The 57,671-nt window shown below is 40.1% G+C and carries 56 protein-coding genes and 1 other annotated feature (2 of these 57 running past the window's edge); of the genes, 42 read left to right on the forward strand and 14 right to left on the reverse strand.

Annotation, left to right across the window (positions count from 1 at the left end):
- The 3 genes from tuaG to JJ692_RS04760 all read left to right on the forward strand — a co-directional run.
- On the forward strand, nt 1-181 hold the 3' end of the coding sequence (gene tuaG, locus JJ692_RS04750; RefSeq protein WP_024423629.1) for a teichuronic acid biosynthesis protein TuaG. 575 nt of this gene lie to the left of the window's left edge; the window shows 181 of its 756 coding nt (coding positions 576-756); its start codon lies beyond the left edge, outside the window; it ends in the stop codon at nt 179-181.
- Nucleotides 182-200: 19 nt separating this feature from the next.
- Nucleotides 201-1,397, forward strand: a complete 1,197-nt coding sequence (tuaH, locus tag JJ692_RS04755; RefSeq protein ID WP_241258047.1) for a teichuronic acid biosynthesis protein TuaH — start codon at nt 201-203, stop codon at nt 1,395-1,397.
- 134 nt (nt 1,398-1,531) lie between these two features.
- Nucleotides 1,532-2,599 carry a glycosyltransferase family 4 protein gene (locus JJ692_RS04760; protein ID WP_024423627.1) on the forward strand — a complete coding sequence of 356 codons (1,068 nt, stop codon included), beginning with the start codon at nt 1,532-1,534 and terminating at the stop codon, nt 2,597-2,599.
- A gap of 35 nt (nt 2,600-2,634) precedes the next feature.
- On the opposite strand, the gene JJ692_RS04765 is transcribed toward JJ692_RS04760, so the two are convergent.
- Both JJ692_RS04765 and JJ692_RS04770 read right to left on the reverse strand, forming a co-directional pair.
- A complete protein-coding gene (locus JJ692_RS04765; protein WP_034623744.1) occupies nt 2,635-3,726 on the reverse strand; it encodes an LCP family protein in 1,092 nt (363 codons plus the stop codon).
- Nucleotides 3,711-4,379 (reverse strand): YigZ family protein, encoded by a 669-nt coding sequence (locus JJ692_RS04770; RefSeq protein WP_012011434.1) that lies wholly within the window; start codon nt 4,377-4,379, stop codon nt 3,711-3,713. Before JJ692_RS04770 ends, JJ692_RS04765 begins: the two co-directional genes overlap by 16 nt.
- Nucleotides 4,380-4,600: 221 nt before the next feature.
- Between JJ692_RS04770 and degS the strand changes: the two genes are divergently transcribed.
- From degS to JJ692_RS04890, 24 genes are all read left to right on the forward strand, one after another.
- The gene (degS, locus tag JJ692_RS04775; RefSeq protein WP_024719243.1) at nt 4,601-5,776 is read left to right on the forward strand and encodes a two-component sensor histidine kinase DegS; all 1,176 of its coding nucleotides are present in this window, start codon (nt 4,601-4,603) and stop codon (nt 5,774-5,776) included.
- A 64-nt stretch (nt 5,777-5,840) separates the two neighbouring features.
- Nucleotides 5,841-6,530, forward strand: a complete 690-nt coding sequence (gene degU, locus JJ692_RS04780) for a two-component system response regulator DegU (RefSeq protein ID WP_008348273.1) — start codon at nt 5,841-5,843, stop codon at nt 6,528-6,530.
- Nucleotides 6,531-6,745: 215 nt separating this feature from the next.
- Complete coding sequence (locus JJ692_RS04785; protein ID WP_024423625.1) at nt 6,746-7,588, forward strand: DegV family protein; 843 nt, start codon at nt 6,746-6,748, stop codon at nt 7,586-7,588.
- 120 nt (nt 7,589-7,708) lie between these two features.
- Nucleotides 7,709-9,106, forward strand: coding sequence for an ATP-dependent helicase ComFA (locus JJ692_RS04790; protein WP_277602661.1), 1,398 nt, complete (start codon nt 7,709-7,711; stop codon nt 9,104-9,106).
- A gap of 48 nt (nt 9,107-9,154) precedes the next feature.
- Complete coding sequence (gene comFB, locus JJ692_RS04795) at nt 9,155-9,448, forward strand: late competence protein ComFB (protein ID WP_024423623.1); 294 nt, start codon at nt 9,155-9,157, stop codon at nt 9,446-9,448.
- A gap of 26 nt (nt 9,449-9,474) precedes the next feature.
- On the forward strand, nt 9,475-10,131 hold the full coding sequence (locus tag JJ692_RS04800; protein ID WP_241258022.1) for a ComF family protein: 657 nt from the start codon (nt 9,475-9,477) through the stop codon (nt 10,129-10,131).
- 56 nt (nt 10,132-10,187) lie between these two features.
- Nucleotides 10,188-10,607, forward strand: coding sequence for a TIGR03826 family flagellar region protein (locus tag JJ692_RS04805; protein ID WP_024423621.1), 420 nt, complete (start codon nt 10,188-10,190; stop codon nt 10,605-10,607).
- Nucleotides 10,608-10,686: 79 nt separating this feature from the next.
- Nucleotides 10,687-10,950 (forward strand): flagellar biosynthesis anti-sigma factor FlgM, encoded by a 264-nt coding sequence (gene flgM, locus JJ692_RS04810; RefSeq protein ID WP_024423620.1) that lies wholly within the window; start codon nt 10,687-10,689, stop codon nt 10,948-10,950.
- A gap of 18 nt (nt 10,951-10,968) precedes the next feature.
- Entirely contained in the window at nt 10,969-11,451 is a 483-nt protein-coding gene (locus tag JJ692_RS04815) for a flagellar protein FlgN (protein WP_206534282.1), read from the forward strand.
- 15 nt (nt 11,452-11,466) lie between these two features.
- The gene (gene flgK / locus JJ692_RS04820; protein ID WP_024423618.1) at nt 11,467-12,987 is read left to right on the forward strand and encodes a flagellar hook-associated protein FlgK; all 1,521 of its coding nucleotides are present in this window, start codon (nt 11,467-11,469) and stop codon (nt 12,985-12,987) included.
- A gap of 9 nt (nt 12,988-12,996) precedes the next feature.
- A complete protein-coding gene (flgL, locus tag JJ692_RS04825) occupies nt 12,997-13,905 on the forward strand; it encodes a flagellar hook-associated protein FlgL (protein ID WP_024423617.1) in 909 nt (302 codons plus the stop codon).
- 46 nt (nt 13,906-13,951) lie between these two features.
- A complete protein-coding gene (locus JJ692_RS04830) occupies nt 13,952-14,530 on the forward strand; it encodes a DUF6470 family protein (protein ID WP_024423616.1) in 579 nt (192 codons plus the stop codon).
- A gap of 28 nt (nt 14,531-14,558) precedes the next feature.
- The gene (fliW, locus tag JJ692_RS04835; RefSeq protein WP_024423615.1) at nt 14,559-14,993 is read left to right on the forward strand and encodes a flagellar assembly protein FliW; all 435 of its coding nucleotides are present in this window, start codon (nt 14,559-14,561) and stop codon (nt 14,991-14,993) included.
- Nucleotides 14,987-15,211, forward strand: a complete 225-nt coding sequence (gene csrA / locus JJ692_RS04840; protein WP_008360181.1) for a carbon storage regulator CsrA — start codon at nt 14,987-14,989, stop codon at nt 15,209-15,211. Before fliW ends, csrA begins: the two co-directional genes overlap by 7 nt.
- Nucleotides 15,212-15,372: 161 nt before the next feature.
- Entirely contained in the window at nt 15,373-15,714 is a 342-nt protein-coding gene (gene flaG, locus JJ692_RS04845; protein WP_024423614.1) for a flagellar protein FlaG, read from the forward strand.
- Nucleotides 15,715-15,734: 20 nt separating this feature from the next.
- Nucleotides 15,735-17,264 (forward strand): flagellar hook-associated protein 2, encoded by a 1,530-nt coding sequence (locus JJ692_RS04850; RefSeq protein ID WP_024423613.1) that lies wholly within the window; start codon nt 15,735-15,737, stop codon nt 17,262-17,264.
- A gap of 17 nt (nt 17,265-17,281) precedes the next feature.
- On the forward strand, nt 17,282-17,686 hold the full coding sequence (gene fliS, locus JJ692_RS04855; RefSeq protein ID WP_056765669.1) for a flagellar export chaperone FliS: 405 nt from the start codon (nt 17,282-17,284) through the stop codon (nt 17,684-17,686).
- Complete coding sequence (fliT, locus tag JJ692_RS04860; protein ID WP_024423611.1) at nt 17,683-18,024, forward strand: flagella biosynthesis regulatory protein FliT; 342 nt, start codon at nt 17,683-17,685, stop codon at nt 18,022-18,024. The genes fliS and fliT overlap by 4 nt, the downstream gene beginning before the upstream one ends.
- Before the next feature lie 13 nt (nt 18,025-18,037).
- Nucleotides 18,038-18,418, forward strand: a complete 381-nt coding sequence (locus tag JJ692_RS04865) for a DUF8042 domain-containing protein (RefSeq protein ID WP_024426250.1) — start codon at nt 18,038-18,040, stop codon at nt 18,416-18,418.
- Nucleotides 18,419-18,451: 33 nt separating this feature from the next.
- Entirely contained in the window at nt 18,452-20,137 is a 1,686-nt protein-coding gene (locus JJ692_RS04870) for a methyl-accepting chemotaxis protein (protein WP_206534283.1), read from the forward strand.
- A gap of 188 nt (nt 20,138-20,325) precedes the next feature.
- Nucleotides 20,326-20,889 carry a ribosome hibernation-promoting factor, HPF/YfiA family gene (gene hpf / locus JJ692_RS04875; protein ID WP_024423608.1) on the forward strand — a complete coding sequence of 188 codons (564 nt, stop codon included), beginning with the start codon at nt 20,326-20,328 and terminating at the stop codon, nt 20,887-20,889.
- A gap of 198 nt (nt 20,890-21,087) precedes the next feature.
- Nucleotides 21,088-23,613, forward strand: a complete 2,526-nt coding sequence (gene secA / locus JJ692_RS04880) for a preprotein translocase subunit SecA (RefSeq protein WP_024423607.1) — start codon at nt 21,088-21,090, stop codon at nt 23,611-23,613.
- A gap of 67 nt (nt 23,614-23,680) precedes the next feature.
- A protein-coding gene (gene prfB, locus JJ692_RS04885) for a peptide chain release factor 2 (protein ID WP_098677688.1) occupies nt 23,681-24,782 on the forward strand; the annotation gives its coding sequence in 2 pieces (ribosomal slippage) (nt 23,681-23,752 and nt 23,754-24,782; 1,101 coding nt in all).
- Between the two features lie 124 nt (nt 24,783-24,906).
- The gene (locus tag JJ692_RS04890; RefSeq protein WP_206534284.1) at nt 24,907-26,700 is read left to right on the forward strand and encodes a M3 family oligoendopeptidase; all 1,794 of its coding nucleotides are present in this window, start codon (nt 24,907-24,909) and stop codon (nt 26,698-26,700) included.
- A gap of 16 nt (nt 26,701-26,716) precedes the next feature.
- On the opposite strand, the gene JJ692_RS04895 is transcribed toward JJ692_RS04890, so the two are convergent.
- The gene (locus tag JJ692_RS04895) at nt 26,717-27,451 is read right to left on the reverse strand and encodes an alpha/beta family hydrolase (protein WP_206534285.1); all 735 of its coding nucleotides are present in this window, start codon (nt 27,449-27,451) and stop codon (nt 26,717-26,719) included.
- A gap of 189 nt (nt 27,452-27,640) precedes the next feature.
- On the opposite strand from JJ692_RS04895, the gene JJ692_RS04900 reads away from it, so the two are divergent.
- The 5 genes from JJ692_RS04900 (at nt 27,641) to JJ692_RS04920 (ending at nt 32,193) form a co-directional block, all read left to right on the forward strand.
- The gene (locus JJ692_RS04900) at nt 27,641-28,489 is read left to right on the forward strand and encodes a YitT family protein (RefSeq protein WP_024426245.1); all 849 of its coding nucleotides are present in this window, start codon (nt 27,641-27,643) and stop codon (nt 28,487-28,489) included.
- A 48-nt stretch (nt 28,490-28,537) separates the two neighbouring features.
- Nucleotides 28,538-28,867: a cytochrome c551 gene (gene cccB / locus JJ692_RS04905; protein ID WP_206534286.1), complete on the forward strand. Its 330-nt coding sequence runs from the start codon at nt 28,538-28,540 to the stop codon at nt 28,865-28,867.
- 383 nt (nt 28,868-29,250) lie between these two features.
- On the forward strand, nt 29,251-29,937 hold the full coding sequence (ftsE, locus tag JJ692_RS04910; protein ID WP_024423601.1) for a cell division ATP-binding protein FtsE: 687 nt from the start codon (nt 29,251-29,253) through the stop codon (nt 29,935-29,937).
- Entirely contained in the window at nt 29,930-30,820 is an 891-nt protein-coding gene (gene ftsX, locus JJ692_RS04915) for a permease-like cell division protein FtsX (protein ID WP_024423600.1), read from the forward strand. Before ftsE ends, ftsX begins: the two co-directional genes overlap by 8 nt.
- A gap of 110 nt (nt 30,821-30,930) precedes the next feature.
- Complete coding sequence (locus tag JJ692_RS04920; RefSeq protein WP_034623763.1) at nt 30,931-32,193, forward strand: murein hydrolase activator EnvC family protein; 1,263 nt, start codon at nt 30,931-30,933, stop codon at nt 32,191-32,193.
- Nucleotides 32,194-32,242: 49 nt separating this feature from the next.
- Here the strand turns inward: JJ692_RS04920 and JJ692_RS04925 are convergent, their stop codons facing one another.
- Nucleotides 32,243-32,983 carry a sulfite exporter TauE/SafE family protein gene (locus tag JJ692_RS04925; RefSeq protein ID WP_024423598.1) on the reverse strand — a complete coding sequence of 247 codons (741 nt, stop codon included), beginning with the start codon at nt 32,981-32,983 and terminating at the stop codon, nt 32,243-32,245.
- A gap of 153 nt (nt 32,984-33,136) precedes the next feature.
- Here JJ692_RS04925 and ctpB point away from each other — a divergent pair, with 153 nt between their 5' ends.
- From ctpB to JJ692_RS04940, 3 genes are all read left to right on the forward strand, one after another.
- Complete coding sequence (ctpB, locus tag JJ692_RS04930; RefSeq protein WP_044335916.1) at nt 33,137-34,585, forward strand: carboxy-terminal processing protease CtpB; 1,449 nt, start codon at nt 33,137-33,139, stop codon at nt 34,583-34,585.
- A 344-nt stretch (nt 34,586-34,929) separates the two neighbouring features.
- Nucleotides 34,930-35,283 (forward strand): swarming motility protein SwrAA, encoded by a 354-nt coding sequence (locus tag JJ692_RS04935; RefSeq protein WP_007500014.1) that lies wholly within the window; start codon nt 34,930-34,932, stop codon nt 35,281-35,283.
- Nucleotides 35,284-35,351: 68 nt separating this feature from the next.
- Nucleotides 35,352-36,539, forward strand: coding sequence for a PDZ domain-containing protein (locus JJ692_RS04940; protein ID WP_024423596.1), 1,188 nt, complete (start codon nt 35,352-35,354; stop codon nt 36,537-36,539).
- A gap of 10 nt (nt 36,540-36,549) precedes the next feature.
- Here the strand turns inward: JJ692_RS04940 and JJ692_RS04945 are convergent, their stop codons facing one another.
- On the reverse strand, nt 36,550-36,915 hold the full coding sequence (locus JJ692_RS04945) for a winged helix-turn-helix transcriptional regulator (RefSeq protein ID WP_024423595.1): 366 nt from the start codon (nt 36,913-36,915) through the stop codon (nt 36,550-36,552).
- A 227-nt stretch (nt 36,916-37,142) separates the two neighbouring features.
- Between JJ692_RS04945 and JJ692_RS04950 the strand changes: the two genes are divergently transcribed.
- Nucleotides 37,143-37,817, forward strand: a complete 675-nt coding sequence (locus JJ692_RS04950; RefSeq protein WP_024423594.1) for an NAD(P)H-dependent oxidoreductase — start codon at nt 37,143-37,145, stop codon at nt 37,815-37,817.
- Nucleotides 37,818-37,906: 89 nt separating this feature from the next.
- Nucleotides 37,907-38,131, forward strand: a binding site (T-box leader).
- A 75-nt stretch (nt 38,132-38,206) separates the two neighbouring features.
- Nucleotides 38,207-39,556, forward strand: coding sequence for an amino acid permease (locus JJ692_RS04955; RefSeq protein ID WP_024423593.1), 1,350 nt, complete (start codon nt 38,207-38,209; stop codon nt 39,554-39,556).
- A gap of 45 nt (nt 39,557-39,601) precedes the next feature.
- On the opposite strand, the gene JJ692_RS04960 is transcribed toward JJ692_RS04955, so the two are convergent.
- From JJ692_RS04960 to JJ692_RS04995, 8 genes are all read right to left on the reverse strand, one after another.
- Entirely contained in the window at nt 39,602-40,594 is a 993-nt protein-coding gene (locus tag JJ692_RS04960; protein ID WP_024423592.1) for a glycosyltransferase family 2 protein, read from the reverse strand.
- Between the two features lie 31 nt (nt 40,595-40,625).
- Entirely contained in the window at nt 40,626-42,740 is a 2,115-nt protein-coding gene (locus JJ692_RS04965) for an ArnT family glycosyltransferase (protein ID WP_206534287.1), read from the reverse strand.
- A gap of 205 nt (nt 42,741-42,945) precedes the next feature.
- Nucleotides 42,946-44,361 (reverse strand): HAMP domain-containing sensor histidine kinase, encoded by a 1,416-nt coding sequence (locus JJ692_RS04970; protein ID WP_198456585.1) that lies wholly within the window; start codon nt 44,359-44,361, stop codon nt 42,946-42,948.
- On the reverse strand, nt 44,358-45,044 hold the full coding sequence (locus JJ692_RS04975; RefSeq protein ID WP_198456584.1) for a response regulator transcription factor: 687 nt from the start codon (nt 45,042-45,044) through the stop codon (nt 44,358-44,360). Before JJ692_RS04975 ends, JJ692_RS04970 begins: the two co-directional genes overlap by 4 nt.
- Nucleotides 45,041-46,024, reverse strand: coding sequence for a YncE family protein (locus JJ692_RS04980; protein WP_151039852.1), 984 nt, complete (start codon nt 46,022-46,024; stop codon nt 45,041-45,043). The genes JJ692_RS04975 and JJ692_RS04980 overlap by 4 nt, the downstream gene beginning before the upstream one ends.
- Nucleotides 46,025-46,296: 272 nt before the next feature.
- Nucleotides 46,297-47,631: an MFS transporter gene (locus tag JJ692_RS04985; protein ID WP_206534288.1), complete on the reverse strand. Its 1,335-nt coding sequence runs from the start codon at nt 47,629-47,631 to the stop codon at nt 46,297-46,299.
- A 40-nt stretch (nt 47,632-47,671) separates the two neighbouring features.
- Nucleotides 47,672-48,244, reverse strand: a complete 573-nt coding sequence (locus JJ692_RS04990; RefSeq protein ID WP_151039854.1) for a TetR/AcrR family transcriptional regulator — start codon at nt 48,242-48,244, stop codon at nt 47,672-47,674.
- 91 nt (nt 48,245-48,335) lie between these two features.
- Nucleotides 48,336-50,867, reverse strand: a complete 2,532-nt coding sequence (locus tag JJ692_RS04995; RefSeq protein ID WP_206534289.1) for a PEP/pyruvate-binding domain-containing protein — start codon at nt 50,865-50,867, stop codon at nt 48,336-48,338.
- A 281-nt stretch (nt 50,868-51,148) separates the two neighbouring features.
- On the opposite strand from JJ692_RS04995, the gene JJ692_RS05000 reads away from it, so the two are divergent.
- The 3 genes from JJ692_RS05000 to uvrA all read left to right on the forward strand — a co-directional run bounded on the left by JJ692_RS05000 (nt 51,149) and on the right by uvrA (nt 56,557).
- Nucleotides 51,149-51,394 (forward strand): CsbA family protein, encoded by a 246-nt coding sequence (locus JJ692_RS05000; RefSeq protein WP_024426229.1) that lies wholly within the window; start codon nt 51,149-51,151, stop codon nt 51,392-51,394.
- A gap of 293 nt (nt 51,395-51,687) precedes the next feature.
- On the forward strand, nt 51,688-53,673 hold the full coding sequence (uvrB, locus tag JJ692_RS05005) for an excinuclease ABC subunit UvrB (RefSeq protein WP_024423583.1): 1,986 nt from the start codon (nt 51,688-51,690) through the stop codon (nt 53,671-53,673).
- A gap of 7 nt (nt 53,674-53,680) precedes the next feature.
- Nucleotides 53,681-56,557 carry an excinuclease ABC subunit UvrA gene (gene uvrA, locus JJ692_RS05010; protein ID WP_206534290.1) on the forward strand — a complete coding sequence of 959 codons (2,877 nt, stop codon included), beginning with the start codon at nt 53,681-53,683 and terminating at the stop codon, nt 56,555-56,557.
- Between the two features lie 31 nt (nt 56,558-56,588).
- Here the strand turns inward: uvrA and JJ692_RS05015 are convergent, their stop codons facing one another.
- Complete coding sequence (locus tag JJ692_RS05015) at nt 56,589-56,819, reverse strand: hypothetical protein (RefSeq protein ID WP_024423581.1); 231 nt, start codon at nt 56,817-56,819, stop codon at nt 56,589-56,591.
- Nucleotides 56,820-57,016: 197 nt separating this feature from the next.
- Between JJ692_RS05015 and JJ692_RS05020 the strand changes: the two genes are divergently transcribed.
- Together JJ692_RS05020 and JJ692_RS05025 are read left to right on the forward strand one after the other, a co-directional pair.
- Entirely contained in the window at nt 57,017-57,352 is a 336-nt protein-coding gene (locus JJ692_RS05020) for a hypothetical protein (RefSeq protein WP_024423580.1), read from the forward strand.
- Nucleotides 57,353-57,363: 11 nt separating this feature from the next.
- Nucleotides 57,364-57,671, forward strand: partial view of a DUF4097 family beta strand repeat-containing protein gene (locus JJ692_RS05025; protein WP_024423579.1) — the 5' end (the start) only. The gene runs 784 nt beyond the window's last position; 308 of the gene's 1,092 nt are visible here — the first part of the coding sequence; its start codon is at nt 57,364-57,366; the stop codon falls past the right edge of the window.

Raw genomic sequence — 57,671 nt, forward strand, 5'->3', positions numbered from 1 at the left:
CTATGGAATGAGTGAACCGCTCAGTGAATACCGCATCGTTGGAAACTCGATCTCTAGTAACAAGTGGAAAGCAGCGAAAAAAACGTGGTTCGTCTACAGAGAAATTGAGCAGCTTCATTTTGTCAAAGCATCTTGGTGTTTTATGCACTATGCGACAAATGCTGTGAAGAAGCGCTTATAAACAGAAGGGAAAAAAGGTGATAAAGGTGAAAGCAGACTCGATCATACATGTTATCGTAGCGACGGGAGAATGGGGACAGGACGGCTTGAGGTACAGACGGCATCGACTGGCGGAATTTCTAGCATCTGATCCAGAAACGAAAGAGGTCATCTGGGTATGCCCATCTGCATCCCGCCATACAGCTCCCTTTCAGCCCATAACCGATCGAATGAAGCAATTGACCATTCCTGATGTGCTCAAGAGCAAATTTTTCCGCTTTGGCCGATATCAAGACATGTTCTATATTCATAAATTGACCCCTCTTCTTGAGCATTTGCGGCAGGAAGAAAAGAAGGGAATCGCTGTTTGCTTATGGTATACGTTTCCGGGCTTTCCGCTCTTATCTTCTTTATTTGAATGGAAACATATTGTCTATGACTGCAGTGACCTGTGGGGAGAGCCGATAAGCGGCAAAAATAATTTGCTTTCTTATATGAGGCAGCGTGTCATTGTGAAAGCAGAAAATCGAATCATCAAATACGCACACAGCATTACATGCTCTTCTCAATACTTACACGATCAAATCAAAAAGCGTCTTATGGGCGAACCAAAAGATGTGTTTACAGTGGAAAATGGCGTTGAGTACGATGTGTTTGCAAAAAGCAATCTTCCATGTAAGGAGGATGTGCTGCAAGGTAGAGAAGGAACTGTTCTTGGTTTTATTGGAGGCATCAAGCCGAAGCTGGATTTTGACATGATAGCAGAAGCTGCCCGCATGCAGCCTGATTGGACATTTTTATTTGTCGGTCCGGATGGAACAAATGGTGATCCATCTTTTCAGCATGCACTTAAACTGCCGAATGTGATTTGGACAGGTGCTGTTGCACCAGAAGAAGTGCCTGCGTATATGAAGCTGATTGATGTAGGCATGATGCCATACAAACAATCTCCTTACAATCAAGCCGTGTTTCCGCTCAAGCTATATGAATTTTTAGCCGCAGGAATACCGGTTGTTGGTTTAAATCTTCCGTCAACGGAAAGGCTAAAAGAGAATGATGTGTATGAATATTTAGAAGGCGAGGATCCTGCGCTCTTCGTAGAAGCCTGCCAAAAAGTGATCAGCAAAAAAGACGACATGACCTATAGACATCTAAGACAAAGCCGAGCGAAGAAAAAAGATTGGCACGCGCTGTTCACAAATATGGTGGAACTAACGAATATTAAAGAAAACGCATAATTCATCAGGGATTGTGCGTTTTTATTTGTTTCTTCTTCACAGGGGGAGCTTGTGATCAACCTCTATTCAATTGTATAATGGAAAGAGCGGCCAATATACAAAATACAGATTTCAATTTAGAAGGAGACTGACCTATGGATTACGAACGCGCCTTATTAGCGTTTTTTGTCTCTCTGGCTACAGTTTTAATTGTGACACCAATCGTCAAAAAGTTTGCAATTAAGATTGGTGCAGTGGACCAGCCGAATAAACGAAAAGTTCATGATAAAGTAATGCCTCGAATGGGCGGTTTGGCAATTTTTATTGGGGTAGCGGCTGGAGCATTAGCAGGCGGGCTGTTTCTACATAATAAAATTACAGCAATTTCAGTTGGTGCCGTACTTATCGTCATTCTAGGTATATTTGATGATAAATATAATTTAAGTGCAAGATTTAAATTTCTCGTCCAAGTTCTTGTTGCTTGCCTGATTGTAAGCACAGGCTTAAAAATGGACTTTTTCTCTGTTCCTTTCTTAACAGATCGAATTGAGTTAGGCTGGATGGCATATCCCCTAACCGTGTTATGGATTGTCGGAATCACAAATGCCATTAATTTAATTGACGGCCTTGATGGACTGGCTGCCGGTATTTCTGTCATCGGTTTATCAACCATTGCCGTGATGGCATTTTCAGCTGATAAAATTTTGATTCTTTCATTATCACTTGTTGTCATTGGCAGTACCATCGGCTTTCTCTTTTACAACTTTCATCCAGCGAAGATTTTTATGGGTGACACCGGTTCGCTTTTTTTAGGCTATATGATTTCGGTGTTGTCACTATTAGGGCTGTACAAAAGTGTCACTTTGTTTAGTGTTGTTGTCCCAGTGATCATCTTAGGTGTCCCAATTTTCGATACCACCTTTGCCATCATTAGACGAATATTAAACAAACAGCCGATCTCAGCACCTGACAAGTCTCATATTCATCATAGACTGATGGCCTTTGGCTTGTCTCATCGCATGGCTGTCATCGTGATTTATATGATTGGCTTAGTCTTTAGCTTAAGTGCAATTTTGCTGACAAGTGCCACCATTTGGTTATCACTGATTATTATCTTTTTACTGGTCATGTTCATGCAAGTGATTGCAGAAGTAACAGGCTTGGTGAATGAAGAGTTTAAACCATTTACGAAATTTTATAAACGAATGGTCAAAAGACAGTAAAAAACAGCCCGTTCCTAGGAACTGGGCTGTTTTTATTATTGTCCAGGTGTGCTGGTCGATGAGTTAGTTGTATCACTTGACCCTGTTTCACCAGAGGACGGATTGGTTTGTGAATCTGTTTCAGTTGAAGATTCAGTAGGAAGCTTTAAATGCGTCCGTAATTCATTTTGCACGTTAGCTAAATTGGTCGGATCTGGCTCAAAGTAATACGTGCGATTTGGCCCTAAATAAAGGTCTGATCCCTTAATAGAAAGAGTTTCTGTGTCATCTCCTTTAAATCCGCTGTAGATTTGCTGAAGCGCAAGACCTTCTGTGATACGGAAATTGGTCGTAATGTGATCACTGACTTCTTTAGCAATGTTATCGACGTTTGCAATGTTATTTGGCTTCGCCATTTGATCAATCATTGCACGTAAAATTTGTTTCTGACGATCGTTACGTCCGAAATCACCGCGTGGATCTTGTTTTCTCATCCGTGCGTAAGCAAGTGCTTCTTCCCCGTTTAAGTGCATATTGCCTTTTTTGAAGTAAATCTTTTTCGATTTTTTAACATCACTTTTTTCATTGAAGTCAAATGGAACATCGATATCAATTCCGCCGACTTCATCAATGACATCCTTGAATCCGTCAAAATCAACGGTTGCATACTTATCAATCGGAATATGCAAGAATTGTTCGACAGTTTCAATCGTTTCATCTTTACCGCCTTTAGCAAATGCTGCATTGATCTTTTCTTTACTTCCTGTTGTATCACTTGCAAGCTGTACGCGTGTGTCACGAGGAATACTAACCATTTTCATCGTTTTGTCTTGAGGGTTAATCGTTGCGACAATGAGTGAATCTGAACGGCCATGATCACCCTTTGTGGCATAATCCTCAATTCCGACAAATAATACAGAGAAAGGTTTTTTCTTAATATCAATGACAGCATCACGAAGATTCGATTTCTCTCCACGGTTTAGTTCATCATATGTTTTGTCAGCAGCTTGAAGAGTATTGACGATTTTATATACTGCAAATCCGCCCATGCAGATGATAAGAAGCAAAAATAAGACCAGAATACGTTTGATAATTCTCTTCTTCTTACTCTTTTTCTTTCGTACACGCACTTTTACTCGTTGTGCCATTCATCTGTCTCCTTTATCGGACCAATGTCCTTTTCTAAATAAATCAGTTCGCCTTCTTTTGTAACACTCTTTCCATTTGTCAGCTCAGTCATCCACTCAATGAACTGCTCTGTTTGTGTTTCTTCGACATATGTCTCAAAAATAACATCTTCTGCATAATGGATTTCTTTTAGCTGAAAAGATGAGGCTCTAAGCTCATTCTCTACCTTTCCAAGCCATGTATAATCTATTGTTGTGTGCATTGTACGCATTAAACAGCGCTCTACCATTCCAACATGGTTGATAGCTTCTGATACAGATTTTCCGTAGGCACGAATCAATCCACCGGCACCTAGCTTGATACCGCCGAAATAACGAGTGACCACAACAACTGTATCTTTCAGCTTTCGTTTTTTTAGCACTTCAAGCATTGGCACACCTGCTGTACCGCTTGGTTCACCATCATCATTCGCTTTTTGAATCAGGTCATGTTCACCAATGAGATAGGCTGAACAATTATGTGTGGCATTCCAATGTTGTTTTTTAATGGATTGTATAAATGCTTGTGCTTCTTCTTCTGAGACAGCACGCTGTATATGACAAATAAAACGTGATTTTTCAATGACGATCTCATGCTCGCCACGACTTTTTACTGTAAGATAGCGATTCAGCAAAAGACATACCCTCCTGACAAGCAAATTGTAAGACTAGTGAAAATTTGCATTGGTTTTAGAATTTTACAGCGTATTTTGTTATGATGATAGGAGCGGAAAAAGGGTCGTCATAAAAACTTCAAGATTTATACGCATTCTTTCATTATAATTCGACATAAAATGCAGATCAATGACATTTATAATAAAAAAAGATGACATCACTGTTACGGGAGGGAAAAGCCATGACAACACCCAAAATGGATCCGAAATTATTGGATTCAATCATCATGAAAATGCTAAGTACAGTTGATGGCAGCAAGGACGAAGTATTTAGAATAGGCGAACAGTCCCGTCAACAATATGAAAGCCTAGTAGAAGAGCTGAAGCAAATCAAACAGCAAGTAAACGAAGTAATTGATTTTGGGGATAAGCTGGAAGTCCATACAAGACATGCTAGAAACCGCTTATCTGAGGTCAGCAGAAACTTCAACAAATTCAGCGAAGAAGAAATACGTGAGGCCTACGAAAAAGCACATAACTTGCAAGTGGAACTCACCATGATTCAGCAGCGCGAGAAGCAGCTGAGAGAAAGAAGAGACGATCTGGAAAGAAGATTATTAAGCTTACAAGACGTTATTGAACGTTCTGAAACGCTTGTGAGTCAGATTACAGTTGTTCTCAACTATCTCAACCAGGATTTACGCCAGGTTGGCGTTTTACTTGAAGATGCTCAGGCAAAACAAGATTTTGGGCTGAGAATTATTGAAGCCCAAGAAGAAGAACGCAAAAGAGTGTCTCGGGAAATTCATGACGGCCCTGCTCAAATGCTGGCAAACGTGATGATGCGTTCCGAATTAATTGAACGGATTTTTAGAGACCGCGGTACAGAAGAAGGCTTTAAAGAAATTAGAAGTCTCAGACAGAATGTGCGAAATGCACTGTACGAAGTGAGAAGAATCATTTATGATTTAAGACCGATGGCTTTAGATGATTTGGGTCTGATTCCAACACTGAGAAAATACTTAAACACAATTGAAGAATATGATGGAAAAACCAAAATTACGTTCCAATGCCTAGGTGATACAGAAAACGAAAGAATTGCTTCTCAATTTGAAGTAGCACTGTTTAGACTAGCCCAAGAAGCTGTCACAAATTCATTAAAACATTCTGAAGCTGAAGAAATCTCTGTCAAAGTAGAAGTAACGAAAGACTTTGTGACCTTAATTATTAAAGACGATGGAAAAGGCTTTGATATGAAAGATGTGAAAACAAACAAAAACAAATCCTTCGGTTTACTTGGCATGAAAGAACGCGTAGACTTACTGGAAGGTAAAATGACCATAGACTCAAAAATAGGTCTAGGGACATTCATCATGATTCGCGTGCCACTAACATTGCAAAATAAAATTGTAAAATAGAGTCAAAAGACATATTGACCATAAAGTTCAGGTGTAGAACAATAAACATGGGGAGGCGTAGCTTGTGACTAAAGTAAATATTGTAATTATTGATGACCACCAATTATTCCGTGAAGGTGTCAAACGGATTTTAGATTTTGAACCTACTTTTGAAGTAGTTGCAGAAGGAGACGACGGTGACGAAGCTGCACGTATCGTAGAACACTATCATCCGGATGTTGTCATTATGGACATTAATATGCCGAATGTAAATGGTGTTGAGGCTACAAAGCAGCTTGTTGAGCTTTATCCCGAATCAAAAGTCATTATTCTATCTATTCATGACGATGAAAACTATGTAACACATGCATTGAAAACAGGGGCGAGAGGCTACCTGCTAAAAGAAATGGATGCAGACACACTCATCGAAGCAGTGAAAGTTGTAGCTGACGGAGGCTCTTATTTACATCCGAAAGTCACTCATAATTTAGTAAATGAATTCCGACGCTTGGCAACTAGCGGCGTTTCAGCACATCCACAGCATGAGGTATATCCTGAAATTCGCAGACCACTTCATATCTTAACTAGACGTGAATGTGAAGTTCTTCAAATGTTAGCTGACGGAAAGAGCAACAGAGGAATCGGTGAATCGCTCTTTATTAGTGAGAAAACAGTTAAAAACCACGTGAGTAACATTTTGCAAAAAATGAATGTAAACGATCGTACACAAGCTGTTGTTGTAGCTATTAAAAACGGCTGGGTAGAAATGAGATAATGTTCCGGACAAGTACTCCTTTTTCGCCTGTTTTTATTCTCTCACATTTTAGGTGGAGGGAAATGATAGACAGGGTAAGGAGTCTTTTTCGGATATAGCGGGCTTGCCTATTGATTAGGCAGGCTTTTTTGATTACTATTATAAATCTAATGAAAAAATGATCATTCTTTTAAAATAAAAAAGAGTAACTTAACGAATAAGGAAGGTATTTAAGAATGAAAATAGCCGTTGTAACAGACAGTACTGCTTATCTACCACAAGAGCTGCGTGATAAACATAATATTCATATGATCCCCCTTAACGTCATCTTTGGCAGTGAATCATACCGTGAAGAAATAGAAATGGACTGGAAGACATATTATGAAGAAATCAAAAAACACAAAGATCTTCCAACAACCTCTCAGCCTGCTTTCGGTGAATTAATAGCCTTATATGAAAAACTAAGTGAAACATACGACGCCGTGATTAGTATCCACCTTTCAAGTGGAATTAGTGGAACGTATAATAGTGCGGTCTCAGCGAATGATCTAGTTGACGGGATTGATATTTACCCGTTTGATACAGAAACAAGCTGTATGGCACAAGGTTTTTATGTGTTAGAAGCTGCTGAAAAAATCCAAGAAGGTGCTTCTTTAGAAGAAGTGTTAGCACATCTAAATTACCTGAAAGAAAGTCAGCGGGCGTATTTTATGGTAGACGATTTAACTCATTTGCAAAGAGGCGGCAGATTAAATGGTGCTCAGGCTTTTATTGGAAGCCTCTTAAAGGTAAAGCCTATTTTGCATTTTGACAACAAGCTAATTGTTCCTTTTGAGAAGATCCGCACACGTAAAAAAGCCATTTCACGTATTTTTGAATTATTTGATGAAGATGCATCACGTGGTGTTCCGATGAGAGCAACACTGATACATGGTAATAGAGAAGAAGAAGCAGAAGAATTAATTGCGCACTTATCAGAAAAATATCCTCATGTTGAATTTTATAAAAGCTACTTTGGTGCCGTAATCGGCACCCATCTAGGTGAAGGCTCTTTAGCCCTTGGCTGGGTGATTAGATAATTCCTAAAAAACCTCTTTTCTTATGGAAAAGGGGTTTTGTTTTTCTATTTTACCTGTTGGACGAAATGTCATGTCTTTGCGCATAATAGCCAAACATCAATTGAAAGGTGTTTGGTAATGTTGAATATGGACAAAGCAATGGAACTAATGCGGCAGCTGCATTCACGCCATCTGCTCACCGTTGAAACAAAGTGCCCACAGTCCAATTTAGATTGGCTGGAGGAGAAGGGCTTAGTCAATCGGTCTCCAGCCATTGAGAGGAAAGCAAATGGTTTTACATGCTGCCGGTGCGGTGTATCACACAAGCGGTATTTCGCTCATTCTCCATGTGAAGTGTGTCAAAAGGATTGTGTGTACTGTAGATCATGCATCATGATGGGAAAAGTAGCAGAATGTGGGTTTCTTTATGAATGGACAGGTCCACAAATGGTAGAAACATGTCGAGCCGAATTAACATGGCAGGGAGAGCTGTCTAAAGGACAAAAAAGAGCGTCAGAAAGAATGATTGAAGCTATTAAAAACAAATTTGATCTACTTGTTTGGGCGGTTTGCGGAGCAGGGAAAACGGAAGTACTTTTTCACGGAATCGAATATGCGTTAAATCAAGGAATGAATGTCTGTATTGCGACACCTAGAACAGATGTAGTGCTTGAACTCGAACCACGGCTTAGAAAAGCATTTCAAGGGGTGACAATTACCGTACTTTACGGAGGCAGTTCTCAAAGGTTTCAAATAACACCGCTTGTGATCACCACAACCCACCAGCTGATGAGATACAAAAATGCTTTTGATGTGCTCATTGTAGATGAAGTCGATGCCTTCCCTTATTCAATGGATGAGCGTCTCCAATTTGCTGTTCTAAAGGCGATGAGAAAGAACAGAGGGGTCAGGATTTATTTAAGTGCGACACCCTCTAAAAAAATGACGAGAGAGGTTTCTCGTGGAAAACTGGAAGCGATAAAAATTCCTTTGCGTTTTCACGAGCAACCATTACCCGTACCGACCTTTCATTGGATCGGTCATTGGAAAAAGAAATTAAAAAAGAACCAGCTGCCCCCTAAAGTGATGAATTGGATGCAGAGACATATTGCAAATAAGAGAAGAATATTACTTTTTGTTCCTTCAATTGCTACCATGAAGAAGGTAACGAAGATTCTTCGAGAACAATCCTTAAATGTGGAGGGAGTATCTGCTGATGATCCGGATAGGAAACAAAAGGTTCAGCACTTTAGAGATTACGTATACGATGTACTAGTTACAACCACTATTCTAGAAAGAGGCGTAACGATTCCAAATGTTCAAGTGGGAGTACTAGGTTCGGAATCTACTATTTTTACAGAGAGTGCACTTGTTCAGATATCTGGACGGGTAGGCAGACACCCGGATTATTGTACAGGAGATGTTTTCCTTTTTCATTTTGGTTTAACGAGAAGTATGAAACAAGCAAAGAAGCATATCGCAAAAATGAATGATACGGCTGCAAAAGAGTTTTCTGAAAAACAGTGTGGGTTCAACTAAATCATGGTACATTATATTCACAATACACAAATGGCAGGAGAGACAAATATGCTACTCAATGCAAAAGAAATACTACTCAAGGAAATTCTCAATCAATATCTCAACCAATTAAACATGATTTGTCATTGTGAAAAGTGTATGGAAGATGTATTAGCGATTTCACTGAATCAAGTGAAACCACAATATATAACAGATATCGATAAAATATCTTACAGTAAATCTGAGATGGTGGATAAACAGAAGAATACTGCGATGCTGGTCATTCTGACAGAAGCAGCTTCCAAGGTCTCTGCATTTCCAAGGTGTGAAAATCGTCTGCTGCTGAACAAGGAAACCAATTGATTTGCCAAATTTGCGAGGGACATTTTGTGCCTGCTTTTACATGGAAATCATTCCTACTATTAAATGATGATCACCTTTGTGTAGCATGTAAGAATCACTTAGTAAAGATTGATCGTCCTATTTGTCCAACATGCGGAAGGGCGCAGTCAAATGACCAATTGTGCCAGGACTGTAACAGATGGAATGAACGCTCTGATTCTATTAAAATCCTTGTAAAAAATAGGTCAGTTTATACTTACAACGAGTTGATGAAAGATGTCCTTGCCCGCTTTAAATTTCGGGGTGATACGGCTTTAGCTGAGCTGTTTAAAAAAGATGTACAAGCAGCATTTAAACATTCCTTCTGCATAAAAGACCCATTGCTGATACCGATTCCTTTAAGTCATGAAAGACTAAAAGAAAGAGGATTTAATCAGTCCGTGATAATCGCTTCTTTGCTAGATAAGCCAATATTGCAGCCACTCGTGAAAATACATCAAAGTAAGCAGTCTAAAAAAAAGAAAAATGAACGCCTAGATCAAAAAGGATTGTTTCAAATAAAGCAAACAGATGCGATTGTTCAAAGGGATATTATATTAGTTGATGATATCTATACAACGGGAGCAACCATCTATGATGCGGCAAGAATTTTGAAAGACGCAGGTGCTAAAAGTGTTTCTTCTTTTACGTTGATACGTAGTTAAAAATCATGATAATTAACCGATAATAAGAAAAGAAAATAACGTAAGGGGTTTTGGTTATGAATCAATTGGCAAACTGTCCACAATGTAATCAGCTATTTTTAAAAACCACCATCCAAACGGTTTGTAACAAATGCTTTGAAGAAGAAGAACGTTCTTTTGATATCGTATATAAATTCTTGAGAAAACAAAGTAATAGACAATCAACCATCGCTGAAATAGTAGAAGCAACAGAAGTTGATGAAGAATTAATCTTGAAATTTATTCGTTTGAAAAGACTGCAAATTAGTCAATTTCCAAATATTAATTATCCTTGTGAAAGATGTGGCAAAGCGATCAGGAAAAACAAGCTATGCAGCCAATGTGAACAGGATATTCATTCGCAAATCAGCCAAATGAACCAAGAAGAGGAGCGTAAAAGGGAGATTGAATCTAGGAAAAAAGACACCTATTATGCCATTAATCCTAAAAACGACTGATTCCCTAAACTAAGTTGCAGTTTGGTCGATAAAATGGATAGAATCAAGACAGACTGTAACGGAAAGCGAGAGGAATCCCGTGAAAATTAATCGATATGGAACACAACCAGTAAATCCTTACAAGAAAACATATGAGAAACAAACGTTGCAATCGAATCAAGCTAAATCAACTGATAAAGTCGAAATTTCTAAAAAGGCAATCGAAATGCAAAAGGTGCCGAATATTATGAGAGAACGCCAAGATAAAATTGACCAAATTAAAAAAAGCATTGAAGCCGGAACATATCAAGTAGATACAAAAGGCATTGCAGATAAAATGCTGAATTTTTATAAACAACAATAACAAAAGGGAGCAGCGTGAATGTCAGTTAAAATAATTATTGAAGAACTGCATCGTCTCTATGGATTGCATGAACAGCTTTTAAAGTTGTCTAAGGATAAAACAGAAATGCTGAAAAGCAATGAGATTGATGCTCTTTCAGAGGTCCTGAATTTAGAGCAAAAGTATATTCAGGCCATTTCTCAATTAGAAGAAAAACGAATTGATGCGACCGTTCAATTTTTACAAAGTGATCAATCACCAACCATCACTGCATGTATCGAAAAGGCTGAAGGTACAGATCAAGAAGAGCTCATTTCATTATATGAGAAACTAAATGACATCATGGTGGAACTAAAAGATGTAAATGAACTGAACAAGCAGCTTATTCAGCAGTCACTTCAATTTATTTCACTGACATTCGATCTCGTTAACCCTAATAAAGAAAATATGAATTACGGACAAAATGGTCTTGAGAGTTCAAAGCCTAAACAGCAAAGGGCTTTGTTTGATTCAAAGGCGTAAACAAGGAGGATACCAATGGGTTCTACATTCATGGGACTAGAAACGGCAAAAAGAGGAATCACAGCCCAGCGTGCAGGGCTTTATGTCACATCAAACAACGTCTCCAATGCAAATACGGAGGGCTACTCAAGACAAAGAGTGACCTTTAAAGCAGAAAATCCTTATCCAGTCATTTCTGTTTATGACGGCAAGACGTATGGCCAAATGGGGACAGGCGTACAAGTTGGAACGGTTGAAAGAATTCGAGACAGCTTTTTAGATTTACAATACAGAGATCATAATAATAACTTATCTTACTACTCAACGAAGTCAGATGCCCTTTCACAGATGGAAGGGGTTATGAATGATTTGACGGATGAAGGCTTGAACAGAGCTTTTGATAACCTATGGAAATCATTACAGGTCTTATCGGAATCAAAAAATGCTGATACAGCTTCTGCACGTACAGTTGTTAAAACAAGTGCACAGGCTTTAGTTGACCAATTCCGTCTGCTCAACTCCTCTTTAACAACGATACAAAAGAATTTAAAAACGGAACTCGATTCAACAGCCAAAGATGTAAACACTCTTTTATCTCAAATAGATGAAGTGAACAAACAGATTGCAGCAGTTGAGCCAAATGGATATCTTCCAAATGATCTTTATGATACACGTGATACTTTGGTCGATCAACTATCCTCACTTGTTGATATTAAGGTCAGCTACAATCCACCTGGCGGTAATGCACTCAAAATTGCTGAAGGAACTGTCAACATCGACATTATCGGTGCAAATGGACAATCTGCTGGAAACATTTTGAATGGTATTACGAACGAAAAGTCTGAACTGCAAATCTCTTATGATAATACAACGGGACTTGTTAACTCACTTCAATTCGGAACAACAACAATTGCAGCGGATCAATTACAAGTGAACGGTAAAGTAAAAGCACTTGTTGAGGCTTATGGCTACATGTCAAACGGTGCTGAAAAAGGCATGTATCCAGATATGCTTGCAGAGCTCGATGAAGTAGCAAAAGTATTCATGGATACATTTAACGATGTACATAAGCAGGGGTACACGTTAAATGGTGCAAGTGGACAAGACTTTTTTGATATCGAAAATAACAATGAGTTGAATAAAGGTTTGGCAGCTCGTATTAAAGTGAGCGATGTCATTTTAGCATCAACAGATAATATTGCTGCATCTCTCAATCAAACACAAGGTGACGGATCGAATGCTACGAAATTAGCTAATATACAAGACTTAAAGTTACCAATCGGCGGCAATACAACGACAATCCAGGATTATTACCAAAATGTTATTGCTGAGATGGGGGTACAAGGGAAAAAGAACATGACGCTTGAAAGCAGTTCAGCTGCTCTTGTCAATTCAGCCAATGAACGTAGAATGTCGACTAGCGCTGTCTCCATTGATGAAGAAATGACGAATATGATCCAATTCCAGCATGCATATAATGCGGCTGCAAGAATTATGACATTACAAGATGAAGTATTGGATAAGGTCATAAACGGCATGGGTGTCGTAGGAAGGTAGGGATAACGGATGCGAGTCACACAAGGTATGATTTCTCAAAACTCACTTCGAAATATTAGTAAAAGTTATGAAAAACTTTCTAAAATTAATGAGCAGGCACAAACAGGCAAACGTTTTACAAAAACGTCTGATGATCCTGTTGCAGCCGTAAAAAGTCTTCAATATAGTACTGCCTTGTTTCGAAATGAACAATATAAAAATAACTTAAATGAAGCACAAAACTGGATTGATACATCTGAAACAAGTGTCACTGAAATCATTGATATTATGTCAAATATACGAGATAAAGTGCTTGATGCGGCAAATGGAACAAAGCAGCCCGAAGATTTAGCAGCTATCGGAGTGGAAATTGGTCAGATGAAGAATCAAATCATTGATGCAATGAACACTCAAATGCTAGGTAAGTTCGTATTTAATGGGACAAATACAAATGTTAAACCAGTTGTTGAGAATGCAGACGGAACGTATACATTTAACTTCGAAAATTATACAGATGCGAATGCTGTTCAAGCGAATATTTCTGATGGTATCACTTTAAATGTAAACTCAAATCCAATCTCAGCGTTTGGCGGACAGGCTAACGGTCAAAATGTCATTGAAATGCTGACTGATTTAGAAAACTCATTGAAAAATGGAACGTTTGCGAATTCTGATGATGCACTAGGAAGTATCGATCAGTTCAAAGAAGTGATGAGTGCTGAGCGATCCGACCTAGGAGCGCGTTCGAATCGTGTTGACTTAGTAGGAAGTCGTTTGACTTCACAATACCAAGTACTGAAAAATGCTAAATCAGATAATGAAGATGTTGAAAGTGAAAAGGCAATTCTTGATCTTCTTCAACAAGAGACAGTGAATAGAGCTGCTTTAGCGACAACAGCTAAAGTCATTCAGCCATCTCTTGTAGATTTCTTAAGATAATAAAAAGCATCCGATGGGTGCTTTTTTGCATCATGGAGGTGAACATATGCAAATCCCTAGATTGTTAATGCAGCAAACCTATGCAAAACTTCAAATGTCGACAACTCCTTCTCGGCAAGAAGTAGAGCAGCCACGAGCGGACCTTGAGATTCAGCAGCCACGAGCTGTCATGAATATCAAAAGGACACCGTCGAAATTAACCATTGATCAAACCGAGGCATTTGCCGATATGGACATTAAGTCGATTTTTAGACGTTCTGAGGAATGGGCAGCTGAGGGGAAGCGTGCTGTTGGAGAAGGAATGGGTCGCAGAGCGGAAGAAGGAAGTGAACTCATCAAGATCGAGAATGGTGGGAATGCGATTGCTGAGTTTGCCAAAATCAATGGCAGTCCCCCAGCAAAACAATTCACCATTGGTGTGATACCTTCATTCTTTAGTGTGAAAATTCACTATCAGCCTTCTGAGCTTCAAATTGATGTGGAGCCGCAAAAAGCTATCATAGAGGCCACACCTCATAAACCAATCGTTAACTACCAGCCAGGTAAGGTCAATATTGATATGTTACAATATCCAGAATTAAAGATAGAAGTTGACGAAACGGGCCAAAATGGTGATAAGGTATAGTTAAGAAAAACGAAAAAGGTCGTGAATTATGATCATTCAAACAAAATACCATGGTGAAGTGACAATCAAAGAGGAGCAAATCATTCACTTCTCTAACGGGATACCAGGATTTCTGGATCAAAAACAGTTTGTCATTTTGCCTTTATCAGAAGAGTCTCCATTTTTAGTTCTTCAATCATTAAATAACTCGGCATTAGGTTTTATCGTCAGCAGCCCGTTTTTATTCTTCAATCAATACGAATTTGATTTAGACGAAACGGTTGTAGACATTCTGGAAGTAGAAGATGCCAATGATGTGGAAGTAATGGTTATTTTAACAATGGAATCATCTATTGAAAAAACGACAGCCAATTTAAGAGCGCCTATTATTGTGAACCGGAAAAACATGAAAGCCAAGCAGGTGATTTTGCATGATTCAGCCTATCATACAAAACATTTGTTAGAGGTGGCATCCTCATGTTAGTGCTGTCTCGTAAATTAAACCAGTCGATTCAAATAGGCGATGATATTGAAGTCAAGATTATTTCAATCGAAGGCGATCAAGTGAAAGTCGGGATTGAGGCTCCTAAGCACATCGATATTCACAGGAAAGAAGTGTACCTGTCTATTCAAGAAGAGAACAATCGTGCTGCGAGTTTATCCTTAGATCTCCTCTCTCAATTATCCTCACAAAAAAAGTGAGGATTTTTTTATCGCATTCAGTTATCCTTCTCCGTGTAAAAGCGTTTCGATACGGAGGTGCATGATCTATAGGAAACTTTAACAAATCGGTCCATCTATATTTAATTTGCAAATTCAAAGCCGATATAAAAGATAGATTAAAGCACAGGAGCTGAATAACTATGTCTGTTGGTAAGTTGACATCGCTAGAGCCAATTATCGATGCATTTCAAACCCGTGTTTCTAATAACCAAAATGACAATGTGTACTCTGACTCACAAGCAAATGGCAAGGTTGTTTCAAAAGAAGAAATTGAAAAAACGCTTCAAGGGGCAAACCAGCTCATTGAGCCTACTCAATTTCATCTTCAATTCGAATTACATGAAAAACTCAATGAATATTATGTCAAAGTCGTAGATAACCAAACAGAAGAAGTCATAAGAGAAATTCCGTCTAAGGAATGGCTTGATTTCTATGCAGCAATGACAGAAATTGTCGGTCTATTTGTAGATAAAAGAATGTAAATGAAGGGAGAACATAAATAATGGTCAATCGTATTACTGGATTTTCAAATGTGTTCGATATTGATGAAATCGTATCAAAGCTGATGAAAACGGAGCAAGCACCACTTGATACAATGACGCGTCAGAAACAAACACTTGAATGGCAAAGAGACAGCTATCGCGAGGTTAACTCGAAAATTAAAGAATTAGATGATTTGATCAACAGTTTAAACTTAACGCGTCCAAGTACATATGGCGCCAAAAAGGTGACAAGCTCTAATGAATCTGCTGTCACAGCAACTGGATCAACAAATGCGACCTCTGGCTCTATTCATGTCACTCAACTAGCGACAGCTTCTGTCTTCAAATCCTCTGGTACATCTGGATTTACACCAGCAAATGGCACGTTTACGTTTGAAGTGACGACACCAGATTCAACAAAACCGAAAATGGTGACGATCAATACCTCTGATTCCGATACAATCGATGACATCGTGAAAAAGCTAAACAACGCTCAATTAGGTGTGACGGCTTACAAAGGCCAAATCTCTGATGGCACTAACTACGTGGATACCATCGCTCTTACTTCTCGGACAACGGGTGAAGGCGTCAGTATTAAAGCAGCTGATGGCAATTCGGCTTCGTTTTTAACGCAATTAGGCTTCCAAGTAGATGGAGATAACAAATTAGTTGCGACTACTCAAGGACAGAAGGCGCAATACGAGATTAATGGTCTGAAAATGGAAAATAACAACAATACATTCACACAGGCTGATATTACGTACGAGCTTAAAGCAACCACGGATCAGCCCGTCAGCTTAAACGTTTCAACAGATGTGGATGCAATCTATGATAAAATTAAGCAATTTGTTGATAAATACAATGAGCTCGTTGAGCAGATTAATGGTAAAGTCAATGAAAAGAAAAACAGAGACTATCATCCATTAACGGCTGAAGAGAAAAAAGCGATGTCTGAAAAAGAAATAGAGCTATGGGAAACGACTGCGAAGTCTGGCTTGCTGAGAAGTGATTCCATTTTACGATCTGGTGCCTCTAAAATAAGAAGTGATTTGTATGCTAATATTACGACAAGTGATGGGAATAAAATTCAACTCACACAAATCGGTATTTCGACATCATCCAGCTATAAAGATGGCGGGAAGCTTGAATTTAGTAAGGATAGTAATGGAGTAGAGAAATTAAAGAAAGCCATTGAAGAAGACCCGGAGAAGGTCAGACAAATGTTTATATCGGGTAGTTTAAATGTGGATTCAAAGGATAAAGACAAAGCGCAGCAGCAATATCAAGAACAAGGAATTATCTATCGTGTCAAAAATTCCTTATCAGACTTTTCGAAGAGCATTCAAAAAAAGGCTGGCAGCACAACTATGGAATTAAAGGAATACGGACTTGGTAAGGACCTTGACTCTTTGACCAAACGAATGAGTACGTTCCAAGACCGTTTGAAGATGGTTGAAGCCCGTTACTATACGAAGTTTAACGCCATGGATAGTGCAATTCAAAAGCTAAACAACCAATCTGGCTACCTTTCTCAACTGCTTGGACAATAATTGGAGGTTTATAACATATGGCAATACAGAACCCTTATGCCGCCTATCAGAAAAATTCTATTGAGACCGCAACATCTGCCGAGTTGACGCTTATGCTTTATGAAGGCTGCTTAAAGTTCATCAGAATAGCGAAGCATGCCATTCAAAAAGAGGATGCAGAAACGAGAAACTTGAATCTAAAAAAGGCTCAAAACATCATTCAAGAATTAAATGTCACCTTAAATCGTTCCTATGACGTATCAAAGAGTATGGCAAGTATGTATGATTACATTTATCGCAGACTGATAGAAGCCAATCTTCAAAATGACGAAGAGATATTGAATGAAGTAGAAGAGTACGTAACTGATTTCCGTGATGCGTGGAAGGAAGTCATTCAAACCGATCGAAAAGGCCGTCACCACTCTATCGGGGGTTCTCTATGAGTATTGTGGACCAGCTGCATGATCAAACATTAAAAATGGCAGCCGAAATAGCGGAAAATCCGCAAAGTGAGACACTGGTTGAAGACTTTGATGCCTTTTTAATTGAGAGAGACGAATTAATGAGAGATATACAGCATGAATTGACGGATCAAGAAAAAGAGAAAATCCGAGAAATCATCCAAACAGATCAACAGATGGCGCAACAATTAACGGTTATCCAAAATGGGATAAAAGCAGATATTCAAGCCATTCAAAAAAAGAAAACAAAACAGCTGAATTATCAAAATCCATACCAGCCCATAACGAGTGACGGCGTATACTACGATAAACGGAAATAAATAGGTGAGACCTGTGGCGTATCGTTCAAATGACTATATTTTATTAACCACATATTATGAACTTCTATACACGATAGAAGAGAGTCTAAACTATTTAGATGAAATTGAGAAGGATTTTGACAAAACAGAAGGGGATCGGATCTTTAATGATCTGATCCATGCCTTCTTTCATTTAGACACAACACATCCTCTTCTGCTTTCAATTATTGAAAATGAACACTTTGCCAAAACGATTCGTTCGTTTGATCAAATATTTTTAAGTTTTGATATACTAGCTTTCTATACATTCCCTTCAAATCACTTCCAATCATTCCTGAAAACATACTTTATACCTGAATATAGAAAGTGGATGGATGAAATACATGCCTGTATGAGGCCGTATGTCATTCATTAATTTTTGTCCAATTCAGACCATTCGGAGGAATTTATGAGACTAAAAAATCAATTTTTATTTGGGCTTATTGTCATATGTGTATTGTTTATCAGTATGTTAGGATTCTCAAGCTTTCTCTATTACAAAACAGATCAATCCTATAAAGCGCTATTAAGCAAGGAAGTGAAGCTTTATCAGACCTCGCTGGAATTAGAAGCGCTTCTTCAAAAGCAGGAAGCACAGATTAAAACATATGTCGTCGTGCAAGATGCTGAAAATTTGCAGAAAATTGAGCAAACATATGAAGATATTAATAAGAAAACAGCAGAAGCTTCGAAAATGAGTACGGTCAAACAAGCAAAAAATCTATTAGATCAAATCTCAGAAAAAAATTATCTCTACTACACCTCAACAAATCGATTATTTAATTCATTAAATATGCAAAATCAAAAAGAATTCAACACCCGCCTCAGTCAAGAATTACAACCTATCGAACAAGAAATACATACCTTTACAAAAGAGTTCGCTCAACATCAGCTAAAACAACGTGATCAAAAAATCAATCAGCTCAATCAAGATAGTAATCAATTATTGCTTACACTCATTTTGGTCAGTGCAGCGTTTATTGTTGGCCTTTTGGTGATTGGGATCAGATTTGTTCATCGCATGACAAAACCAATTGTTTCTGTCACAAATGCCGCAAAAAGGATGGCAGATGGTGATCTTACCCTTGAAGAGATTGAAGTGACCTCTAAAAATGAGATTGGTCAACTCGGCACAGCCTTTAATCAAATGACGGCTCATTTGCGTCAGCTTATTTTGCAGGTGCAAAGCGGATCAAGACAGCTTGCTGATTCTGCTGCTCAATTTGAGGAAACCATCAGTCAAACGATATCGGCTAGTGAGCAGACATCTAGCTCGATTGAACAGGTCAGTGAAGCTTCACGTGAACAATCAGATGCGGTCGGAAAAGTAGCATCCGCCATTCAGGAAGTGTCGACTGGCATGCAAAATGCAGCTGTACACACGTCCGATGTTTCGGGTCACTCAATTTCAGTGACTGAAAAGGCTGAAGAGGGTGCCGCCCTTATTCAACAGTTTGTGAAACAAATGAGTTCTATTAAAGAGTCTGTGAATGAACACCATTCTACAATGACCCATGTGCAAGCGCAGTTTACAGGCATTCAAGATCTGTTAGGTCATATCCATGCCATTGCTGACCAGACGAATTTGCTTGCTTTAAACGCAGCTATAGAAGCAGCAAGAGCGGGAGAGCATGGAAGAGGCTTTGCAGTTGTAGCAGATGAAGTGAGGAAACTGGCAGAAGAATCTAGTCAGCTGACAGATCAAATTAGTCAATTACTCGAAAACGTGAACAAAGATACAGAAAAGTCATCACAATCGATGACGAAGGTCGAGCGGGATGTAGCAGAGGGTGTAAAAGTATCACAATTATCTGAACAGAGCTTCCATGAAATCTTGGAATCTATTCGTGATATTTCAATGAAAGCAGAAGAGCTGTCAGCCACTGCAGAACAAATTTCTGCTAGTACAGAGGAAATTTCTCAAACAGTTGGTGTCATTGAAGAAGGTGCGAAACGAAACTCAGAAGAAACAGAGTACATGTCTGCTGCTGTTGAAGAATCATTAGCCGCCAATGAAGAGATGAAAGCCGCTGCGGAGGATTTAAAATCCTTATCTCAATCGCTGAAAACATCGATTTCATCTTTTACCATTTAATGTGCGCTGGTCTTTTTCAAGAATCAGCCGAATATATATTCATCACCTATCAAGCAACAGTTGAAGCACCGCAAAATTCGACAAATTTCAATAAATATTCACATTTTTTTTACGTTTGAGCAGGAGAAAAGGAGGGAAAAGCAGAAATAGGTTTACATATCCTTAATTTTAAAGGAGGCGTTCTTTACATGAATTACAATGTCAGAGGAGAAAACATCGACGTAACACCTGCACTAAGAGATCATGTCGAGAAAAAAATTGGAAAGCTGGAGCGTTATTTTGAGACAGATGTAGATGCTTCAGTCAACGTGAACTTGAAGTTTTACAACGATCAAGAATCTAAAGTTGAGGTTACCATTCCAATGACTGATCTAGCACTTCGAGCTGAGGTGCATAATGAGGATATGTACAATGCAGTAGACCTAGCAGCCAGTAAATTAGAACGTCAAATTAGAAAGCACAAAACAAAAGTAAACCGTAAATTCCGCGAGCAAGGTGCCAAAAAGCACTTATTTGCTGGAGGAAATGGTACGGCTGAAGTAGCAGTTCAAGATGACGAAGAGATTGATGAAACAGAAATCGTCAGACAAAAACGTTTCAACTTAAAGCCGATGGATAGTGAAGAGGCCATTCTCCAAATGAACATGTTAGGTCATAGTTTCTTCGTTTTCACAAATGCTGAGACAAATTTGACCAATGTGGTTTATCGCCGAAATGACGGTAAATATGGACTCATTGAGCCAAACGCTTAAATATCAGTTGATGCTGATTTAAAAACAACCTAAATAAAGTAAACCCGTTCCCTTCATTAGGGGCGGGTTTTTTGTGCGAAATTATGGCAAATTCTTTGGAAATGAAAGAAGGTATGGTATGATAAATGCAGGTAAATATGGACCTGTCAAACTTTTGGACATGCCGAAAAATTGCATGAAATAGAGGAGCGTTATTATATGCTTGGAATCTTAAACAAAGTGTTTGATCCTACGAAACGTACGATCAGCCGATATGAAAAAAAGGCAAATGAAATCGAAGCTCTCGCTCAAGATTTTGAAAAATTATCTGACGAGGCTTTACGAAATAAAACGATTGAATTTAAAGAAAAACTTGAAAAAGGACAATCCGTGGATGACCTGCTGGTTGAAGCATTTGCAACGGTTCGCGAGGCATCCCGCCGCGTAACAGGAATGTTCCCGTTTAAGGTGCAGCTCATGGGGGGCATCGCGCTTCACGAAGGTAACATCGCTGAAATGAAAACAGGTGAAGGTAAAACATTGACATCAACAATGCCTGTTTATTTAAATGCTCTTTCTGGAAAAGGCGTCCACATCGTGACAGTCAACGAATATTTGGCAAGCCGTGATGCGCAGGAAATGGGCAAAATTTTTGAGTTTCTTGGTTTAACAGTCGGCTTAAACTTAAACAGCTTAGACAAAGATGAAAAAAGAGAAGCGTACGCCGCTGATATCACGTATTCAACAAACAATGAACTCGGCTTTGACTATTTACGAGATAACATGGTGCTTTACAAAGAGCAAATGGTTCAGAGACCGCTTCATTATGCCGTGATCGATGAGGTTGACTCCATTTTAATTGATGAAGCGAGAACACCTCTTATTATTTCAGGACAAGCTGCGAAATCAACAAAGCTTTATGTACAAGCCAATGCATTTGTCCGCACATTAAAAATCGAAGATGATTTCACGTATGATATTAAAACAAAAAGTGTGCAGCTGACTGAAAGCGGAATGACGAAGGCGGAAAAAGCATTCGGCATTGAGAACCTGTTTGATGTCAAACATGTCGCGCTGAACCATCACATCGCTCAGGCACTGAAGGCACATGTTGCGATGCAAAAAGACGTGGATTATGTGGTAGAAGAAGGCCAAGTAGTCATCGTTGACTCCTTCACAGGACGTTTAATGAAAGGACGCCGTTATAGTGAAGGTCTGCATCAAGCCATCGAGGCAAAAGAAGGTCTTGAAGTGCAGAACGAAAGCATGACACTAGCAACAATTACGTTCCAGAACTACTTCCGTATGTATGAAAAATTATCTGGTATGACTGGTACAGCAAAAACAGAAGAAGAAGAATTCCGTAACATTTACAACATGCAGGTTGTGTCAATCCCGACCAACCAACCAGTGGTTCGTGATGACAGACCTGATTTAATTTACCGCACAATGGATGGTAAATTTAAAGCAGTGGCTGAGGATGTTGCGCAGCGCTATATGACAGGGCAGCCAGTTCTTGTCGGAACAGTAGCAGTTGAGACATCTGAGCTTATTTCTAAGCTGCTTAAAAATAAAGGCATTCCTCATCAAGTGTTAAACGCAAAAAACCATGAGCGTGAAGCACAAATTATTGAAGAGGCTGGTCAAAAAGGTGCTGTGACCATTGCAACAAACATGGCAGGACGTGGTACAGACATCAAGCTTGGCGAAGGTGTAAAAGAACTTGGTGGTCTGGCTGTTATCGGGACAGAGCGTCATGAATCCCGTCGTATTGATAACCAGCTTCGCGGACGTTCTGGACGTCAAGGAGACCCAGGGATTACCCAATTCTATCTCTCCATGGAAGATGAATTGATGCGCCGATTTGGTGCAGAGCGGACGATGGCGATGCTTGACCGCTTTGGCATGGATGACTCTACACCAATCCAAAGTAAAATGGTGTCTAAAGCCGTTGAATCATCTCAAAAACGTGTAGAGGGGAACAACTTTGATTCCCGTAAGCAGCTTCTGCAATACGACGATGTGCTTCGTCAACAGCGTGAAGTAATCTACAAACAGCGTTTTGAAGTCATCGATTCTGACAACTTAAAATCAATTGTCATCAATATGATCCAATCTTCAATTGAGCGTGCTGTGGGATCTTATACACCAAAAGAAGAGCTGCCTGAAGAATGGAAACTAGATGGTCTTGTTGAATTAATCAACACGAACTATTTAGACGAAGGTGCCATTACGGTCAAAGATATCTTCGGTAAAGAAGCAGATGAAATCACAAGCTTCATCATGGATCGTATTAAAGAAAAATACGATGCAAAAGAAGAAACATTTGGCGAAGAACAAATGCGTGAATTTGAAAAAGTCATCGTTCTTCGTGCGGTGGATTCGAAGTGGATGGACCATATCGATGCAATGGATCAGCTGCGTCAAGGTATTCATTTACGTGCGTACGCACAAACGAATCCGCTTCGTGAATACCAAATGGAAGGATTTGCGATGTTTGAGCATATGGTTGCTTCAATTGAAGATGACGTGGCCAAGTATGTCTTGAAATCAGAAATCCAAAACAACCTAGAACGTGAAGAAGTGGTTCAAGGTCAAACAACGGCTCATCAGCCGCAAGAGGGCGATGAGGAGAAGACAGTGAAGAAGAAGCCGGTACGTAAAGTCGTAGACATTGGACGAAACTCCCCATGTCACTGCGGAAGCGGCAAGAAATATAAAAATTGTCATGGGAAGACAGAATAAGTAATGGAAAGAGGTGAAAACCTCTTTCTATTCATGTCAGCCCCCATACATCTATGAGGTGAAGGATATGGAATTAGTAGAAATTAGACAAGAGCTTGAAAATATGGCTAGCAGGCTAGCTGATTTTAGGGGGTCTCTTTGACTTAGAAACAAAAGAGGCCAAAATCGCAGAGCTTGAAGCGACGATGTCAGAGGCTGATTTTTGGAATGATCAGCAAAAGGCTCAAGGCGTTATTAATGAAGCCAATGCACTGAAGGATTCTGTGAATTCCTACCATGAGCTCAGTGAATCACATGAAGAGCTGCAAATGACGCATGACTTATTAAAGGAAGATTATGACGAGGAGCTTCATGCAGAGCTTGAAAAAGAGCTGAAGAACTTAACGAAGCAGTTTAACGAATTTGAGCTGCAGCTTCTTTTAAGCGAACCTTATGATAAAAACAATGCCATTCTGGAGCTTCACCCAGGTGCAGGCGGTACTGAATCACAGGACTGGGGTTCTATGCTTCTGCGAATGTACACTCGCTGGGCAGAGCGCAGAGGCTTTAAGGTCGAAACGCTTGATTACCTTCCAGGTGATGAGGCAGGAATTAAGTCTGTGACTTTGCTCATCAAAGGGCATAACGCGTACGGTTACTTAAAAGCTGAAAAAGGTGTCCATCGTTTGGTTCGTATTTCTCCTTTTGATTCTTCTGGCCGCAGACATACATCCTTCGTTTCCTGTGATGTCATGCCGGAATTCAATGAAGAAATTGATATTGATATTCGGACAGAGGATATCAAGGTAGATACGTATCGTGCAAGCGGAGCAGGCGGGCAGCACGTGAATACGACGGACTCTGCCGTTCGTATCACACATATTCCAACGAATGTCGTCGTGACGTGCCAAACAGAAAGATCACAAATTAAAAACAGAGAACGTGCGATGAAAATGCTGAAATCGAAACTTTATCAAAAACGGATCGAAGAACAGCAGGCAGAATTGGATGAAATCAGAGGAGAGCAGAAAGAAATTGGCTGGGGAAGCCAAATCCGCTCTTATGTATTCCACCCTTATTCTCTTGTGAAAGACCATCGAACCAATACGGAGATGGGAAATGTTCAAGCGGTGATGGATGGAGATTTAGATTCATTTATCGATGCGTACCTGCGTTCGAAATTATCATAAAAACTCGGCTTCTTGCCGGGTTTTTTTAATTGTGAGAAAATATAATGAATATAAAGGAATACATACGACATACTGATTCTATATCCTTTGTATGATGAAATTAGCAAATAAAGGGGGAAATATTTTGGGATTAACACCATTGCAAGAAACGTGGGATTTAGATACCTTTTTTAAAGGAGGCAGTTCTTCACCAGAATTTAAGACATACCTGCAACATATTCAGCAGCTATTAGCTGAATTACGACAAAAGGTGAATGCCTTTTCAAAAGAAGATACACACATTGAAAGCAAATTAACGTCTGTCCTTGACACGTATGAAACTACATATAAAAAATTATCTCAAGCAGGTTCATTTGTAACCTGCCTCCAAGCCCAAAATACGAAGGATATGAAAGCAGGCAGCCTTCGAGGTACGATTGCCAAGCTGGAAGCTGATTTAGGAACAATCCTTGCACTGTTTGATCAAGCGCTTGCTGCTATCCCAGCAAACAAGTGGGAAGAACTGATGAATTCAACAGCCTTTTCAGATGTCCGCTACATATTAAATGAGCGGAGAGACCGTGTGAAGGATCAATTACCTGTTGAACAAGAAACGCTGATTCAAAAGCTGGCTGTAGATGGGTACCATGCGTGGGATGAGCTTTATTCCAGCTTAGTGAATAAAATTACAATTCCGTTTGAACAGCATGGAGAAACACAGATGATCTCTGTAGGCCAAGCAGAAAATGCGATGGATGATTCAGATCGTGAAGTCAGAAAGGCCGTTTACCACAACCTAGAGCATGCATGGACGCAGGATGAACATTTATTTGCTAGTACGCTCAATCACCTTGCTGGTTTTCGTTTGCAAGTGTATGAAGCAAGAGGCTGGGAGCACATTTTAAAAGAGCCGCTTGAAATTTGCCGTATGAAACAAGAAACCCTTGATGCCATGTGGTCTGTGATTGATGAACATAAGCAGCCATTCATTGATTATTTACACCGAAAAGCTGACATGCTTGGAGTGGATAAGCTGAGCTGGTTCGATGTTGGGGCTCCTATCGGCAGTGAGACCAAAATCTATCCTTATCAAGAAGCAGCTGCTTTTATTGTGAAACATTTCGCTGGATTTGGAGAAGAGCTCGCTGCTTTTACAGAAAAAGCCTTTAATGAACGCTGGGTAGAAGCTGAGGACCGTCCAAACAAACGGGTAGGCGGCTTTTGTACAAATTTCCCTGACAGCGGAGAATCACGTATTTTTATGACTTTCTCAGGAAGTCCATCCAATGTGGCGACACTAGCGCATGAACTTGGTCATTCGTTCCATCAGGAAGTGATGCAGGATGTTCGCATTCTGAATCGCAAATACGCAATGAATGTAGCTGAAACAGCGTCGACCTTTGCAGAAATGATTGTAGCTGATGCTTCATTAAAAGAAGCGGCAAATGAAGAGGAGCGTCTCAGCCTGTTAGAGGATAAGCTGCAGCGCAGTGTAGCATTCTTCATGAACATTCAATCTCGTTTCTTATTTGAACAGCGCTTTTATGAAGAGCGTAAAAAAGGAGAAGTGCCGGCTGATCGGTTGAATGAATTGATGGTCGAAGCGCAGAAGGAAGCGTTCGGTGACTCATTAGATGAATACCATCCGCATTTCTGGGCGTCTAAGCTGCATTTCCATATCACGAATGTTCCATTTTATAATTTCCCATACACCTTTGGATACATGTTCTCGTTAGGAATTTATGCAAAAGCATTGCAGGCTGGTACATCGTTTGAAGAGAAATACATTGCATTATTAAAGGATACTGCTTCAATGACAGTAGAAGATTTAGCCAAAAAGCATCTAGGCGTTGACCTTACCCAAAAAGCATTTTGGGAAGAAGCCATTCGTTTGGCTGTAGCAGATGCTGAAGAATTTTTAGAAGTGACAAAAAAATAATAATGAAAAGCTCCCATTACGGGAGCTTTTTTGCTGGCTTCAGCCAGTCAAGCATTGTCTGAATGAGATCATTTTGCTGCGACAGGGCTGGAATGTCCGCTGGCTGATCCCCTTTTTGTTTGCCATACATGCCAAATTGCGCATGATTCCCGCCTTTTATTTCATGATAAACGGTTTGAGACGGCAGATTTGCTTTCGATTTCTTGATTTTCTCTTGTGTTGCCAGCCCATCCTTTTCACCTGAAATAGAGAGGACTTTTAGTGACGATTGTTTTAGGTCGTCTGATGCTGGATAAGATGCTAGGAAAAAGAGTCCATCGAGCTTGCTCTGATTTTTTTCCGCAAACATAGCGGCAGCTGCCCCGCCAAGTGAATGTCCGCCAATATACCAGTGTTTGATTGTTTGGTGATCTTTGATAATGTCCTGCGCTTTGTTTGGATTGAAAATCGCAAAGGAAAATGGCATGTCAGGGATAAAGACAGAGTAGCCTTTTTTCATCAGCGTATCCCCGATATAGGCATACGCAAGTGGTTCCACCTTTGCCCCAGGATAGAGAATGATGCCAGTATCACTTTTTGGTGCTTCAAATGTATAAACATTGTTTTTATGTTCCACTTGCTCAATGTTGACCTGTTTTTTTAATGCTTCTGATGGTCCATATGTAAAGCGGCTCCATGTATAGAAAGCACCAAAAGCTAAGATGATCAGTGCAAGTAATGTCATACCTGTTATCTTCAGTATTTTCTTCATCGCATGCCCCTTCTTTCTCATGTACATATTAAATATACCATCATTTACTCCTATGCCAACCGGCAAGTGCGCTGATCCGTCTGTGTGATAAAGTATTAATCCATTAGCACTGCATTTGGCTGTTATTTACAATCGTTTTAAGAGGGCTTAAAATAGGTGTGCATTCAGAAGTAACGGAGGAAGAAAGACATGAAGCAGGGACATTCACAATTTTGGATCGAAGTGAAAAATTATTTGTTCATTTTAATCGGATCAGCCATCGTGGCGATTGGATTTAATACGTTATTATTACCGAATCAGATCGCAGCAGGCGGTGTGAGCGGCATTAGTACCATTATGCAGTCATTCGGCTTTGAAGCGGCTTATGTGCAATGGGGGCTCAATATTCCACTGTTTATCGCTGGCTTTTATTTATTAGGCGGTACATTTGGAGTGAAAACACTCGTTGGCTCGATTTTTTTACCTTTCATGGTGTTTGTCACAAGACATATTGCACCTGTCACACATGAAGCACTGCTGGCGGCTATTTTTGGCGGTGTGGTCATTGGGATCGGAATAGGGCTCGTGTTCCTTGGGAATGGATCAACGGGTGGAACGGCACTCGCTGCCAAAATCATCAATAAGTACACAGGACTCACGCTAGGCACCTGTTTAGCGATGATGGATGGCTTGATTGTTCTGGCTGCGATGACGGTCTTTGGAATTGAAGAGGGGCTATACGCTGTCATTGGTGTGTTTATTTCTAGTAAAACGATTGATGTGGTACAGGCTGGCTTCAGTCATTCAAAAATGGCAATGATCATTACAGGGCATGAAGATGAGGTCAGACAGGCGGTTTTTGATCAAATTGACCGTGGTGTGACGAAGATCTCAGCAGTCGGAGGATATACCGATCATGACCGCCCAATTTTGATGTGTGTCGTTGGGCAGTCACAATTCACAAAGTTGAAACAAGTGGTGAAAGCAATCGATGCATCAGCATTTGTCATCGTGATGGATGCAAAAGAGGTGCTTGGTGAGGGTTTTAAAAGGGCATAAACAAGGATATAATAGCGTTGACCAAATGATTGTAAGGGAGGGAAATAGATGAAAAAAAGCGGATTAACGATGCTGTTTGCAGCGATGCTTCTTGTTCTCGCGGCTTGTGGAGGAAATTCAAGCAACAGTGATAAAGAAGGCAGCAAAAGTGCTTCATCTGTGAGCAGTGGTGAGGAGATCTATCAGCAAAACTGTATTGGCTGTCATGGGAAAGACCTATCTGGCGGAGGCGGACCAAGCCTGAAAGAAGTAGGGAAGAAATATAATGAAAGCCAAATCGCAGATATTGCGCAAAACGGTAAAGGCTCTATGCCAAGCGGTATGGTAGATGAGAAGCAAGCAAAAGAAGTAGCAAAATGGCTTGCAGAGAAAAAATAAAACCTTTGTCTAATCGACAAGGTTTTTTTGTTTTTTTATATGTAGAAAAAGACTTTTAGATAGTATGAAAACGCATTATATTAAATTTTATTTAAAAAATAAGGGTATAAAGGCACGTTTTTCGGTTTTGATTATTCTATTTACCTTTTATTTATAAGTTTTGAAATATAAATGTAATACCATTGCGTCGATTCATGACGTATAATTGGAGTTGTTGAAAATGAGACGATTCAATTTTTTCATCTTTTTGGATGAAAAGGACATAAATTGTTAGTAAGTATCGAAGGGTATGTGCGTGACCATACATAACGTTTTTTGACGAGAAGTGTCAAAACATCATGATAAGCTGTTAGTCAGCGAATAAGAAAAGATTAGGTGATTACATGATTCAAATGAAGGAAGTCTACAAGATCTATCCTAATGGCGTAAAGGCGATCAATGGAATCAATGTCTCTATCCATCCAGGAGAGTTTGTGTATGTTGTTGGTCCCAGTGGTGCTGGTAAATCCACTTTCATCAAAATGATGTATCGTGAAGAGAAGCCAACCAAAGGGCAAATCTTAATTAATAACAAAGATTTAGGATCAATGAAGGAAAAAGAAATTCCTTACGTAAGAAGAGAAATTGGCGTAGTATTCCAAGATTTCAAGCTGCTTCCAACTCTTACTGTGTTTGAGAACGTAGCATTTGCTCTTGAAGTGATTGGTGAACAGCCTCATATCATTAAGAAAAAAGTGCTTGATGTTCTCGATCTGGTTCAGCTAAAGCACAGAGCGCGTCAATTTCCTGACCAGCTGTCCGGCGGTGAACAGCAGCGTGTGTCTATTGCCCGCTCGATTGTCAATAGCCCTGAGGTCGTCATTGCAGATGAGCCGACAGGAAACCTTGATCCAGACACTTCTTGGGAAATCATGAAGACGCTCGAAGAGATTAATAACCGCGGGACAACAGTGGTTATGGCGACACACAACAAAGAAATTGTAAACACCATGAAGAAACGCGTCATTGCAATCGAAGATGGAATGATTGTGCGTGACGAAGCAAGAGGGGAGTACGGAATTTATGATTAAAACTCTCTCGCGGCATTTACGTGAGAGCTTCCGTTCACTTGGAAGAAACACGTGGATGACATTTGCATCAATTAGTGCGGTTACTGTCACATTGATTTTAGTTGGGGTTTTCCTTGTGATTATGCTCAACTTGAATAACATGGCATCGAACGCTGAAAAAGAAGTAGAAGTAAAAGTATTAATCGAATTAACGGCGAATCAAAAGCAGCAGGATGAATTAAAAGCAGAAATTGAAAAGATTCCTGAAATCAGTGATGTGAAGTACTCATCTAAGGATGACGAACTGAAAGCACTGATTAAAAGCTTTGGAGAAAATGGACAATCCATGGGACTTGTTGATCAAGAAAATCCATTAAACGATGCGTTTATTGTGAAAACAACAGATCCTCACGATACACCAAAAGTAGCGAAGAAATTAGAAAAACTAAAGGGTACATATAAAGTAACCTATGGAAAAGAAGAGGTCAGCCGACTCTTTAATGTAGTCGGAGTAGCGCGTAATGTCGGTATTGTGCTCATTATTGGGCTGTTATTTACAGCTATGTTCTTAATCTCCAATACGATCAAAATTACGATTTTTGCTAGACGTAAAGAAATTGAGATTATGAAGCTGGTAGGTGCAACGAACTGGTTTATCCGCTGGCCATTCTTCATTGAAGGATTATTGCTTGGTGTATTTGGTTCCATTATACCAATTGCCCTATTGCTTGGCACGTATCAATATGCAGTAGGCTGGGTCGCACCGAGAGTACAAGGCTCATTTATTTCAATGCTTCCATACAACCCGTTTGTCTATCAAGTATCACTAATCCTGCTAGTGATCGGGGCAATTATTGGTGTATGGGGAAGCTTAACGTCTATCCGTAAATTCTTAAAAGTATAAATATATTTTGATGGCAGCATTCGAGGATTCTATAGAAGATGTGACCGGTTGATCTGATTCATCCGGTCGGCTCTTCATGTCGACAGTTGTCATGGGAGGGGAATATCGTTTTGAAAAGAAAGCTGATGATGGCTGGAATGGCAGCGTTTATTGGAACAACGTGGCTATACATTCCAGGTAACGAGAATCGTGCATTCGCATACGAAGACCTAGATCAAAAACGTCAACAAATCGAAGAGAAAACATCGAAGACTGAATCAAGCTTGAAGAAGAAGAAGTCAGAGCTGGCAAAGCTTGAAAAGAAAGAATCAAAGCTCAAGAAAGAAATTGAACAAATTGACCAAAAGGTAAGTACTGCAACTGAAAAAGTCGCTGAAAAAGAGAAAGAAGTTAAAAAAACGAAGCAAGAGATCAAGAAGCTAAAAAAAGACATTCAAGTCATCAATGAGCGAATTGAAAAAAGAAAAGCCATTTTCAAAGACCGAATTCGTTCCATGCAAAAAAGCGGCGGTACGATCAACTATTTAGATGTGCTGCTAGGTGCTCGCAGCTTTAGTGATTTTGTCGGTCGTGTTGGGGCTGTCACAACGATTGTCGAAGCAGACAAAGACATGATTACAGAACATGAAAATGATTTAAAGCTGGTGGAGCAAAAAGAAGCAGAGCTAAATAATCAGCTAAGCGGACTTGAAACATCTCTGAAAGAGCTAGAAGCACTGAAAAAAGATTTATCTAAGAAGCACAAAGAAAAAGAACACATTTTAGGTGATGTGACAGATAAAAAAAATCATGCACATGATGAACTAGGCAAGCTTGAGAATGAACAAGAAATCCTTGCGAATCAAAAAGCGGCAGTGAAATCTGAGGAAGCACACCGACAAAAGGAAGAAGCGGAGAAAGCAAAACAAGCAGCTGAAAAAAATGCACCTGCACCTCACAGCGGCGGCTCAGATCAAGTATCTGATACACCAGCAAGCAGCTCAGGCTTTATTAAACCAGCTGCAGGGCGTTTCTCATCTGGTTTTGGCGGACGTTCTGGCGGAAACCACTTCGGATTAGATATTGCAGCAAAGGGCACAGTTCCTGTCTATGCAGCAGCATCTGGAACCGTCACAAACTCAAGCTACTCATCGAGCTATGGAAATGTTGTGTTCATTACGCACAATATCAATGGACAGACGTATCAAACTGTATATGCCCATCTGTCTACAAGAAGTGTGTCAACAGGACAGAGAGTCGAACAAGGACAATTCCTTGGCTATATGGGAAATACCGGCCAATCGCATGGTCAGCATCTTCATTTTGAAATTCATAAAGGATTATGGAATGGCGCAAAATCAAATGCAGTCAATCCAGCGCAATATATCCGCTAATCAAAAAGCCGATAACATGATGTTATCGGCTTTTTTGGTCTAGATAGAATTAAAACAGCAGCAGTAATCCGGCAATAATAGGTGTTAACAGAACAGCTGATTTCAATAAGAGCTTCGGTGCAAGGCGTGTAAATTTCGCGCCGATAAATGCGCCTAATACGGTTCCAATTAATATTTGAATCAGCAAGATAAAATCAACATAACCCTCTGAAATATATCCAATTCCACCGCCGATGGAAATCGGAATAATGACAAGCATGGTCGTGCCAACGGCTTGCCTAATCGACAGCTTCAGTAAAATCAAAAGCCCTACTTGAATGAATGGTGCAGACCCGATACCAAACATGCCTGACAGCATCCCAGATACAAGGCCTAAAATAATGCCTCTTGTCATCAGCTGACGTGAAGAAAGCGGCTGCTGTTCAGCCTCTTCATTAAGAACAAATAGTTTGATCATCATAAAAACAGCGGATAAAAAAAGCATTCCTGCTGTTAAATAGTGCAGACTTTCTTCTGGAATAAAAGGAGCAACCTTAGCCCCAGCAAAAGAAGCGATACAAGCAAGAGCCCCGACAATCAAACCAGATTTCAGCTGAATGTTCCCTTCTCGGTAGTGGCTGTATGCACCTGATAGTGTCGTAAATGCCATAGCGGCTAATGACGTCCCAAGTGCGGTATGGATAGGGATATCAAAAATTAATGTAAGCAATGCGATGACAAATCCCGCCCCGCCTGCTCCTACAAAACCTAATAAAATTCCTAATAAAAGCATCGTCAAGATAATATACATAGCGAAGACTCCTTCTCAATCATAACAAAATAAAAATTACACCTAATAAAATGATTCGTCAAGCCTTCACGGGAGAATGTCTTTACATGAAATCCCTTCTTCTGGCATATAATAACTCAGGTCATCAGGAAGAGTTGAAGAAGGAGGCCAAATATGAAAAAACAAATCGCATCTATTATGGCAAGTGTCGTTCTCTTAATAAGTGCAGGTGTGATGACGCATAAAGAGGGAACTCATGCGGAGTCACCGCAAGCAGCCGCTGCAATGGCTGGACAAGCTCAATCAAGTGATAAGGCGAAAGAGAATGGGATGGAAAAGATCGAGAAAGCCTATGACCTTATTTTAAATGAATATGTAGAGGAAGTGGATCGGCAAAAGCTGCTTGAAGGCGCGATCCAAGGAATGCTTTCGACGTTAAACGATCCGTATTCAGTATACATGGACAAGCAGACCGCAAAGCAATTTTCTGATTCGCTTGATTCTTCCTTTGAGGGAATTGGGGCAGAAGTGGGGATGGATGAAGGAAAGATCATTATCGTCTCCGCCTTTAAAAAATCCCCTGCGGCAAAAGCAGGTCTAAAGCCAAAAGATGAGGTCATCAGCATTGACGGTGAGCCGATGAAAGAAAAAAGCTTAAACGATGCTGTACTGAAAATAAGAGGAAAAAAAGGTACGTCTGTCGCCTTAACAATCAAACGAAACGGGATTGAAAAAGAGCTGACGTTCCATATCAAACGAGAAGAAATCCCGCTTGAAACAGTGACTTCTTCTGTAAAAGAGGTCAATGGTCATAAAACAGGCTATATTGCGATCTCCAGCTTCTCTGAAGATACGGCGAAGGATTTCACGTCAAGCCTGAAACAGCTCGAGAAAAAGGGCATAGAAGGTCTTGTACTGGATGTGAGAGGAAACCCTGGCGGCTATCTGCAAAGTGTGGAAGATATTTTGAAACATTTTATTACGAAGGATCAGCCCTATATTCAAATCGCAGAACGGAATGGCGACCGGAAACGATATTTTTCAAAACTGAAAGAACAAAAGCCTTACCCAGTCAACGTCTTAATTGATAAAGGCAGTGCTTCCGCTTCGGAAATACTTGCTGGAGCCATGAAAGAAGCTGGAAAGTATGAAGTTGTCGGTGATGTCTCCTTTGGAAAAGGAACTGTGCAGCAGGCGGTTCCGATGGGAGATGGAAGTAATATTAAATTAACGCTGTATAAATGGCTCACGCCAAAAGGCAATTGGATTCACAAAAAAGGCGTCGTACCGACAATTGCGATTCATCAGCCGGATTACTTTACCGCAGGTCCGCTTCAGCTGAAAGAACCCCTTCAGCTTGATATGAACAATGAAGAAGTGAGACAAGCGCAGACGCTGTTAAAGGGATTGTCATTTGACCCTGGCAGAGTAGATGGATACTTTGATGAAGAAACGAAAAAGGCCGTACTTGCCTTCCAAAGCACATATAATCTCGATAAATCAGGTGTCATTGATTTAAAAACAGCAGAAATGATGAACAAAATGGTGGATGAAGTGAAATCATACGAAAAAAATGACCTTCAATTACAGACTGCACTAAAAGCACTATATCTTAAAAAATAAAGAGGCGAATAATAGCCTCTTTTTTTTGGTTCATAAGTGTCATGAACATGTAATAATTTATGATTAAAAATAAATTATATCGAGAAATATATTCATTTATTTTACAAAAAACATAACATTCCTTCAATTTTACCCGATAACATATGTATATAAGAGACTTTCTGTTGATTTAAACATGTCATGAAAATGAAACTTTTGAAAGTTGTATGTTACATAAATAATTCTTACAATAAAAAGTAGCACTCATTTTAAATATTTTATTTTTTGCGGATATTCAGCTTGAGCATTAAGCTGTACCGAGGTTTGCGCTTTTCTTAAAAGAACTAGTAAATGGGGGTACACAATTGAAAAGGGCAAGTATTGTGAGAGAGAAAAAATATTACGAGTTGGTAGAGGAACTTAAGAGTCGTACGAAAGATGTGACGTTTTCCGCTACAAAGGCATTAAGTCTGCTCATGCTGTTAAGCAGGTACTTGGTCAATTACACAACGGTAGAATCAGTCGATGAAATCGATGAAGACTGTGCTGAGATATACTTCAATTATTTAATGGATAATCATAAGAGACTTGGTATAAACTTAACCGACATCAAGAGGTCGATGCAGCTGCTCGGCGGCATACTAGATGTAGATGTCAATCACTACTTAAAAGATTTTTCACTGTCGAATGTCACACTTTGGATGAATCAGGAGAAATAAACCTGATGTCAAGCATCGATTTATTTGATAGAATAAGAGAAAATGCTTGACTTGGGCGGTGAACGATAATGAGCTCGGAGTGGATGGGAGCCGGATTAAAAGCGGTCGGTCTGTTTTTAATCCATCCTCTTTTTTATTTCATGATATTAATCAGCCTATTGCATGGCTACATCCGCGTAAAGCGGGAGAGAAAAGCGTTTCAAACAAGAATAGAAGATGTATACGATGAACTTAAATTTACATATTCAAAGGGATGGATTCTAGGGATTTGCCTATCCGTTATTTCAGTAGGCTTAGGGATTGCCCTCCCCCCTGGATTCATCGTGCTGATTGCAGCGATGACCATCGTTTTCTCTTTATTCTTTAAGGCGAGTGCGCTTTCGTCTGCATACACACTCGGTTTCAGTTTTATTGCGGCACTTGGACTGATGCATTTCCAAGTGAGTCATTCTTGGCTGCCGCAGCTCTCAATGATGAATGCATCAGCCGTTGTCATTCTGCTAGGACTTCTATTAATGACCGAGGGAATTCTAGCCTATCGAACGGCGCATTTACGTACATCGCCTGCTATGGTGATGAGTGCGAGAGGACTTTTAATTGGTCAGCAGCGGGCAAACCGTCTGTGGCTTTTACCGCTTGTTTTGCTAATGCCGGCAGGTGAATTCACTTCTTCTCTGCCATGGTGGCCGGTGCTTCAAGTGCATGATCAAAGCTTTTCATTTATTTTGATTCCATATATCATCGGATTCGGTCAGAGAATTCAAGGCTCACTGCCAATTGTTAGTATTCAAATTACAGCGCGGCGTATTCTCATGCTCGGACTCGCTGTCGCCTTATTAGGTGCTGCAAGTATTTGGTTTGAACCGATTGCTTGGGGAGCTGTATTGATTGCGGTGATAGGAAGAGCCTTTCTCTCATGGAAGCAGAGGGTCAATGACAATGCTGCCCCGTTCTACTTCTCTAAGCGTAATCAAGGGCTGATGGTGCTGGGGATTATTCCAAATACACCAGCGGCTGATTTAAAGCTTGAGATCGGAGAAGTCATCACAAAAGTGAATGGAATTGAAGTCAAAACCGTTTCGGAATTTTATGAAGCCCTTCAAACCAATCGTGCTCTAACAAAGCTCGAGATCATTGGCTTAAATGGTCAGACAAGATTTGAGAAACGTGCTTCTTACGAAGGGGAGCATCATCAGCTTGGCATCCTGTTTGTGAAGGATGATCCACAGCAAAAACCAACGGCAATTTCATCTTAAAAAAAAGCTGCTAGAGATGGCAGCTTTTTTCTTTTGGGCGCGCTTCTTTCCCGTAGGATTCGCCCCATTCACGCATGGCGAAGATGATAGGCTTTAATGTATTTCCGAGAGAAGTGAGGGAATATTCGACACGAGGGGGGACCTCCTCATAGACTTCTCTATGGACAACGCCGTCTTGTTCAAGCTCACGCAATTGCAGTGTGAGGACACGCTGAGAAATTCTTGGCAGCAGCCGGCGCAATTCATTGTAGCGTTTTGGTCCGCAAGTCAAATGATAAAGGATCACTCCTTTCCATTTCCCTCCTATGACACTTGTCGTCACTGAAACGGGACAGCCATGATTGACAATACTGACTGGGTTGGATGGTGCACTCATCTTAACACGCCTTTCTTAGACAAATTTGGTGATATACGAACAAGATGGTAACTAACGAACAAAAATGTGCGTACTTGAATCACTCGAAGCTTTTCTTATACCATAGAGATATCACATCACACATTCGGGCTGTTGTTTTTTTATCATAACAATTTCTATATGGGAATGGAAAGAAATTGGATTGATGAAACTAACGCCCTAATTGGTTAATAGAAAGGATGAATACAATGCGAGACAAAGAGCAATTAAAAAAAGAAATCATTGAGGCGTATGAGTTCCGCCATGCGACAAAAGAGTTTGATCCAACGAAAAAAATACCAGAGGATGATTTTGCATTTATTTTAGAAACAGGAAGACTTTCCCCAAGCTCTGTAGGGTTTGAGCCTTGGAAGTTCCTCGTTGTTCAAAATGAAGCATTTAGAGAAAAATTAAAAGAGTATACATGGGGAGCGCAAAAGCAGCTTCCTACTGCCAGCCATTTTGTGATCATCTTGGCAAGAACAGACGCCCGTTATGATTCAGCATATGCAGAATATATCAACAAGCAAATCAAAGGAATGTCAGACGAAACGTTCGAGATGGTGAAGGGACGCTACCAAGAATTCCAAGAGAATGATCTTCATTTGTTAGAAAATGAACGCACGCTCTTTGATTGGGCTTCAAAACAAACGTATATTGCTCTTGGAAACATGATGACAGCCGCTGCACAAATTGGCATTGATTCATGCCCGGTCGAGGGATTCAGCTACGATGAGATTCATCGCATTCTAGATGAAGAAGGGCTGCTTGAGGATGGTCAGTATGATATTTCTGTCATGGCAGCCTTTGGTTATCGTGTGACTGAGCCGAAGCGCGGCAAAACGCGCCGTCCGATGGATGAAGTCGCTGTTTGGATTCGTTAAAAGAGAATGTCTGAAAAAGGATGTTGACAATTGCGTGGTTAGTCAGTATATTTAAAAAATAAAATCTTTGATGAATATACAAATTGACTATAAACGCTTTGACTTGAGAATAGTAGATGAACATCCGTTTTTTTAGAGAGCTGCGGGGTGGTGCAACGCAGTAAAACGAATCATTGAACTCGCTCAAAGAGCGGTAAGACTGAATGAATAGTAAGTCTTTACGTGTGACCTCCGTTAACGGGTTTTAAGTTGGATTTAGCTATGGCTGAATCAATTAGAGTGGTAACGCGGTTGCAAGGTCAGTCGTCTCTTCAAGGAGATGACTGGCCTTTTTATATGCTTTTATCCTATATTTGTCTGAAGATTCAAATTTAAAGGAGCTATAGAAAATGGAAAAGGAACATGTGCAGTTAAAACGAACAATGACGTCAAGGCATATTATGATGCTCGCACTTGGCGGAGCAATTGGTGCTGGTCTGTTTAAAGGAAGCAGCTCTGCTATTGATATCGCAGGTCCTGCTGTCATTTTGGCATATATGATTGGTGGTCTTATTTTATTATTTATTATGCAAGGACTTGCCGAAATGACGGTTGCACGACCTGGCGCAAGAACATTCCGTGATTTAATTGAACCGGTGTTAGGCAAATATCCGGCTTATTTCTTAGACTGGATATACTGGAAAATGTGGGTGCTGAACATTGCAGCAGAAGCAATCGTATCTGCAATCTTTATTCAGTACTGGTTCCCACAAGTGCCGATTTGGATACTTGTGTTAATCATTTCACTTGTTGTGACATTGATCAATGTTTGTTCTGTTAAAATGTTTGCTGAGACGGAGTACTGGTTAGCTTCTATTAAAATTGCTGTCATTCTTTTATTTATTATCATTGGGTTAACCATGTTGTTTGTCTCATTTGGTCAGCATGCAGCACCGGGATTATCCAACTTAACCGACCACGGAGGATTTTTCCCGAATGGAACAGGCGGCTTAATTGCGGCCATGCTTGTTGTGGTGTATTCATATGGCGGGACTGAAATGATCGGGGTCACATTAGCAGAAACAAAAAACCCTGAAAAAGTCATCCCAAAGGCCATCCAAAGTACATTTGTACGAATCATCGGCTTCTATGTACTGCCGTTCTTCATCATCGTCAGCTTGATTCCTTGGAATCAAGTAAACAATGAGCAAGTGAGTCCATTCGTCACCGTGTTTGCAACGATTGGCGTGCCATATGCAAGTGACATCATGAACGGTATCATTTTACTAGCGATCTTGTCTTCTATGAACTCTGGGCTGTACGCATCCTCAAGGGTACTTTATACGCAAGCGATGGATGGGCGTGTATGGAAGGGCTTCTCAAAGCTATCAAAACAGCAGGTGCCTGTTAGAGCGATCCTAGTGTGTACATCTACATTGTATGCCGCTGTATTGATTTCTCTTTTTGTAGGAAGTCAAACCTTTAATTATTTAATGGGATCTTTAAGCTATACGGTCTTATTCATCTGGTTTATTATTGCTGTCGGGCATTTAAAATCTCGAAGTGTAACAGAACCAGGAGGATATCGCGTGAAGCTGTATCCTTTCACAACATGGTTTTCTGTGATTGCGATCATTGCCATTTTCATCGGCGTTGTGTCAACAACTCCAATTGTCCAAACGATGGTCACGATGGGCATTTATTTGATAATTACTCTTTCTTTCTTCATCAACAAAAAGCGGTTTGACACAGCCGCTTAATACAAAAAGCGTGCGGGACCTTTAAAGAGGTCTCACACGCTTTTTTTAATGCTGTTTGTATTGCTTGAAATGAACAGGGGGTTGAACAGGCTGGGGCTTTGACTGAAGCCCGTAGCTGTCTCTTACGATGTAAAGTGGTCGATCTTTTGCCTCGTCGTAAATTCGGCCGATGTATTCTCCAATCATTCCCAGCATAAAGAGGATGATGCCGCTAAAGAACAGCTGTATGACAATTAATGAACTCCATCCTGTAATGGTGCTGTTTGTAAAAAGCTTTAAGTAAAGTACAAGAAACATTGAAATGAATCCGATAGCGGAAAGGGCAATTCCTGCTATACTCGCTAGCTTCAAAGGTTTATAGGAAAAGGAAGTGATTCCATCCATCGAGAGCTTGAGCATCTTTTTGAGCGGGTATTTTGTTTCTCCTGCTAGACGTTCATCTCGAACGTACTCTACTGCAATTTGTTTGAAACCTACCCAGCTGACTAGGCCGCGAACAAATGGATTTTTTTCTCGTATTTTTCTCATTTCATGGCACACTCTACGATCCATTAACCTGAAGTCACCGGTGTCGATTGGGATATCTACTTCGGTGATTTGACGTAAAACGCGATAGAAAAGGGAAGCGGTTTGCTTTTTGAAAAAAGTTTCGCCTTTTCGTTTGGTGCGCACGGCGTATACGACTTCATAGCCTTCTTTCCATTTTGCGATCATCTCTAATATCAATTCAGGCGGATCTTGTAGGTCTGCATCTATCACGATGACCGCTTCTCCCTTTGCATAATCCATCCCAGCTGTAATGGCAATTTGGTGTCCGAAGTTACGTGAGAAATCAATGAGTCTTACATTCGGATCGTTTTGGGAATACCCTTTAATTAGTTCAGCTGTTCGATCCATACTACCGTCATTGACGAAGAGAAGCTCGTATGCTTCTCCCGTCGAATCCATGACTGTTTTCAGTCGCTGATAGGATTCATGGATCACAAGTTCTTCATTATAGACTGGGACTACAATAGAATATCGTATGTTGTTTTCCATCAGTCATCCTTCCTCCCTTTTAATAGATGAATTAATCAACGGATAGTTCATAAAGAGTGCCGCTCTCCATTCCGCCCATTCTTCCATTTGACCGATCATTTTGTTCTGATTGTTGGCTGTCTGTTTGCTGGTTCGTTTTGGATGTAGAGCTGTTCTGCCATTTAGAAGCAGATACTTCTTTGCCATTTTTTTGAATCCAAGTGAGAATGTCAGAGCTGCCGCCTCTCATACCAGAAAGATAGAAGTACTTGATTTTGCCGTCTTTGACGAGCTGTTTGAATTCACTAAGCGTGAGAATGTTATCAGATCCACTAAATCCACCTAATGCCATAACAGCTTTTCCTGTTTTAATAATGTAAGGTGAAGCAGTGGTTGCATCTGTTGTTCCGAATAGGAATTCTTCTCCCGTATTGTTTTTCTTAAGATAGCTGATCAGCTTTTCATTGACTTGTGAACTCATGCTGCCACTTGAAGTTGCAAGCTGAGGACCAGCCTCTGGAAGCATACTGTTTCCCCCATAAAGAAGAGGTGTGCTTGCCCAGTATAGTGGTGCAATCAGCATGCCAAGGATGGCGATGAGAGACACGAATTGTTTTAGTTTTTCTTTTCCTTTTATCAAAAGCAGAGAAAGGATTGTTCCAACACCAATGATACCGACTGCAATGCTTAGTCCAAGACCGATCGTGCTTGTAAAAGTAGATAGGATAAAGATTTCAAATGCGGTTGTGACGAATATCGCAATTGGAAGCAGCCATTTTTTAAACCCAATTCCTGTTTGGAACAATTGTGTCATAGAAACCCATCCGGCTCCTGCTAATACAGCAATTGGCGGTGCCAGCATGATCAAATAATAATGATGGAAAAATCCTGCTACACTGAAAAATGCAGCAACAGGTATAAGCCAAGCTAACCAAAATAGTGTTTCTTTTTGTTTTGTATTGAGACGTCTTCTTTCAAAGGCAGTCGAGCAGAAGATACCAATCGCACCGAAGATCGCAAATGGAAGCAGCCAGCTGATTTGATCGGACAGTTCAGATTGGAACAGACGTAACGGTCCCTTGGTTCCTGTACCAAACATGCCGGAGCCATTTCCCATTTTTCCGCCCCCGCCATTTGGCGGTCCATCACCATTACCGCCTGAAGGCATATCAGGTGGTGTTGTGCCGTTTGCATTGCTTGGTGGTCCTTGCGTTGAAGGCTGTTTCTGACTGGATGATTGGTTTGAATTGTCTGAGTTGTTTTGATTTCCATTAGATGGCGGCTGAGGCATGGTGGATGAATCATTGTCATTTTGCTGATCACCCTGCTGTGAAGGCGGCTGTCCCTCACCCTGATTTGTGCCGCCTCCCCCGCCAGACTGTTGACCAGTCAACCGCTGAAGACCGTTGTAACCAAAGGCTAATTCTAGTGCTGAGTTCGATTGACTAGATCCCATATAAGGACGATTGTCTTTGGAAGTGAGATCAACCGCTATAGACCAGGAAACAGATACACCTAAAAGAACAATCATTGAAATCATCAGTGATAACAATTTTTTCTTCCATGTCGTTCGGTAGGCAATGATGTAAAAAAGAATGAGTGCTGGTACGATCATATAGGCTTGCAGCATTTTTGTATTAAAGCCGACGCCAATCATCGCAAACGAAGCAATTGCCCAAAGCACCTTTTGCTGTTTTACAGCCTTGAACATCATTCCTGTTGCTAGTAAAAGTATAAAGACAAGTAAGCTGTCAATATTATTTGTACGAGATACAGCAACCGCAATAGGTGTACACGCCATGATAAGTGCCGCTAATCTCGCCGCTGCTTGACCAAAAGTTGGTTTGACAAGACGGTAGATCAGATAAACAGATCCAATGCCTGCTAAAGCTTGAGGCAAGATGACGCTCCATCCATGCAGACCAAAAATTTTGGCACTGATCGTTTGCAGCCAGAAGGTGAGCGGGGGTTTATCCACCGTGACATATCCTGCTGGATCAAATGAAGCAAAGAAGAAATTATGCCAGCTTTGCATCATACTTGTGACAGCCGCAGTATAATACGCATTCACCGTGTCATCTTCCCAAATGTTATAAATGTTTAAGATGGCAGATAAGATCAATATGAAAAATAAATAAATATCAAATTTCTGAAAACGTCTGATCAAAAGCAAGTCACTCCTTTTTTCACTTGAAAAAAGTGTAACAAGCAAATATGAATAAAATGTTAATAAAAAAGACCATTTTTTTTTTTTTTTAGAAATAAAAACAGCTCTTGGTGAAAAGAGCTGTTCAAGTTGTAGAAAATCCTATGGATGCTGAATTTATTGATAAAATAGTAATTCCAAATGATATTTTAAAATATGTGAGTAGCTATAGAGTAGGTGAGCTCTCATTGAACGAAGCATTGGGAAGTTGAATGATGGCTGTTGTACCAAAGCCAGGCTCAGATTGAATGCCGAATGTTCCATGATGTTTTTTGATGATTTGATAGACAATGGCTAGCCCAAGGCCAGAGCCGCCATCCTTTCTTGTTCGTGCTTTATTTACACGATAAAATCGCTCAGAAACATGTGGGAGATCTTCTTTTGGAATACCGCTGCCTTCGTCGGTCACTTTCAATTCAGCAACACCTTGGTGAACTTGTAAATCAATCGATATTGATTTTCCAGATGGTGTGTAATGAATGGCATTGTCCAGTAAATTACGTATCACTTGTTGGAGACGGTCGCTATCACCATAAACAATACAATCCTCTTCAAGCGTTCGTTTGAAAGTAATGCTTTTTTTGTCAGCGATGAATGCCATTTGATCAAGAACATCGTGGATCAGCTGTGCAAAAACGATTGGCTCCATCGTAAGTGGATAAGAGTCACCTTCTAACTGTGCAAGATCTAAAAGATCGTGCACTAGCCGGCTTAAACGTGTGGCCTCATCTTGAATGATTTGCATTCCTTTTTTTTGATCAATGATCCCTTCTTCAATTCCTTCTGCATAGCCTTTCATATAACTTAAAGGCGTTCTAAGTTCGTGAGAGACATTCGCAAGAAATTCCTTGCGGTGCTGTTCAACTTTTTCGAGGGTTGAAGACAGTTTATTAAAGGAGCGGCTAAGCTGGTTTAACTCATCTCCTTTTTTGGTTACGACCATTCGTTTTGAGAAATCACCAGATTCCATTTCCATTGCAATTTCTTTCATTTTATTAATTGTCTGCACTACTTTATTGGAGCTCTTATATCCGATCACGAATATCAGGAGCAGAATCATTAAGATGGATATGCCAAGCGTCAATCTAATTTGGACAAAGGGTTCATATACATCTGATAAGGGCATGGAGAGGAAAATAGTTCCCGATAGATCATCATTGCTTGAGAAAACAGGGATGGCGATGCCAAGAATATCTTGGTGAAACTTTGGGTGTTCTCTAATTAACACGACGGTTTCACCTTGAAGGAGCTTTTGGCGTTCCTTGAACGTAATGAGATTATCATTTGTGTCCGTATCAAAAGGAAGTCCACTTGAAAGCTCCATTGGATCATCTGTAAAAATAATGTTTGCCTGACTTGAGTCATTTGCCCATTTCATTCTGTCGGTAAAATACTTGTCTTTCCCATGTGTGTGATAGATTTCTGCCAGCTTCTTACCTTGCAAACTTAAGGAATCGATCTGTTTATCAATATATAAATGCTGGTATAAGTAAAAGGTAAGGGCAAGCGCTGAGGCTGCAACGATTCCGATCACTGCAAGGATTAAGAAGAGTACTTTCTTTTTAATCGATAATGGCTTCATTCTTCCTCCTCAAACTTATAGCCGACACCCCAAACGGTTTTAATATATCGTTCTGCTTCCTTTAATTTCAGTCGCAGCGTTTTAATATGTGTATCGACAGTTCTTAAAGAGCCGCTCGTTGAATGTGATTCCCACAATTTTTGATAAAGGTGTTCTCGTGAAAACACTTGTCCTTGGTTGAGCAAAAGAAATATGAGTAAATCAAATTCTCTTCTTGTTAAATTAACGGGCTGTTGATGGAGGTAAACTTGTCTGCCATCTTGATCAATCTCCATGTCACCAATCTGTATTCGGCTGCGCTTTAGCGAAAGACCTCTAATTCGTCTCAGAGTGGTTTCGATTCTTGCTGCAAGCTCACGCAGACTGAAAGGCTTCATGATGTAGTCATCCGCTCCAATTTCAAGTCCTCTAATTCGGTCCTCTTCATAACTCCTCGCTGTTAAAAATAAAATCGGTATTTGAGATGTTTGTCGAATACGCTGACAGACTTCAAATCCATCCATGTCAGGCATCATGATATCTAATACAACAAGATCAACAGATTCCTTTTCAAGCTGATGCAAGGCATCTTTTCCATTATTCGCAGTGATAATGTGAAAGCCATTTCTCTTTAAAAAAGACCCGATTAACTCAAGCATATCAAGCTCATCATCTACGATTAAAATACGCATTTGTTCCTTCATTTCTTTTCCTCCAACACGATAGCATAAGGTCCTGATGGGACATTCAGTTGATTTTTCATGATAAGTGAGTGTTTATCGATGATGGATACTGAGTTGTCATCCAAGTTACTCACATAAATTGATGTCGTATCAGCGGTGATATAATTCGGATTTTGACCAGTTTCAACAGAAGCAAGCTGTTTATTTGTTTTGGTATCTACTTTGTATAGCGTATGATCTCCATGACATAGTACATATAAAATAGAAGAATTTTTCTCTGGAAAAAATGCAACAGGCATAACGCCTAGCTTTATTTCTCGCTGTTTTTTTCCAGTTTTAGGGTCATAAGCAAAAATACTCTTATTTAAGGTGCCTTGTTTACCGTGGCCGCCGATCCAAATGGACTGTCCATCAAAATGAATCCCAGAAGGCCGTTCAAGTACAGAAAACGTACGTATATTTTTTTCCTTTTCAATATCTATGACGGAGACAGTATGACTTTCTGCATTTAAAACAAATAAAATACCTGATGAAGAAAGAGTCATAGAAGAAGGTAATTTTCCAGTTTTCACAGTCGATTTTATTTTTTTGCGCTCCGTATCAATAAAATAAACGACATTTTTCTGTGAGTTGGCAGCGATTAATGTATGAGAAGCTGCATCATATGTAAGGGAAGTCAGTCCTTTATCCACATTCATATAATCTGTTGCTGTACCGTGTTTTAGATTAATTTCGATAAGGGATTCTCCCTCTTTACTTGTAGCGATGATGACGTCTTTATTGATTTGAATAAGATCAGTGAGTGGGTGTTTTAAATCCACAGAAGAGAGCATTTTATTTTTTTGTATATCAACTATTGAAAAGGAGGCTTTTTTTAATTGAGAGATGACAGCGATGGATTGAGAGCTGCCTGGCGGCGTAAATTGCTGTTCTTTTCCACAGCCTGTCAGGAATAAAAGTAGAGCTGATAAACAGATCAAAACATATTTCACACGTTCCATTCTTCCGCTCCTTTGCGTTCTCTATTTTCAAAATCATACCACAAAAATTGTGAAAAAAAATTGAAGTTATCCATGCTGAAAGAATGGAAAAAAGCTTTTAGGTAAGTGAGGGAGACCATTTGTACCTGAAGTTCCTTTTTTGTCTGGACATATGCCATTTTTTCTTCTTTAAAAGATGATTTTCAGGATTTGATGGATGCACTCGCTATAGTTTACAGTGATACAAATGATGAAAACTCCCCGCTCTAACTAAACATAGAGCAAGGGAGTCATTAGGCGGAATGTTCAGATGATGGGGAGGTTGATTTGGTTTTTACACGTTGAGATAAAAGGAAACCAAGAATGCCTGCACCCATTAATACAATAAATAAAGATTGAAAACCACTCATGATCCCAATCAATGTAGACGAAATGATACTGCCAAAATATCGAAAGGTAGAGAAAATACCAGATGCTGAACCAGATAAGCTTTGATCAACAGACGTTAAAGAAGCCATCTGCATACTGGTCATTCCAATACCTGATGAAATTCCACCTGCGACAAGTGTCACGATAAGCAGTGGTAAGGTAGGGAACTGACTGAGTGTGATTAACATGATGCCTGATAAAGTGAGACAAAGAAATGAAAAGGCAATCATTTTTTTCGCGCCTTTTTTCGGATGGAGTCTTGCCCCTAACAAGCCGCTAATAGACATGCAAAGAGAAAATACTGATAGAATAATACCGCTTTGTGTATGAGAAAGTGCAAGTTGTTGTTCCATAAACAGCGGCATAATTAGAAGAATGGCATACATCACAAAATTACTTAGCATGATCGACAGGTTTGCGTTTGTAAATGAACTGTTTTTAAAAAGCGACAAATCGATAATCGGATTCTTTACTTTTCGTACATGTTTAAAGAATAAAGGAATGACGATCAACGCTAGAATTCCATAGATCAAGTGTTCATTTAGCAATTGGCTTTTAGTGCATAGAATGAGTGTGGCAATCCCGATGGTTAAGTATAGTGAACCAGTGATGTCTACATTTGCTTGTAAGCGTGTATGTTTTGTTTTTGGAATGAGTAATACGCCGGTAACAAGTGTAAGGAACAAGAATGGGATATTGACAAAGAATATAGAATGCCAATCAAAACTCTGAATAAGAATCGAACCAATAAAAGGTCCAAGTGCGGCACCAATACCGGCTCCAAACCCAAAATACCCCATTGTTTTAGACAGTTTTTCGGGGGATACTGTTGCACGAATTAATGCAATGCTATTCGGTGTTAAAATAGCACCGCCAGCTGCTTGAATGGAACGAAAAGTGATGAGAAAAGCTAGATTAGGAGCTAAAGCACATCCAATTGAGCCAATTAAAAAGAGCATGACCCCAATTAAATACATTCGCCTGTGTCCGTATATATCTCCTAACTTACCAGCGATAGGCTGAGTGACTGCCATGACAATAAGATAAATTGTGACAACCCAAGTGATGTTTGCAAGGGATTGATCATAATAAATTGATATGGATGATAGAGCGACAGCGATCATCGTTGAATTGACTGGAACTAGTATAGCTCCAAGTAACAAAGAATAGATGACGAAACTCTCTTTTTTTAACCTCAATGTGTATACCACCTTTTGTAAAAAAGAAGAATTCCACCCTTTAAGCGGGAGAAATTCCTCTCATGAAAATGTGTGTGCATGTTTCAATAAAATCTTCTTTTTGTGTGAGAACGAGTTGAAAATCTTGCTCTAGCTGCTGAATGAAAAATCCGAAATACGTACTAATGAAAATGTCTGCATAAATGTCTTCATTTCCTTTTAATACATGATGCTGGGCACCCATCTTTTTGAAATATTGTATGAGCATTTCTCTCAATTCTTGAGGATAAATCTTTTCGTGACTGGTTAAATCCTTATACATAGCCGGTTCTCGCATACTGATATAAATAAATTCTTTTTTGGAAGTCAAATCTTCAAGGAAATAGGTACCGAGAAACTTCAAATCGGTGTATAAATCGCCTTTGAATTCTGCTTCTAGGGTTTTTGTCGGTGTTGATTTCATTTTCATAATGGCAGCAATCACGCCGCGTTTGTTTTTAAAGTTGCGAAAAATAGTTGCTTCACTCACATTCGCTTTTGTCGCTATTTCTTTGGTTGTTGTTTTTTGATAGCCTTTTTCAGTTAATAAATCCATTGTTGCGCGAATGATTCGTTGATTTGTAGATTTTAACAAGCATACTCACCTCAGGTTATGAATGTGTTTTGCAACAAAGTAAGTATACCGATAAAACCTATGACCGCCAATATCATCCAAAATGATAAGTTTATGCACGCGAATGCTGTTTTAATATCTGAATGCGTCCATTGCTGCCATCTACTGTCACAAGGTCACCAGATTGAAGTGTTTCAGTTGCTATTCTAGTACCTAAGACAGCTGGCATCATATACTCTCTTGCGATAATAGCTGAATGAGATAAAATGCCTCCAGCATCGGTAATGACTGCTTTCGCATCTCTAAATAAGCTCGTCCATAAAGGTGTGGTCGTTTTACAAACTAAAATATCATCCTTTTGAAATTGTGAGAATTCGTCAGCACATGTAATGACTTTTACTCTTCCAGAAACAATACCGCTGGATGCGCCAATTCCATGGATCACATCGTGTGTGTTGTTTTCATTTTCTCTTAATGAACCAAGCATTCTTTCTACTTGCTGCAGTTCCGCTTCAGTTGGTGTACCAATGTAAGCCGGTGGTTGAATATCTTCATTTTCCTTCATTTCTATCTTTCTTTGCTGGATAACCGAATCAAATGAGATAGACGTTGTGAGCGCTTTTTGTACCTCATCATCGTAGAGATACCAAAGATCTTCCTGATGAGGAATAGATCCTTTTTGTACTAGAAGTTCACCAATTTTTAATAGATATACCCGGGCTTTTGCATCTAACATGGCATCAATATAGAAGTGGTGGTCATCTCGGATATTCGCTGCTCGAAGGGCAAATTGATACAGCGTCTCAAATTTTGTTTTAAACGATTCATCCTTCACTTGACTCATAAAATGTTTATATGTCTCTTGTCTTTTGATCACTGCTTTTGCAAATTCTTCATCAAAATCACAATGGCAATGGATGTTATTTCTGATGATATCTAATATAAACTCCGGGTTTTCTGCCCAAGTCTCATCTGTAAGGTCATGACTTTTAACAGATCGCCAGCCGTAAACTTGGAGAAAATCCTCCAATTTCGAAATGAAATGCCTTCCTTTTTCCGAGTGATTGAGTGCATGTAACAGCTCCGAGTTCTTTTCATGTTGAATAAATGCTTGATGAAGTTCTGGATCTTGAAGGACATCCTTTGCGATATCAGATAGCACCTTGTCTGTTTCAAGAGATTTGTTCATCACGCCTATCATCATTTCGTGCAGCAAGACGACTTGGGTTTGATCACCAGTATACGTTACAAGCATGTCTTCAATGATGGCTGATAGAATGACTTGTGGTATGACGATATCAAAATGATCATCATATGCTTGGATATAAAAATTCTTTAATTCTTCAAAACCAATGATGGCTTTTTCAATGGTTATAGGTTCATTCATTTGGCGATCGAGTTTTTCGTAAAATGGAAAGAAATTTTTCTCTAGAATCTCATACATCCGTTCACTTAAATGAGGAAATAACTCAAATATGCTTTCATCAAAAACGGGTGCAGCTCCTTCTTGCGCTTCTGGCAGATCCGGTGCTGAGTATAGGTGGCCTCTGTAAAGTTTAATATCTTTGATGTTCATATCAGGTACTTGATACTTTTCTCCATTTTTCTTCATCCCGCTTTTTAAGGCTGGTATGATTAGGCTTGAGAAAAGAGGGCTCGTTGGACCAGGCATATGATCATCCATTGAAATCCAGAAATCCTGCAGCTCTTCTGGCTTCATTTGAAAAGAAGCACCTGCTGTTTCATTTACTGCTTTTGGAAGAGCTGTAGTAATCGGCCTTGCTTGAAGTAGATAAAACGACCCATCTGCTATGCCAAATTCGATATCGACTCCATGTCCGTAAAGTTCTTCTACTTGTTTCGTGATTTGTGTGATTTCTTTCAATTGATCATCGTTCAGGCAAAATTGGCCAGCTAATTTCTCCGCCACTGGCTGTTCCATGACACCCTCTTGTAAAGGAACAATTTGCAGCTCTTTCGCCCCAAGTGTTTTTTCAATCAAAAAGTTTTCTTTATCTACAATAAACGTGTCTGGTGTCACAAGGCCGGAGACAATTGCTTCTCCTAAGCCGTAGCTTGCGGTCAGCATTATTTCATTTGTTTTCCCCGATACTGGATTCTCACTAAAGATGACACCGGAGACGTCAGAATGGATCAACCCTTGAACGACAACGGCCATGAGCGGCATCTCTTCCTCATTTTCATTCATCTCTTCCTTATATTCTGTGACTCTCGCTGCAAAATAAGAAGACCAGCATTCTTTGACTGCCTGTAAAAACTCTTCATTTGTTTTGATATTTAAATAGGTCTCGTACTGTCCTGCAAATGAGGCTCCTTCGAGATCTTCAGCAACAGAAGAGGATCGGACTGCAACTGAGGGATAAGTCTTCCGCAATGATTGAAAGGACGAAAGCAGCTCTGCTTCCATTTGTGAAGGGAACGATGCTTCCTTGATTTTTTGAGCAAGGTTTTGTTCTACTGGCTGCAGATTGTGATATGAAAGAAAGCTTGCAAAGCTGTTGGTTTTAATAATAAATCCATCTGGGACTGGCAGGCCGTGATTGTTTAATTTGATTAAATTTAGGCCTTTTGCCCCTGCGAGTGATGCGGATTCTTCAGCCGCATGAAATAAAACTGAATACATGGGAATGCCCCCTTATCCAAATAGCCAATGGTTTGTATGTCTCTCTATTTTTTAAAATGATAGTGCGCACTATCATTTTAATCATAGGATTGATTGGATGTTATTGTCAAAGACGGAAAGACCTATCTTTACAAAGGGGACAATCTCACTAATTTCCTTCTATTTCTAAAACAAAAGTCTCCGAACATGGAGAAAAAAGGCGAAATTGAAAACTGTGAATTGTTCAATATGCCAATCTTTACTATAATCAAGGAAGTAGACCATGAAGAGGGAGGGTTTTTGTGATTACAAAAGCCATATTTGCACTAGTTTTTCCTTTCTTGCTCGTTATTTTATTTTCAAAGGTTACTTATAATCATTATGTGGGCATTGCGTTAACAGCAGCGCTTTTATTTGCTTCGTACATGAAAGGCTATACAGAAACCTACTTTATTGTGGGATTAGATATTATTTCTTTAGTAGCTGGGGCTTTGTTTATGGCTAAGAAAGAAATCGAAAAAAGAGAAAAAGCTGAAGAAAATCAATGATGTCATCACCATCAAGAGCATGATGGCTGAAAATTGACATGTTTTAAACAAGAGCTGTGCTTACGATTTCTAGTAAGCACAGCTTTCTTTTTCTGCTCATCGAATATCTCACTCCAAAATGTTCCATACTGAAAGGAAGGTTTTCTTAAGAGGGTTATTTGCCATGGGAGAGAGGGTATGACTGTATTGGAAATAAAAATCAAGTAAGAGCCGAACTTTAGTTCGTATTTTTGTGTTCTTTTATGATAATATATTCATTAGATAGATTTCGTAAACGAAACGGAGGCTTTGATGTGAGTGACCGCTTTGAATTAGTTTCTAACTATCAGCCCCAAGGAGATCAGCCAAAGGCGATTGAAAAGCTTGTTGAGGGGATCCATCAGGGGAAACAGCATCAAACGCTGTTAGGTGCTACAGGTACGGGAAAGACCTTTACTGTCTCCAACCTGATCAAAGAAGTGAACAAACCGACACTTGTCATTGCGCATAATAAGACACTTGCCGGTCAGTTATACAGCGAATTTAAGGAATTTTTTCCGAATAACGCTGTTGAATATTTTGTGAGTTACTATGATTATTATCAGCCAGAGGCATATGTACCTCAGACCGATACATTTATTGAGAAGGATGCCAGCATCAATGATGAGATTGATAAGCTGAGACACTCGGCTACGTCCTCGTTATTTGAGAGAAGAGATGTCATCATCATTGCCAGTGTGTCCTGTATTTATGGCTTAGGTTCGCCAGAGGAATACAGAGAGCTTGTGCTGTCTTTGCGTACTGAAATGGAGATTGAACGCAATCAGCTTCTTCGTAAGCTGGTGGATATTCAGTATTCTCGTAATGATATAGATTTTCAGCGCGGAACCTTCCGAGTCAGAGGAGACGTTGTTGAGATTTTTCCCGCTTCACGAGATGAGCATTGTATCAGAGTGGAGTTTTTCGGTGATGAAATTGAACGTATTCGTGAAGTGGATGCGCTGACTGGAGAAATACTTGGTGATCGTGATCATGTGGCGATTTTCCCAGCATCTCACTTCGTCACAAGAGAAGAAAAAATGGAAAAAGCCATTATCAATATTGAACAAGAGCTAGAAGAACAGCTTGAAAAGCTTCGTGAAAATGGAAAATTACTTGAAGCGCAGCGCCTTGAGCAGCGGACAAGATATGACCTTGAGATGATGAGAGAGATGGGCTTTTGTTCAGGAATTGAGAACTATTCAAGACATCTAACCTTGCGTCCGCCTGGTTCAACACCTTACACACTGCTTGATTATTTCCCAGATGATTTTATGATTGTGGTCGATGAGTCGCATGTGACGATTCCGCAAATCCGCGCCATGTACAACGGGGACCAAGCTAGAAAGCAAGTGTTGGTTGATCACGGATTCCGCCTGCCATCAGCACTTGATAACAGACCGCTCACTTTTGATGAGTTTGAAAAACATATCAATCATATTGTGCATGTATCAGCAACGCCTGGTCCGTATGAGCTTGAGAAAACACCAGAGGTTGTGGAACAAATTATCCGTCCAACAGGATTACTTGATCCAATCATTGAAGTCCGTCCGATTGAAGGACAAATTGATGACTTAATTGGAGAAATTCATGCACGAGTTGAGAAAAATGAGCGTGTGCTCGTGACCACACTGACGAAGAAAATGTCTGAGGATCTCACAGATTACTTAAAAGAAATCGGAATCAAGGTGAATTACCTGCATTCAGAGATTAAGACCCTTGAGCGGATTGAGATTATCCGTGATCTGCGTCTCGGTAAATATGATGTGCTTGTTGGAATCAACCTTCTTCGTGAAGGACTGGATATTCCAGAGGTGTCGCTTGTGGCCATTTTAGATGCGGATAAAGAAGGCTTTTTGCGCTCTGAAAGATCCCTCATCCAGACGATTGGCCGTGCAGCGAGAAATGCAGAAGGCCGGGTCATTATGTATGCAGACAATATGACGAAATCGATGGACATTGCGATTCAAGAAACGAAGCGAAGACGAGAACAGCAAGAAGCATACAACGAGAAATTCGGGATTACACCGCAAACGATCCATAAGAAAATTCGAGATGTCATTAAGGCAACAAAGATACATGAGGATTCAGAAGAATACGAAACAAAAGCAGCACCAAAACTTTCGAAAATGAGCAAAAAAGAACGAGAAAAAGTGATCGAAAAAGTCGAGATGGAAATGAAAGATGCAGCAAAAGCGCTTGATTTTGAAAAAGCAGCAGAATTAAGAGATCTATTGCTAGAGCTAAAAGCGGAAGGATGATTGCCTGATGGCTATGGAACGAATAGAGGTGAAAGGTGCTAGAGCCCACAACCTTAAAAATATTGATGTCAATATCCCGCGTGACCAGCTAGTGGTCATTACGGGATTATCTGGTTCAGGAAAATCGTCGCTTGCCTTTGATACGATTTATGCAGAAGGTCAGCGCAGGTACGTTGAATCTCTTTCAGCGTATGCACGCCAATTTCTTGGGCAGATGGATAAACCGGATGTAGATGCCATTGAAGGTCTTTCTCCGGCGATTAGTATTGACCAGAAAACGACGAGCCGAAACCCTAGATCAACAGTTGGTACTGTCACTGAAATTTATGATTACTTGCGTCTCTTGTATGCTCGAGTCGGAAAACCGATTTGTCCTATACATGGAATTGAAATTACGTCACAAACGATTGAGCAGATGACAGATCGTATTTTAGAGTATCCTGAAAGAACGAAATTACAAGTGCTTGCGCCAGTTGTATCCGGCCGCAAAGGAACACATGTGAAAGTGCTTGATCAAATTCGGAAGCAGGGCTATGTACGAGTGAGAGTCGATGGAGAGATGGAGGATCTTTCAGAAGATATCGAGCTTGAAAAGAACAAGAAGCATTCCATTGAAGTAGTCATTGATCGAATTGTCGTGAAGGAAGGCGTTGCTGCTCGGCTGTCTGACTCCCTTGAAACGGCGCTGCGGCTGGGCGAAGGCCGAGTGATGATTGATGTGATTGGACAAGAAGAGCTGTTATTCAGCGAACATCATGCTTGTCCGCATTGCGGGTTCTCTATTGGTGAACTTGAGCCGAGAATGTTTTCATTTAATAGTCCTTTTGGTGCCTGCCCGAGCTGTGATGGGCTCGGTTCAAAACTGGAAGTCGACCCTGAGCTTGTCATTCCTAATAAGGATCTGACTTTACGGCAGCATGCCATTGCACCATGGGAGCCGCAAAGCTCGCAATACTATCCACAGCTTCTTGAGGCTGTTTGTACACATTATGGCATCGACATGGACATTCCAGTGAAAGATATCCCATCGCATTTATTTGATAAAATTTTATATGGAAGCGGATCTGAACGGATTTATTTTAAATATGAAAATGATTTTGGTCAGGTACGTGAAAATGAAATTGAGTTTGAAGGCGTTCTTCGTAATATTGAACGGCGTTATAAGGAAACCAGCTCTGATTATATTCGTGAACAAATGGAAAAATATATGGCCAATCAGCCATGTCCGACATGTAAAGGATATCGTCTGAAAAAAGAAACGCTGGCGGTTCTCATCAATGGCAAGCATATCGGAGAAATCACCGATTTGTCTGTCTCTGATGCCCTTGATTTCTATGAAAAAATTGAGTTGTCTGAGAAAGATTTGCAGATTGCCCAGCTCATTTTACGTGAAATCAAAGAGCGTTTGTCCTTCTTAAATAATGTGGGCTTAGATTATCTGAATTTGAGCCGGTCCGCTGGCACACTATCAGGCGGAGAGGCGCAGCGGATTCGCCTGGCAACTCAAATCGGCTCAAGGCTGACAGGTGTTCTTTATATATTAGATGAACCATCCATTGGTCTGCATCAGCGCGATAATGACCGGTTGATTGGGACGTTGAAAAATATGCGTGACATCGGGAACACACTGATTGTCGTGGAGCATGATGAAGATACCATGCTAGCCGCTGATTATTTAATAGATATTGGACCTGGAGCAGGAGTTCATGGAGGAGAAGTGATTTCAGCTGGAACGCCAGAAGAAGTCATGAAGGACTCGAAATCCTTAACAGGTCAATATTTATCAGGTGAGAAATTTATTCCGCTGCCAATTGAGAGAAGAAAGCCTGACGGCCGCTATATTGAGATAAAAGGTGCAAAAGAAAACAACTTGAAAAACGTGAATGCGAAGTTCCCTCTGGGCGTCTTTACAGCTGTGACCGGAGTATCCGGCTCAGGAAAAAGTACGCTTGTGAATGAAATTCTATTAAAATCACTTTCACAAAAATTGCACAGAGCGAAGGCGAAGCCAGGGCAGCACAAAGAAATCAAAGGAATGGATCATTTAGATAAGGTCATTGATATTGATCAATCTCCAATTGGCCGTACACCAAGATCCAACCCTGCCACGTATACAGGTGTCTTTGATGATGTGCGGGATGTGTTTGCACAAACAAACGAAGCAAAGGTACGAGGCTATAAAAAAGGCAGATTCAGCTTTAACGTCAAAGGTGGCCGCTGTGAGGCGTGCCGCGGGGATGGCATCATTAAAATTGAAATGCACTTTTTGCCAGATGTGTATGTGCCTTGTGAAGTGTGTCACGGGAAACGTTATAACCGCGAAACACTCGAGGTCACATATAAAGGGAAAAACATTGCTGATGTGCTTGAAATGACTGTGGAGGACGCACTCCAATTTTTCGAGAATATCCCGAAAATAAAGCGGAAGCTTCAAACGATTTATGATGTGGGGCTTGGATACATTACACTTGGACAGCCTGCAACGACATTGTCCGGAGGAGAGGCGCAGCGCGTGAAATTGGCATCTGAGCTTCACCGCCGTTCAAACGGAAGGTCCCTTTATATTTTGGACGAGCCGACAACAGGACTGCATGTAGATGATATTGCCCGTTTATTAAAGGTGCTTCAGCGTTTGGTTGAAAACGGAGATACGGTGTTGGTCATTGAACACAACCTTGATATTATCAAGGCTGCTGATTATCTCGTTGATCTCGGACCAGAAGGTGGTGCAGGCGGCGGAACGATCATTGCCTCTGGCACTCCTGAGCACATTGCAAAAGAAGAAGCATCTTACACAGGTCAATACTTGAAGCCTATTTTAGAGCGTGACCGTAAACGCATGAAACAACTGGTTAAAGAAACGGAAAGTGTGACTTCTTCATAAAGAAAACCCCTCGATAAGAGGGGTTTTTCTTTTATTGCACATCTTCCTTCGGCATTAAATTACTGAGGTGCGTTAAATCCTTTAAAATATGGGTGCTGCTGCTGTCGAGCAGTACCTTTAAATAACGGATATCACCATACTTTGGATGAGACGGATGAATGGTCTCAAGCTCCTTGATCATATCGCTGTTCATGCTTTTCTGTTTTTGTATAAGGTCTAAAAGCGTTTGAGCCGTTTGTTTTGTATTATGATGATCTGTCAAAATAATTACCCCCTATATTGATAATCACCATCTTTTCAACATATTTTAAAGGGTAATCTGTGAAGAATCTACTCTTAGGTGCAAAAAGAAATAATTTGTGTCTAAGGTCATATGTAAATCGAATGATTTTGAAACTTTTTATACGCAATAAACGTATGAGTTAGAAAGGAATTTTCGTTATGAAGGAGCGAATATATATGAATAGAGATCAGTCGATTATTGCTTCTATTTGTTATTTTAGTGTATTATTTATGCCGTTTATCGTACCGATCGTGGCGTTTTTTGTAGTAGATCAAAAGGAAACGAAGCGGCACGCATTGCGGGCATTATGGTCACATCTTTTGCCGGTCGCAGCGTGCATTCTGTTGATTTTTGGGTCTATCCCATTTTTATTGACGACACAGGCAGGTGACTCGCTCATTCCAGTCATGATGGTGTTCATCTTGTCTTTTTTAGTAGTCATTGGCTTTTTGATCTCTGTCATTTGGAATATCATTCAAGGTATTAAAGTACTTCAATCCATCAAATCTTAGGAGGGCTTTGTATGAATGAAAAAGAACGAATTTTAAAATTAGTAGAAGACGGAGTATTATCAGCAAAAGAAGCAATTACGCTGCTGGAAAAACTAGAAGAAGGTCAGTCAGTCTCATTAGAAAAGTCTACGGCTGATCACACCTTTCATGAAGAAAAAGCTGGAGCAGAGAGCAAAGGAAACGGCACCGAAAATCTTGGGGCAAAGCTGTTTGGCTGGTTAGACTCTGCGGTGAAAAAGGTAAAAGACGTGGATCTTGATTTGAACTTTGGACAGTCCGTTGATGTTGAGCACATTTTTCAGTTCAAGGACGCATCGCT

The organism is Bacillus sp. 3a (assembly GCF_017161885.1).
In the GTDB taxonomy this organism is placed as follows: domain Bacteria; phylum Bacillota; class Bacilli; order Bacillales; family Bacillaceae; genus Bacillus; species Bacillus safensis.

Bases quoted from the DNA above. Each gene is read 5' to 3' on its own strand.
- JJ692_RS04760 (WP_024423627.1), top strand. From the start codon at position 1,532: ATGGATTACGAACGCGCCTTATTAGCGTTTTTTGTCTCTCTGGCTACA.
- JJ692_RS04765 (WP_034623744.1), bottom strand. From the start codon at position 3,726: ATGGCACAACGAGTAAAAGTGCGTGTACGAAAGAAAAAGAGTAAGAAG.
- degS (WP_024719243.1), top strand. From the start codon at position 4,601: ATGACAACACCCAAAATGGATCCGAAATTATTGGATTCAATCATCATG.
- JJ692_RS04785 (WP_024423625.1), top strand. From the start codon at position 6,746: ATGAAAATAGCCGTTGTAACAGACAGTACTGCTTATCTACCACAAGAG.
- comFB (WP_024423623.1), top strand. From the start codon at position 9,155: ATGCTACTCAATGCAAAAGAAATACTACTCAAGGAAATTCTCAATCAA.
- JJ692_RS04805 (WP_024423621.1), top strand. From the start codon at position 10,188: ATGAATCAATTGGCAAACTGTCCACAATGTAATCAGCTATTTTTAAAA.
- JJ692_RS04815 (WP_206534282.1), top strand. From the start codon at position 10,969: ATGTCAGTTAAAATAATTATTGAAGAACTGCATCGTCTCTATGGATTG.
- flgK (WP_024423618.1), top strand. From the start codon at position 11,467: ATGGGTTCTACATTCATGGGACTAGAAACGGCAAAAAGAGGAATCACA.
- flgL (WP_024423617.1), top strand. From the start codon at position 12,997: ATGCGAGTCACACAAGGTATGATTTCTCAAAACTCACTTCGAAATATT.
- JJ692_RS04830 (WP_024423616.1), top strand. From the start codon at position 13,952: ATGCAAATCCCTAGATTGTTAATGCAGCAAACCTATGCAAAACTTCAA.
- fliW (WP_024423615.1), top strand. From the start codon at position 14,559: ATGATCATTCAAACAAAATACCATGGTGAAGTGACAATCAAAGAGGAG.
- csrA (WP_008360181.1), top strand. From the start codon at position 14,987: ATGTTAGTGCTGTCTCGTAAATTAAACCAGTCGATTCAAATAGGCGAT.
- flaG (WP_024423614.1), top strand. From the start codon at position 15,373: ATGTCTGTTGGTAAGTTGACATCGCTAGAGCCAATTATCGATGCATTT.
- JJ692_RS04850 (WP_024423613.1), top strand. From the start codon at position 15,735: ATGGTCAATCGTATTACTGGATTTTCAAATGTGTTCGATATTGATGAA.
- fliS (WP_056765669.1), top strand. From the start codon at position 17,282: ATGGCAATACAGAACCCTTATGCCGCCTATCAGAAAAATTCTATTGAG.
- fliT (WP_024423611.1), top strand. From the start codon at position 17,683: ATGAGTATTGTGGACCAGCTGCATGATCAAACATTAAAAATGGCAGCC.
- JJ692_RS04870 (WP_206534283.1), top strand. From the start codon at position 18,452: ATGAGACTAAAAAATCAATTTTTATTTGGGCTTATTGTCATATGTGTA.
- hpf (WP_024423608.1), top strand. From the start codon at position 20,326: ATGAATTACAATGTCAGAGGAGAAAACATCGACGTAACACCTGCACTA.
- secA (WP_024423607.1), top strand. From the start codon at position 21,088: ATGCTTGGAATCTTAAACAAAGTGTTTGATCCTACGAAACGTACGATC.
- JJ692_RS04895 (WP_206534285.1), bottom strand. From the start codon at position 27,451: ATGAAGAAAATACTGAAGATAACAGGTATGACATTACTTGCACTGATC.
- JJ692_RS04900 (WP_024426245.1), top strand. From the start codon at position 27,641: ATGAAGCAGGGACATTCACAATTTTGGATCGAAGTGAAAAATTATTTG.
- cccB (WP_206534286.1), top strand. From the start codon at position 28,538: ATGAAAAAAAGCGGATTAACGATGCTGTTTGCAGCGATGCTTCTTGTT.
- ftsE (WP_024423601.1), top strand. From the start codon at position 29,251: ATGATTCAAATGAAGGAAGTCTACAAGATCTATCCTAATGGCGTAAAG.
- ftsX (WP_024423600.1), top strand. From the start codon at position 29,930: ATGATTAAAACTCTCTCGCGGCATTTACGTGAGAGCTTCCGTTCACTT.
- JJ692_RS04925 (WP_024423598.1), bottom strand. From the start codon at position 32,983: ATGTATATTATCTTGACGATGCTTTTATTAGGAATTTTATTAGGTTTT.
- ctpB (WP_044335916.1), top strand. From the start codon at position 33,137: ATGAAAAAACAAATCGCATCTATTATGGCAAGTGTCGTTCTCTTAATA.
- JJ692_RS04940 (WP_024423596.1), top strand. From the start codon at position 35,352: ATGAGCTCGGAGTGGATGGGAGCCGGATTAAAAGCGGTCGGTCTGTTT.
- JJ692_RS04945 (WP_024423595.1), bottom strand. From the start codon at position 36,915: ATGAGTGCACCATCCAACCCAGTCAGTATTGTCAATCATGGCTGTCCC.
- JJ692_RS04950 (WP_024423594.1), top strand. From the start codon at position 37,143: ATGCGAGACAAAGAGCAATTAAAAAAAGAAATCATTGAGGCGTATGAG.
- JJ692_RS04955 (WP_024423593.1), top strand. From the start codon at position 38,207: ATGGAAAAGGAACATGTGCAGTTAAAACGAACAATGACGTCAAGGCAT.
- JJ692_RS04960 (WP_024423592.1), bottom strand. From the start codon at position 40,594: ATGGAAAACAACATACGATATTCTATTGTAGTCCCAGTCTATAATGAA.
- JJ692_RS04970 (WP_198456585.1), bottom strand. From the start codon at position 44,361: ATGAAGCCATTATCGATTAAAAAGAAAGTACTCTTCTTAATCCTTGCA.
- JJ692_RS04975 (WP_198456584.1), bottom strand. From the start codon at position 45,044: ATGAAGGAACAAATGCGTATTTTAATCGTAGATGATGAGCTTGATATG.
- JJ692_RS04980 (WP_151039852.1), bottom strand. From the start codon at position 46,024: ATGGAACGTGTGAAATATGTTTTGATCTGTTTATCAGCTCTACTTTTA.
- JJ692_RS04995 (WP_206534289.1), bottom strand. From the start codon at position 50,867: ATGTATTCAGTTTTATTTCATGCGGCTGAAGAATCCGCATCACTCGCA.
- uvrA (WP_206534290.1), top strand. From the start codon at position 53,681: ATGGCTATGGAACGAATAGAGGTGAAAGGTGCTAGAGCCCACAACCTT.
- JJ692_RS05020 (WP_024423580.1), top strand. From the start codon at position 57,017: ATGAATAGAGATCAGTCGATTATTGCTTCTATTTGTTATTTTAGTGTA.